General features: G+C 57.8%; 54 protein-coding genes and 1 tRNA gene (2 of these 55 only partly in view). 34 read left to right on the top strand and 21 right to left on the bottom strand.

Features of this window, described 5'->3' with window-relative positions:
* On the bottom strand, nt 1-525 hold the 5' portion of the coding sequence (locus LMS44_RS03255; RefSeq protein ID WP_022520046.1) for a condensin complex protein MksE. The gene continues 111 nt to the left of window position 1, outside the view; only the first 525 of its 636 coding nucleotides appear in the window; it begins with the start codon at nt 523-525; its stop codon lies beyond the left edge, outside the window.
* Complete coding sequence (locus LMS44_RS03250) at nt 522-4187, bottom strand: ATP-binding protein (protein WP_498946787.1); 3666 nt, start codon at nt 4185-4187, stop codon at nt 522-524. The genes LMS44_RS03255 and LMS44_RS03250 overlap by 4 nt, the downstream gene beginning before the upstream one ends.
* 165 nt (nt 4188-4352) lie before the next feature.
* On the opposite strand from LMS44_RS03250, the gene LMS44_RS03245 reads away from it, so the two are divergent.
* Together LMS44_RS03245 and LMS44_RS03240 are read left to right on the top strand one after the other, a co-directional pair.
* Nucleotides 4353-4727: a type II toxin-antitoxin system RelE/ParE family toxin gene (locus LMS44_RS03245; RefSeq protein WP_022520048.1), complete on the top strand. Its 375-nt coding sequence runs from the start codon at nt 4353-4355 to the stop codon at nt 4725-4727.
* Nucleotides 4720-5025, top strand: coding sequence for a helix-turn-helix domain-containing protein (locus tag LMS44_RS03240; RefSeq protein ID WP_022520049.1), 306 nt, complete (start codon nt 4720-4722; stop codon nt 5023-5025). Before LMS44_RS03245 ends, LMS44_RS03240 begins: the two co-directional genes overlap by 8 nt.
* A 3-nt stretch (nt 5026-5028) precedes the next feature.
* Here the strand turns inward: LMS44_RS03240 and LMS44_RS03235 are convergent, their stop codons facing one another.
* Nucleotides 5029-6057 (bottom strand): histone deacetylase family protein, encoded by a 1029-nt coding sequence (locus tag LMS44_RS03235; RefSeq protein WP_053856899.1) that lies wholly within the window; start codon nt 6055-6057, stop codon nt 5029-5031.
* Nucleotides 6035-6760 (bottom strand): GntR family transcriptional regulator, encoded by a 726-nt coding sequence (locus LMS44_RS03230; RefSeq protein WP_022520051.1) that lies wholly within the window; start codon nt 6758-6760, stop codon nt 6035-6037. The genes LMS44_RS03235 and LMS44_RS03230 overlap by 23 nt, the downstream gene beginning before the upstream one ends.
* Nucleotides 6761-6970: 210 nt before the next feature.
* On the opposite strand from LMS44_RS03230, the gene LMS44_RS03225 reads away from it, so the two are divergent.
* The 6 genes from LMS44_RS03225 to LMS44_RS03200 all read left to right on the top strand — a co-directional run bounded on the left by LMS44_RS03225 (nt 6971) and on the right by LMS44_RS03200 (nt 14607).
* Entirely contained in the window at nt 6971-8527 is a 1557-nt protein-coding gene (locus LMS44_RS03225; RefSeq protein ID WP_498946786.1) for an ABC transporter substrate-binding protein, read from the top strand.
* A gap of 76 nt (nt 8528-8603) precedes the next feature.
* Nucleotides 8604-9584 (top strand): ABC transporter permease, encoded by a 981-nt coding sequence (locus LMS44_RS03220; protein WP_022520053.1) that lies wholly within the window; start codon nt 8604-8606, stop codon nt 9582-9584.
* Nucleotides 9581-10414 carry an ABC transporter permease gene (locus LMS44_RS03215; protein WP_008959734.1) on the top strand — a complete coding sequence of 278 codons (834 nt, stop codon included), beginning with the start codon at nt 9581-9583 and terminating at the stop codon, nt 10412-10414. The genes LMS44_RS03220 and LMS44_RS03215 overlap by 4 nt, the downstream gene beginning before the upstream one ends.
* A gap of 9 nt (nt 10415-10423) precedes the next feature.
* Complete coding sequence (locus tag LMS44_RS03210; protein ID WP_498946784.1) at nt 10424-12064, top strand: ABC transporter ATP-binding protein; 1641 nt, start codon at nt 10424-10426, stop codon at nt 12062-12064.
* A 28-nt stretch (nt 12065-12092) separates the two neighbouring features.
* On the top strand, nt 12093-13475 hold the full coding sequence (locus tag LMS44_RS03205) for an FAD-binding oxidoreductase (RefSeq protein ID WP_022520055.1): 1383 nt from the start codon (nt 12093-12095) through the stop codon (nt 13473-13475).
* Nucleotides 13476-13497: 22 nt separating this feature from the next.
* Nucleotides 13498-14607 carry a pyridoxal phosphate-dependent aminotransferase gene (locus LMS44_RS03200; RefSeq protein WP_089690632.1) on the top strand — a complete coding sequence of 370 codons (1110 nt, stop codon included), beginning with the start codon at nt 13498-13500 and terminating at the stop codon, nt 14605-14607.
* 193 nt (nt 14608-14800) lie between these two features.
* On the opposite strand, the gene LMS44_RS03195 is transcribed toward LMS44_RS03200, so the two are convergent.
* The 9 genes from LMS44_RS03195 to LMS44_RS03155 form a co-directional block, all read right to left on the bottom strand.
* Nucleotides 14801-15754 carry a branched-chain amino acid transaminase gene (locus LMS44_RS03195; RefSeq protein WP_022520057.1) on the bottom strand — a complete coding sequence of 318 codons (954 nt, stop codon included), beginning with the start codon at nt 15752-15754 and terminating at the stop codon, nt 14801-14803.
* Complete coding sequence (locus tag LMS44_RS03190) at nt 15751-16857, bottom strand: class II histone deacetylase (RefSeq protein WP_278369914.1); 1107 nt, start codon at nt 16855-16857, stop codon at nt 15751-15753. The genes LMS44_RS03195 and LMS44_RS03190 overlap by 4 nt, the downstream gene beginning before the upstream one ends.
* Complete coding sequence (locus tag LMS44_RS03185) at nt 16854-17885, bottom strand: histone deacetylase family protein (protein WP_278369912.1); 1032 nt, start codon at nt 17883-17885, stop codon at nt 16854-16856. The genes LMS44_RS03190 and LMS44_RS03185 overlap by 4 nt, the downstream gene beginning before the upstream one ends.
* Nucleotides 17886-17906: 21 nt before the next feature.
* Nucleotides 17907-19181 carry a TRAP transporter large permease gene (locus tag LMS44_RS03180; RefSeq protein ID WP_278369911.1) on the bottom strand — a complete coding sequence of 425 codons (1275 nt, stop codon included), beginning with the start codon at nt 19179-19181 and terminating at the stop codon, nt 17907-17909.
* A complete protein-coding gene (locus LMS44_RS03175; protein ID WP_009286726.1) occupies nt 19178-19723 on the bottom strand; it encodes a TRAP transporter small permease in 546 nt (181 codons plus the stop codon). The genes LMS44_RS03180 and LMS44_RS03175 overlap by 4 nt, the downstream gene beginning before the upstream one ends.
* Before the next feature lie 71 nt (nt 19724-19794).
* Nucleotides 19795-20868, bottom strand: a complete 1074-nt coding sequence (dctP, locus tag LMS44_RS03170) for a TRAP transporter substrate-binding protein DctP (RefSeq protein ID WP_278369909.1) — start codon at nt 20866-20868, stop codon at nt 19795-19797.
* Nucleotides 20869-20966: 98 nt separating this feature from the next.
* Nucleotides 20967-21908, bottom strand: coding sequence for a bifunctional Delta(1)-pyrroline-2-carboxylate/Delta(1)-piperideine-2-carboxylate reductase (gene lhpI, locus LMS44_RS03165; RefSeq protein WP_278369908.1), 942 nt, complete (start codon nt 21906-21908; stop codon nt 20967-20969).
* A gap of 1 nt (nt 21909) precedes the next feature.
* Entirely contained in the window at nt 21910-22266 is a 357-nt protein-coding gene (locus tag LMS44_RS03160; protein ID WP_008959745.1) for a RidA family protein, read from the bottom strand.
* Nucleotides 22267-22450: 184 nt separating this feature from the next.
* Nucleotides 22451-23218, bottom strand: a complete 768-nt coding sequence (locus tag LMS44_RS03155; protein WP_039858645.1) for a helix-turn-helix transcriptional regulator — start codon at nt 23216-23218, stop codon at nt 22451-22453.
* A gap of 198 nt (nt 23219-23416) precedes the next feature.
* Here LMS44_RS03155 and LMS44_RS03150 point away from each other — a divergent pair, with 198 nt between their 5' ends.
* The 4 genes from LMS44_RS03150 (at nt 23417) to tnpC (ending at nt 27132) form a co-directional block, all read left to right on the top strand.
* Complete coding sequence (locus LMS44_RS03150) at nt 23417-24787, top strand: glycosyltransferase (RefSeq protein WP_278369898.1); 1371 nt, start codon at nt 23417-23419, stop codon at nt 24785-24787.
* A 153-nt stretch (nt 24788-24940) separates the two neighbouring features.
* Nucleotides 24941-25153, top strand: a complete 213-nt coding sequence (locus LMS44_RS03145; RefSeq protein WP_138799460.1) for a hypothetical protein — start codon at nt 24941-24943, stop codon at nt 25151-25153.
* Nucleotides 25150-25506, top strand: coding sequence for an IS66 family insertion sequence element accessory protein TnpB (gene tnpB / locus LMS44_RS03140; protein ID WP_138799459.1), 357 nt, complete (start codon nt 25150-25152; stop codon nt 25504-25506). Before LMS44_RS03145 ends, tnpB begins: the two co-directional genes overlap by 4 nt.
* Before the next feature lie 45 nt (nt 25507-25551).
* The gene (tnpC, locus tag LMS44_RS03135) at nt 25552-27132 is read left to right on the top strand and encodes an IS66 family transposase (protein ID WP_498946418.1); all 1581 of its coding nucleotides are present in this window, start codon (nt 25552-25554) and stop codon (nt 27130-27132) included.
* Nucleotides 27133-27213: 81 nt separating this feature from the next.
* On the opposite strand, the gene LMS44_RS03130 is transcribed toward tnpC, so the two are convergent.
* Nucleotides 27214-27300, bottom strand: a tRNA-Leu gene (locus tag LMS44_RS03130).
* Nucleotides 27301-27414: 114 nt separating this feature from the next.
* On the opposite strand from LMS44_RS03130, the gene queA reads away from it, so the two are divergent.
* The 5 genes from queA (at nt 27415) to secF (ending at nt 33114) form a co-directional block, all read left to right on the top strand.
* Entirely contained in the window at nt 27415-28446 is a 1032-nt protein-coding gene (queA, locus tag LMS44_RS03125; protein WP_009286722.1) for a tRNA preQ1(34) S-adenosylmethionine ribosyltransferase-isomerase QueA, read from the top strand.
* 93 nt (nt 28447-28539) lie between these two features.
* Nucleotides 28540-29661 (top strand): tRNA guanosine(34) transglycosylase Tgt, encoded by a 1122-nt coding sequence (gene tgt, locus LMS44_RS03120; protein WP_027957421.1) that lies wholly within the window; start codon nt 28540-28542, stop codon nt 29659-29661.
* Nucleotides 29662-29795: 134 nt separating this feature from the next.
* Nucleotides 29796-30122 carry a preprotein translocase subunit YajC gene (gene yajC / locus LMS44_RS03115; RefSeq protein ID WP_007111584.1) on the top strand — a complete coding sequence of 109 codons (327 nt, stop codon included), beginning with the start codon at nt 29796-29798 and terminating at the stop codon, nt 30120-30122.
* A gap of 132 nt (nt 30123-30254) precedes the next feature.
* On the top strand, nt 30255-32108 hold the full coding sequence (gene secD, locus LMS44_RS03110; protein WP_278370883.1) for a protein translocase subunit SecD: 1854 nt from the start codon (nt 30255-30257) through the stop codon (nt 32106-32108).
* A gap of 79 nt (nt 32109-32187) precedes the next feature.
* On the top strand, nt 32188-33114 hold the full coding sequence (gene secF, locus LMS44_RS03105) for a protein translocase subunit SecF (RefSeq protein ID WP_022520069.1): 927 nt from the start codon (nt 32188-32190) through the stop codon (nt 33112-33114).
* A 131-nt stretch (nt 33115-33245) separates the two neighbouring features.
* On the opposite strand, the gene LMS44_RS03100 is transcribed toward secF, so the two are convergent.
* Nucleotides 33246-34040 carry an inositol monophosphatase family protein gene (locus tag LMS44_RS03100; RefSeq protein ID WP_159176042.1) on the bottom strand — a complete coding sequence of 265 codons (795 nt, stop codon included), beginning with the start codon at nt 34038-34040 and terminating at the stop codon, nt 33246-33248.
* Nucleotides 34041-34219: 179 nt separating this feature from the next.
* Here LMS44_RS03100 and LMS44_RS03095 point away from each other — a divergent pair, with 179 nt between their 5' ends.
* The 17 genes from LMS44_RS03095 to LMS44_RS03015 all read left to right on the top strand — a co-directional run bounded on the left by LMS44_RS03095 (nt 34220) and on the right by LMS44_RS03015 (nt 49922).
* Complete coding sequence (locus LMS44_RS03095; RefSeq protein ID WP_022520072.1) at nt 34220-34984, top strand: RNA methyltransferase; 765 nt, start codon at nt 34220-34222, stop codon at nt 34982-34984.
* A gap of 168 nt (nt 34985-35152) precedes the next feature.
* A complete protein-coding gene (gene cysE / locus LMS44_RS03090; RefSeq protein WP_138800467.1) occupies nt 35153-36016 on the top strand; it encodes a serine O-acetyltransferase in 864 nt (287 codons plus the stop codon).
* Between the two features lie 78 nt (nt 36017-36094).
* Nucleotides 36095-36562, top strand: a complete 468-nt coding sequence (iscR, locus tag LMS44_RS03085) for a Fe-S cluster assembly transcriptional regulator IscR (protein WP_022520074.1) — start codon at nt 36095-36097, stop codon at nt 36560-36562.
* 52 nt (nt 36563-36614) lie between these two features.
* On the top strand, nt 36615-37805 hold the full coding sequence (locus LMS44_RS03080; protein ID WP_159176040.1) for an aminotransferase class V-fold PLP-dependent enzyme: 1191 nt from the start codon (nt 36615-36617) through the stop codon (nt 37803-37805).
* Nucleotides 37806-37831: 26 nt separating this feature from the next.
* Nucleotides 37832-38158: a HesB/IscA family protein gene (locus tag LMS44_RS03075; RefSeq protein WP_022520076.1), complete on the top strand. Its 327-nt coding sequence runs from the start codon at nt 37832-37834 to the stop codon at nt 38156-38158.
* A 230-nt stretch (nt 38159-38388) separates the two neighbouring features.
* Nucleotides 38389-38814 carry a nucleoside-diphosphate kinase gene (ndk, locus tag LMS44_RS03070; protein WP_022520077.1) on the top strand — a complete coding sequence of 142 codons (426 nt, stop codon included), beginning with the start codon at nt 38389-38391 and terminating at the stop codon, nt 38812-38814.
* Nucleotides 38815-38903: 89 nt separating this feature from the next.
* Complete coding sequence (gene rlmN / locus LMS44_RS03065; protein ID WP_009288408.1) at nt 38904-40088, top strand: dual-specificity RNA methyltransferase RlmN; 1185 nt, start codon at nt 38904-38906, stop codon at nt 40086-40088.
* A gap of 142 nt (nt 40089-40230) precedes the next feature.
* Nucleotides 40231-40965 carry a type IV pilus biogenesis/stability protein PilW gene (gene pilW, locus LMS44_RS03060; protein WP_022520078.1) on the top strand — a complete coding sequence of 245 codons (735 nt, stop codon included), beginning with the start codon at nt 40231-40233 and terminating at the stop codon, nt 40963-40965.
* 47 nt (nt 40966-41012) lie between these two features.
* A complete protein-coding gene (locus LMS44_RS03055; protein WP_022520079.1) occupies nt 41013-42050 on the top strand; it encodes a RodZ domain-containing protein in 1038 nt (345 codons plus the stop codon).
* Between the two features lie 8 nt (nt 42051-42058).
* A complete protein-coding gene (gene ispG / locus LMS44_RS03050; RefSeq protein ID WP_039860545.1) occupies nt 42059-43174 on the top strand; it encodes a flavodoxin-dependent (E)-4-hydroxy-3-methylbut-2-enyl-diphosphate synthase in 1116 nt (371 codons plus the stop codon).
* 58 nt (nt 43175-43232) lie between these two features.
* Complete coding sequence (hisS, locus tag LMS44_RS03045; RefSeq protein ID WP_022520080.1) at nt 43233-44534, top strand: histidine--tRNA ligase; 1302 nt, start codon at nt 43233-43235, stop codon at nt 44532-44534.
* 67 nt (nt 44535-44601) lie between these two features.
* Nucleotides 44602-45258 carry a YfgM family protein gene (locus tag LMS44_RS03040; protein ID WP_027957429.1) on the top strand — a complete coding sequence of 219 codons (657 nt, stop codon included), beginning with the start codon at nt 44602-44604 and terminating at the stop codon, nt 45256-45258.
* Nucleotides 45255-46424 (top strand): outer membrane protein assembly factor BamB, encoded by a 1170-nt coding sequence (bamB, locus tag LMS44_RS03035; protein WP_022520082.1) that lies wholly within the window; start codon nt 45255-45257, stop codon nt 46422-46424. The genes LMS44_RS03040 and bamB overlap by 4 nt, the downstream gene beginning before the upstream one ends.
* Nucleotides 46421-47824: a ribosome biogenesis GTPase Der gene (gene der / locus LMS44_RS03030; protein ID WP_022520083.1), complete on the top strand. Its 1404-nt coding sequence runs from the start codon at nt 46421-46423 to the stop codon at nt 47822-47824. The genes bamB and der overlap by 4 nt, the downstream gene beginning before the upstream one ends.
* 226 nt (nt 47825-48050) lie before the next feature.
* Complete coding sequence (locus LMS44_RS03025; protein ID WP_009288402.1) at nt 48051-48665, top strand: hypothetical protein; 615 nt, start codon at nt 48051-48053, stop codon at nt 48663-48665.
* 175 nt (nt 48666-48840) lie between these two features.
* Complete coding sequence (locus tag LMS44_RS03020; protein ID WP_009288401.1) at nt 48841-49644, top strand: M48 family metallopeptidase; 804 nt, start codon at nt 48841-48843, stop codon at nt 49642-49644.
* A gap of 17 nt (nt 49645-49661) precedes the next feature.
* Nucleotides 49662-49922: a hypothetical protein gene (locus tag LMS44_RS03015; RefSeq protein WP_039860539.1), complete on the top strand. Its 261-nt coding sequence runs from the start codon at nt 49662-49664 to the stop codon at nt 49920-49922.
* Nucleotides 49923-50154: 232 nt separating this feature from the next.
* Here LMS44_RS03015 and LMS44_RS03010 read toward each other — a convergent pair whose 3' ends face one another.
* From LMS44_RS03010 to LMS44_RS02985, 6 genes are all read right to left on the bottom strand, one after another.
* On the bottom strand, nt 50155-51963 hold the full coding sequence (locus LMS44_RS03010) for an alpha/beta hydrolase domain-containing protein (protein WP_278370867.1): 1809 nt from the start codon (nt 51961-51963) through the stop codon (nt 50155-50157).
* A gap of 145 nt (nt 51964-52108) precedes the next feature.
* Nucleotides 52109-53794, bottom strand: coding sequence for a D-lactate dehydrogenase (gene dld, locus LMS44_RS03005; protein WP_009288399.1), 1686 nt, complete (start codon nt 53792-53794; stop codon nt 52109-52111).
* Nucleotides 53795-53880: 86 nt separating this feature from the next.
* Complete coding sequence (locus LMS44_RS03000) at nt 53881-55158, bottom strand: TRAP transporter large permease (RefSeq protein ID WP_278370863.1); 1278 nt, start codon at nt 55156-55158, stop codon at nt 53881-53883.
* On the bottom strand, nt 55155-55646 hold the full coding sequence (locus tag LMS44_RS02995) for a TRAP transporter small permease (protein WP_176302627.1): 492 nt from the start codon (nt 55644-55646) through the stop codon (nt 55155-55157). Before LMS44_RS02995 ends, LMS44_RS03000 begins: the two co-directional genes overlap by 4 nt.
* Complete coding sequence (dctP, locus tag LMS44_RS02990) at nt 55643-56632, bottom strand: TRAP transporter substrate-binding protein DctP (RefSeq protein ID WP_278370858.1); 990 nt, start codon at nt 56630-56632, stop codon at nt 55643-55645. The genes LMS44_RS02995 and dctP (LMS44_RS02990) overlap by 4 nt, the downstream gene beginning before the upstream one ends.
* Before the next feature lie 125 nt (nt 56633-56757).
* Nucleotides 56758-56907, bottom strand: partial view of a tripartite tricarboxylate transporter permease gene (locus LMS44_RS02985; RefSeq protein WP_278370857.1) — the 3' end only. It continues 1356 nt past the right edge of the window; only the last 150 of its 1506 coding nucleotides appear in the window; its start codon lies off the right edge, out of view; the stop codon is at nt 56758-56760.

Here is a 56907-nt window from a genome sequence, read left to right as displayed (position 1 = left end):
GGTGACCACGAATACCTGCCGCTCTGAATGGGGCTGGAGCAGGTAGCCATGCTCTTTCAGGCGCTTGAAGACCTGCTTTACCTGGGCGTCGAGCTGGTCACTTTGCGAGCCAAAGAAGCTGTCGGTGGCCAGGCGCTCCAGGCGTTCGCGCAGGCTCTGGTTATCTTCGCACTTGGCGCTGAACTCGGCGGGTTTGAGTACGTCGCCGGGGGCGGCCAGAGTGTCGCGGCCCAGCGCCTCCTGAACCAGCTGCAGCCACTCCAGCAGCGGCAGCAGGCTATTGAGCGTATCGCCGAGCTGGCGGGAGAGCTGATCGCGGGCGTTGTCATTGAGCTGACGCCAGGCCAGAAAATAGACGCTGCCATCTTCATTGCTGGCCAGCCGTCGGTTAAGCGGCCGCAGGTAGGTATCGATCTCTTCCCGGGTCTCTTCATTGGTGAGATGACGATAGCCGCTCTCATCGCTGATCGGGCAGACAAACTCACCCGCCAGCAGGCGCTCTAGCAGTGGGCCATGTTCGATCATACCGTCACCTCCTGCTGACGTTCCTGGAGTCGTTCGGCCAGGCGGCTTAGCCGTGGCTCGATGCGTTTTAACACCCGCTTGTTGGGGTTGGCCTCATCGCGATCAATCAGATAGCGGTTGGCGAACAATAGCAACACATCGGACTCGGGGTTGGGAAACGCGCCGACGATATGAATACGGTTGCTGTCGCAGGCGTCGAACAGTTTTTCGACGTTGTGGTACGCCAGGGTGCCGATTTCATCAATAGGCCAGTGGATGGCGATTTCTGCATCGCCGCGCAGCAGGCGGGTAAAGGCGAGTAGGAACTTGCACAGAATCAGATACGCCATGCCGTGGCTGGAGGACTCCAGCAGTTGGCGGTCGTTTTTGATCACCAGATCGGTGCCGCCTTCGTTCAGGTGCAGCTCTAGGCGCAGCAGGCTCTCAAAGCTGTACTGCTGGTCGCTGCGCAGCAAATCGACCACGTCCGCCAGAGCGTTGAGGTAGTCATCGCTGGGCAGCGTCTGGCCGGACTCGCGCCACTCTTTATAGCGCTGGGCGAACAGCTTCAGCGGCTCCCAGAAGCCGAGTTCATCGATGGTGGACTGGATGCGCACTTCGGCCTTGGTGATGCCCTCCAGGCGCAGGTCATCGGCGACTTCTTCAGAGAGACGACGGCTTTGGGCGCTGATGCGCCGGTTCAGGTCGCGGAACACGGTGAAGAACTTATCCAGGTCGTCGCTTAGGTTGCGCCCTTCCTGAATCAACTGCTGCTGTTGATCTTCGAGCAGTTTGAGCATGTCGCGCAGTAGCGGCAGCTGTAGGCGCGGGTTGTCGCTCTGCAGCTTGCTGCGTTCGCTCTCCAGCGCTTCGGCAAAGCCGCTGCTGGCGTCCTTGATCAGTTGGCTTTCGACCTCCAGGCAGCCACGGCGCAGCTGCTCGATGAGCTGGTGGCGATTGCCCAAGGCTTGGCGGGCGCGCTCGATACGCTCGTCCACATCGCCCAGTGGCGTGCCGGGCGCTTGGCTGTCGGGCTCGATGGCCAAGCTTTCCAGTTGGGTGAGTAGCGGCTTCAATGCTTCCAGGCAGGCGTATTCGCTCTCCCGCTGGGTTTTCAGCGTGCTGACTGTGCTTTGGTGAGTTTTGCGCGCGGCCTGGAAGTCGTTTTTCAGGTGCTCTTTATCCCGCTGCAGCTTTTGCTCTGCTTGCTCCAGCTCTGCCTCTTGAGCGACGAGCTGCGGTTTATGCTGCCCCCACTCAACGCGCATAAAGCGGGTGTACTCGGTGAGCTCATCCTGGCGGGCGGCGGTGACGCGAATGCGTTCATCCTGACTTGCCAGCCGCTCCTTGGTATCTTTTAGCTTGGCGGGGTCAACGCCCTGCTCGGCCAGTTCCTGGCTAAAGGCCTCTTCCAGTTCCGTGCGTTGGCGCTTGTGTTCGGCATTGGCGTCGCTCAACTGCTGCTTATACTGGCGCAGTTGGGCATCCAGGCTATCCACCTGGCTCTGGCCGTCGGCCTTGAGCTCCAGCAGTTGGCTTTGGTGGGTCTCGCTAAGGGCGGCGAGCGCCTGCTGCTTCTCTTCGCGCAGCTCCTTCTGCGCCTGCTCCTGGCTGGCTAACGCGGTCTGATGCGCTGCGCGACGCTCCTGCTGGCGCTTGGTATGGCGCTCCTGCTGCTGGCGGCGGGCCTCTATCGCAAACTCGACTTCCTGCTCGGCGCGCTTGTGAGCCATGCGGCCCTGATCTTGGGCTTCATCGGCCTGCTGCACCCGCTCGTTATGCTGCCTGAGCGCTTTCTCGGCGGCCTGGCTCTCTGACTGCACCCGGCGTTTGGCGCTATCGGCTTCTTCGATGGCGGCCAGCAGGCTGGCTTCATCCTGGGCGTAATCGGGCAGGGCAATGGCGGAGAGATCCACCGCCAGCCCAAACAGATCATCGCTAGCGCCTTCTGCCAGTTGCGGGGCGAGGTCACGCCGCTCTAGCAGCTCTGGCGCAATCACCTTGCCTAACTGCTGCTCCCAACCGGGGCGGTGATAGCGCAGGAAATGGCGCAGGCTGCCCTGCTCCGGGTCGCGCTGCTGATAGAGCGCGAAGCAGCGCTGCTCGGCGCGCTCCAACTGCTGACGAAGTTGCACCAGTTGCTGTTCGGCACTGTCGCGCTCGCGTTTTCGGCTTTCAAACTCCCGGCGCAGGCCATCCAGGGTAGCAGCCGATGCGTTGCGCTCCTGCTGGGCCTGATCCAGGCGCGCCTGGGCAAGCTCCGCCTCGGAAGCCTCTTCAGCGGTCTGAGTCGAGAGCGAGAGCTGCGCTTTCAGTTCGGCTAGCTGCTCGACGCCGAGTTCCAGCTGCGCCTGGTACTCGCCCTCCAGGCGTTGGCGCTCCTGTTGGTAGCGTTCGTTGAGCTGCTGTTCGGACTCCCACTGCTGCTCCCGGCGCAGGGCTTTCTCTTCGACCAGGGCGTCGATCAGTTCCTGGGATTCACGGGTCTGGCGGGCCAATGCTTCGGAAAGCTCGCGCAGCCGCCCGTCCAGGCGCGCCTGGCTCTCTTTGACCGCGTTCTGCATCACGTTCAGGTGCTTTTGCAGCTGGTCGCGCTGCTCCCGCCACTGGGGCAGCGCATTGATATCGCGCTCCAGGGCGGGCATGTCCGCATCAGCGTAGTGCTCGTACTGGGTTTGCAGGTCGTTGAGGCGGCGCTGGGTCTGCTGTAAATCGCTGACCACTTCACTGTGGCGGTCGTTTAGCTTATCCCGTGCTTCTGCGTAGTCGCTCTCACGCTGCTGGAACTCGCGCTGGTGGCGGGCAAGCTCGGCATCCAGATCGGCCATTTGGCGCTCTGCTTTCTGACGGTCGTCTTCCAGTTGGGGTTTCAGTTGCCACAGCGTGGCATCCAGGTCGGCGAGTTCACGATCGATACCGGCCAGCCTGGCCAGCGATGCCTGCAGCGGTTCCAGGCGCATGGATTGGCGCATCTGGGCAATCCACTCCCGTGCCTTGGTGTTGCGAATCCGGGTCACCGGGAGTTCAACGCCATCCTCTTCGAAAATCGCCGCCAGCATGGTTTTGAGGGTGTCCATCTTGCCCTCTTTGGCATGCACCGCAGAAACCAGCTTTTCGATATGGCGGATGCGCCGCTCGGGTTTGACCAGGCTGAACTGCGACGCGATCTGGCGCAGCTTGAGGCCATCGCGGCTGTTGCCGTGCAGTTGGGTAAAGTCGTTCTGGATCACCGAGCGGAATTCAGAGGTGGCGCCCAGCTTGGGCGACACCGGCGTGCCGTTGCGCCGCAGGCCGCTGGCCCACTGGGTGTAGTCCAGCGCCGCAACGCCCGCGTCGCTCTCCACCAGATAATCCTCCGGCTGGTAGGGCGCGCCGACAAAGCGGTATTCCACCCCGCCCTCGGCCTTGCGGGTCAGCACCGCTTGGCAGATGTTGCCCGCTTCGCGGCGGTATTCGTACACCAGGTAGCTGTTGCGGTGGGGCAAATAAAACGCGTCGAACTTCATGCGCGTCTTGGGCACGACCTTGTTGGGTAATTCACCGTAGAACACCGGTACCAGGCGCTGTAGCGTGGTTTTGCCGGAGGCGTTGGTGCCGCAAATATTGGTGTGACCGTCCACACTCAGTTCGACCACGCCTTCCAGGTGGCCGTGAATCATCACGATGCGTAGCAGGTGGGCCATGCCGTGTCCTTTCGATGACTATTTCAATGGCTATCCGGATCGTTTTGCTGATCGCTGAAAGTGGCTATATTGCCAGACACAGACCAAAGCGGCTACGCGGCTAAAAAAAGCTGGCTCACTATAACACTTAGTGCTATATATTGAGGATAACAGTACAGGTATCAGATGCGAGTATTTAAAAACAAAGTGTTCAGTAAGTGGGCAGCAAAGGAAGGACTGGATGATGCTGCTTTGCTAGCCGCAGTTGAGGAAATGGAGCGCGGCCTGATTGATGCTGACCTAGGTGGTCATGTGGTGAAAAAACGCGTGGCAATCGGTGGTCGAGGCAAGAGCGGCGGGGCCAGAACCCTGTTGGCTTATAAGATCGGTAATAAGGCGTTCTTTGTTTATGGTTTTGCCAAAAATGCCCGCGCTAACATCAGTGCCGAAGAGCTTAAAGCGTTAAAACATTTAGCAAAAGAATTACTGGGCTACGGTGAGAAAGCATTAGCCGAAGCCATTAAGCATGGCGCATTGATTGAGGTAAAAAACGATGGATAAATCAATCTTAGATATGGTGCATGAAACGGCTCAAGATCTTCACGCGGCTGGTGTGATGAAAGAAACCACGCTGCGCGAGTTCGATGCACTCTGTCTGCCGCCGGTAAAAGAGTACACAGCAATACAAATCAAGCGGATTCGCACCAAGAATCACGCCAGCCAAGGCGTGTTCGCGGCCTACCTGAATACTAGTGTGTCCACGGTTCAAAAGTGGGAGCAAGGCCAGAAGAAACCTAATGGCCCTTCGCTTAAGCTGCTGAACCTGGTGGCCGAAAAGGGCTTGGAAATACTGGCTTAATCGTCAGGGCGTTTTGTTGCCAAGCAACCCCTCGAAGAAACTCACCGCGTTGGCTTCCAGTCCTTCCAGGTAGTAGCCGCCTTCCTGAACCACCAGCGTGGGTACGTTCAGGTCCGCAACCCGGCGGCCCAGCTCACCAAACCCTGGCGTGGAGACAGCCACCTTGGCCTGGGGGTCGCGCTCGTAGATATCAAACCCCAGCGCCAGCACGATGGCATCAGGCTCGAACAGGCGGATGGTCTGGCAGGCTTCTTCCAGGCGGTCAAAGAACACCGACTCCTCTGACCCATGAGGCATCGGCAGGTTGAGGTTATAACCCAGTCCTGCGCCCTGCCCGCGCTCGTCTTCGAAGCCGGTGACCGCGGGGTAGAAGTTGGTGGTATCGCCGTGGATCGAGATATACAGCACATCGTCGCGCTGGTAGAAAATTTCCTGAATGCCCTGCCCATGGTGCATATCCGGGTCTAACACGACGATGCGGGGGTAGCGCGAGGTGAGATGCTGCGCGGCAATGGCGGCATTATTGAGAAAACAGAAGCCACCGGCGGAATCGATGCCCGCGTGGTGGCCTGGCGGGCGCGATAACGCATAGGCAAATCGCTCCCCGGCTAATAAAGCCTCAGCCCCGGCGACCGCACTCTGCGCCGACCAATAAGCAGACTGCCAAGTGTGCTGGCCCACGGGAGCGCTACCGTCAGCCAAGTAACGCCCGGCTTCCGCCAAGATGCCGCGCAGAGCATTGGGCGAACGCACAAAAATATTGGAAATAACTTCTTCTCCCCAATCCTCGCCGAGGGCATGCCAGCGCCGATGGGCACTTTCGAGAAAGCGCAAATAGGCCAGCGAATGCACCGCCCTTAACGGCGCCACGCCATGATCCGCGGGCGCTTGAATATCAAACCCTAGCTGTTTGGCGGCTGCCAGCAGGTGCGTGGCACGCTCGGGCACTTCCTGGGGTGTGCGCATTTTGCCCCGGGAGAAGTAGGTTTGCGGCTGATGAAGCAGTTGGTCAGCGTGGAAGAACGTCTTCATCGGCACTATCTTCATCAGAACTATCTCCGGTTTCGCCCACACCCTTGACCACAAAATCGCGGGCAACGCCGATATGGTAGTCAATCGCCTCACGGCAGGCAGCAGGGCTGCCGCTATCCAGCGCGTCAAGCAACTTAAAGTGGCTGGTGGCGATGGTGTCGGGGGCTTCATGGGTTTTGGTAATTAGGGTGATGCAGAGGCGCAGCTCATGGGACAGGTCGTCAAAGGCGCGCAGCAGACGCTCGTTACCTGCGTAATGCAGCATCAGTCGATGAAACTGCAAATCCTCCTCGATGCGGCGGGTGCCATCGTTCCCGGCTGCCGCTTCACATAGCACCTCTACTTGCTGCTTGAGCGCGCGCTGGGCATCGGCGGTATAGCGTTCTGCCAGGCGTTCGATCGCGTGGCGCTCAAGGCAGAGCCGCAAATCAAACACATCTTCGAGTTCAACGGCATTCAACGCGCGAACAAAGAAGCCTCGACGCGGTTTCGAGATCAATAAACCACGGCTTTCCAGCAAACGAGCGGCCTCGCGAACCGGTGCGCGGCTAACACCCAGGTCGCGGGAGAGCTGCACTTCCGAGAGCCGTTCGCCGGGTAAAAAGTGTTGCTGAATAATCGCTTGGGTTAAATAGTCAGCTACTTGCTCGACCAGGTTCTGCTGCTGGATAAAGGCCCTGGGAGCCGCCGTTGGTGAGGCCATCGCATTCACTCATGGGATATGACGTGTTCTTCCCAGTATGACGAAAAAAAGCCACTTGTCGACGAACGATTGCCGACTGTCGACAGTTTTACCAAGTGCTGCTATGGTCAAAACAGATCCCTAACAAACATCACAACCGGGTCTGACACGCCTCGCTCGCCTAACGACTACGTAACCTCATTACGTGCTAATAACCGAGGAGCAGGAAACATGAAAAAACCTTTAGCTTTGGCTATTTCCGCTGCAGCACTCGCTTTCACCTCCGCCGCCCTGGCTGATGACCCCAAAGAGGGCGGTGTGGTTAACACCATTATCCAGCCGGAGCCGCCGGGCTTGGTGCTGGGCATGGTTCAGAACGCACCCACCCGTACCGTCTCGGGCAATATCTACGAAGGCCTGTTGCGCTACTCCACCGACCTGGAACCCATGCCGCAGTTGGCGGAGTCGTGGGAGGTCAGCGACGATGGCCGCACCTACACCTTCCATCTGCGTGAAGGCGTTACCTGGCATGACGGCGAAGCCTTTACCGCCGATGACGTCGTGTTCTCCGCCGATGTCTTCCACCGCGAGTTGAACCCCAGTGCCCGCGCCGTGCTACAGCACGTGGAAAGCATCGAAGCCACCGACGACCACACCGTTGTATTTACCCTTACCCAGCCTTTCGGCCCTTTCCTGCTCTCCTTTGAAGCAGGCACCTTTACCATGGTGCCCGAACACCTTTATGCGGGTACCGATTTCCGCAACAACGAACACAACGATCATCCCATTGGCACCGGCCCGTTCAAGTTCGACAATTGGGAACGCGGCACCGTCATCGAGCTGGTCAAGAACGAAGAGTATTACGAAGAGGGCTTGCCTTACCTGGATGGCGTGAACTGGCACGTTATTCCTGATGGCGCTTCCCGTGCAGTGGCGTTCGAAAACGAGACCATTGACGTGCTGCCCAGCGGCACCGTCGAAAACTTCGATATTCCCCGCCTGGCCGAAATGGATAACGTCTGCATGACCGAAGAGGGCCACGAGTACTTTAGCCCCTTTGCCATGCTGTGGATGAACAATCGCGAAGGCCCCACCGCGGATAAACGCTTCCGTCAGGCGGTGATGTACGCCATGGATCGCGAGTTCGCCAAAGATGTATTGTGGAACGGCCTGGGCAATGTGCCGCTCTCCGCCTTCGGCTCCAATGCACGCTTCCAGAACGATGACCTGGAACCCTACGATCACAACCCCGAACGCGCCCTTGAGCTACTGGATGAAATGGGCTACGACGGTGAAGAGATCACTATTCTGCCGCTGCCCTACGGCGAAACCTGGACCCGCTGGGCCGAAGCCGTGCAGCAGAACCTGCGCGAAGTGGGTATTAACGTTGAAACCCAAGCCACCGATGTGGGCGGCTGGAACCAGCGCCTGGGCGATTGGGATTACGACCTCGCGTTTACCTATCTCTACCAGTACGGCGACCCGGCACTGGGTATTTCACGCACCTACCTTTCCGACAACATTGCCAAGGGCTCGCCCTGGAATAACGTGGAAGGCTACGAAAACGAGCGCGTCGACGAGCTGTTTAACGAGGCCGCCACGGCTTTCCCCGACGAAGAGCGCGAAAAACTTTACCGCGAAGTACAGGAAATCCTCCATGAAGACGTGCCCGTTGGCTGGCTGATGGAACTGGGCTTCCCGACCCTGTACCGCTGTGATGTGCAGAACCTCGTCACCTCTGGCGTGGGTGTCAACGACGGCTTTAAAGATGCTTGGCTAGATCGCTAAACCCAAGCCACCCAGGTGGCGAGAGCTACCTGGGTTTTTTAGCTATGTCTTGAAGGTATTCGTCAGGAAACGACTTATGGTTTACGCGCGCCTCATTCTGATGCGGCTGTTTAAAGCCGTGATTGTGCTGTTTTTAATCGTTATTTTTAACTTTCTGCTGATTCAGCTGGCCCCCGGTGACCCGGCCGCGATTCTGGCTGGCGAAGCGGGTGCCGCCGACCAGGAGTTTCTCAACCAACTGCGCGAGCGGTTTGGGCTCGATCAGCCGATGTACGTGCAGCTGTGGCGCTACGTGTCGGGTATCGCCATGCTCGATTTCGGCTACTCCTACCGATTGGGCGTCCCGGTATTTGATCTGATCATGGATCGTTTACCCGCCACCCTACTGCTCACCGGCACCGCTTTTGTGCTTTCGCTGGTACTGGGCATAGTGGCGGGTTCCATGGCCGCGTCACGGGTCAAGAAACCCTCTGGATCACTGATTATGGCCCTGGCGCTGGTGTTCTACGCCACGCCGCTGTTCTGGGTCGCGCTGATGTCGGTGGTGGTGTTTTCCGTCTACCTTGGCTGGCTGCCCGCCTACGGCCTCTACACCGTGGGGGCGGGCCATACGGGGTTTGCGCTGGTGCTCGATGTCGCCAAGCACCTAGTGCTCCCGGCGACGACATTAGCGCTGTTCTTTATGGCGATTTACACCCGCATGACGCGCACCTCGATGCTGGATGCCGCTCAGCAGGATTACGTCAAAACCGCCCGCGCCAAAGGCTTGAAGCCCAGCATTATCCAGCGCCGCCATGTGTTGCGTAACGCCCTGCTGCCGATCATCACGTTAGCGGGCCTGCAGGCGGGGCAGATGGTCGGCGGGGCGATCCTGACCGAAACCGTGTTTGCCTGGCCCGGCATCGGGCGGCTGATGTTCGAAGCGCTACAGCAGCGCGACTACAACCTGCTGCTGGGGATTTTCTTCTTCTCGGCGGCCTTGGTCATCGTCTTCAATATCATTACCGATTTGGTGTACAGCCTCGCTGATCCACGTATCAAGAAGGGGGCCGCATGAGCTTTTTCGCACGCTTCGCGCAAAACCGTGGCGCCCTCGTCGGCCTGATCATCCTGCTGCTGATTATCGCCATGGCCATACTGGCGCCGCTGCTGTTTCCTGAATCGCCCTGGCGCATGGTGCAGCGGCCCTTTTTACCGCCGCTCTCGCAAGATGGCTTTCCGCTTGGCACCGACACCATGGGCCGCAACGTGGCCTCAGGCCTGATGCACGGCGCTTGGGTATCGCTGCTGATCGGGCTGGTATCCACTAGCGTGGCGCTGCTTATCGGTGTACCGCTTGGTGCTATTGCCGGTTACTACGGCGGAATCATTGACGACGTATTGATGCGCTTTACCGAGTTCTTCCAGACCATCCCCAACTTCGCGCTGGCGATTGTGCTGGTGGCCATTATGCAGCCCAGCATCACCTCCATCGTGCTGGCGATTGCGATTGTCAGTTGGCCGCCGGTGGCCCGTTTAGTGCGCGCTGAATTTATGTCGCTGCGTAACCGCGAGTATGTCGAAGCCGCGCGCCTGGTCGGCCAGTCCAACACCACGATTATTCTGCGTCAGATTCTGCCCAATACGCTGTCGCCAATTATCGTACTGGCCTCGCTAATGGTGGCCACCGCGATTTTGCTGGAGTCGGCGCTGTCGTTTCTCGGCCTGGGCGACCCGAACGTGATGTCCTGGGGCTATATGATCGGCGCGGCGCGCACGGTGATTCGCCAGGCGTGGTGGCTGAGCTTCTTCCCGGGGGTGGCGATCCTGCTCACCGTACTGGCGTTGAACCTGGTGGGTGAAGGTTTAGACGACGCACTGAACCCCAAACTATCACGCGAGCGCTAAGGACTTTATATGCCTATTACAGAGAATCAATCGGCTGACACCGTCCTCAGCATTCGCGACCTGAACATTGCGCTCCCCAAAGGGGCGGATCGCGCCCTGGCGGTGGAGGACGTTAGCTACGAGGTGAAACGCGGCGAAATCATGTGCGTGGTGGGTGAGTCCGGCTCCGGCAAGTCGATGGCCGCCAACGCGGTGATGGGGCTGCTGCCCAAGGGTGTGCACGCCACCCATGGCGAGATACTCTTCGAGGGGCAGAACCTGCTCGCCCTGACGGAGAAGCAGCACCGCGCCCTTCGGGGCCTCAAAATCGGCATGATCTTCCAGGAGCCGATGACCGCCCTGAATCCGCTGATGCGGGTAGGTGCGCAGATTGCCGAGGTGTTCGAGGCCCACGGCCAGTTCACCCCCAAAGAGCGCCAGGCCCGCGCGCTGGAGCTGTTGATCGAAGTGGGTATTCCCCAGCCGGAGAAGGCCATTCGCGCCTACCCGTTTGAGCTTTCCGGCGGCCAGCGCCAGCGGGTGATGATCGCCATGGCGCTGGCGTTGGAGCCCATTTTGCTGATTGCCGATGAGCCTACCACGGCACTGGATGTCACCACGCAAGCGCAGATTCTGGAGCTTATTCGCGACCTTCAGCAGCGGCGCGGCATGTCGGTGATGTTTATCACCCACGACTTTGGCGTGGTGGCCGAAATTGCCAATCGCGTTTGCGTCATGCGCCACGGCAAGATCGTCGAGCTGGGTGACGCAAAGCCGGTGCTTGAGAATCCTCAAGACGCCTATACCCAAGCGCTGATTGCCGCGATTCCCAGCAATGCAGTGCCGCCCCACCGTGAAACCAGCCAAATCGCCCCGCTGCTGGAGATCAAGCAGCTCAATAAGGTCTTTCGCTCCCGGGGCGGGTTCCTTAAACCTTCTCGCGAAGTGCGCGCACTTGAGGATGTATCGCTCACCTTGGCGCGGGGTGAAACGGTGGGGATTGTAGGCGAATCCGGTTCGGGCAAATCCACTCTTGGGCGCTGTGTGGTGCGTTTGGAACACCCCGACAGCGGCGAGCTGCTGCTCGATGGGGTAAACCTTTCCCAGCTCAAGGGCGACGCGCTGCGCCGGGAACGCCACCGCGTGCAGATGATCTTTCAAGACCCTTACGCTTCGCTCAACCCACGCACCAAAGTAGGCATGGCGATTGCCCAGGGGCCGATTGCCAACGGCACCCCCAAAGCCGCGGCGCTTAAACAGGCAGGTGAGCTGCTCGATATGGTGGGCTTGGGCGCCAGCGCCGTGGAACGCTTTCCTCACGAGTTTTCTGGCGGCCAACGCCAGCGCATCGGCATTGCCCGTGCGCTGGCGCTCAACCCCGAGCTGATTGTGGCGGACGAGGCCGTCTCGGCGCTGGATGTGTCGATTCAGGCCCAGGTGCTGGAGCTCCTGGAGGAGCTTAAACAGCGGCTTTCGTTATCGCTGCTGTTTATCACCCACGACCTCCGCGTCGCCGCGCATATCTGCGACCGCATAGTGGTGATGCAGCATGGCCGCATCGTCGAGCAAGGCAGCGCCGAGCAGATCTTCCTCGCCCCAAAAGAGGCGTATACCCAGGCGCTGCTCAAGGCAATTCCCGGCCGCGAAGCGCCCGTGGCGGCCACTGCGTAAATTATTTAATGGTAAAAAAGGATACTCAATGCAGATAACCCTGGAGGCGCTGCGCGCTATTGTAGGCCCGGCCCACGTATTGACTGGCGACGATGTGCACAGCCGCCGCGTGGACTGGATGACCGGCGCGCCCTGCCAGGCCGGTGCGATTGTTCGCCCGGCGGATACCGAACAAGTCGCCGCGGTGATGCGCGCCTGCTATGAGTTGCAGCAGCCGGTGGTCACCCACGGCGGATTAACCGGGTTGGTGCACGGTACAGAGGCTAGCCCGGATGAGCTGGTGATTTCTCTGGAACGTATGAGCGCGATTGAAGAGATTGATCAAGTGGGCGGCACCCTCACCGTGCAGGCGGGGGCACCGCTGCAGCGGGTTCAAGAAGCCGCGAAAGAGGTCGGTCTGCAGTTCCCGCTGGATCTCGGCGCCCGGGGCAGTTGCACCATTGGCGGCAATATCGCCACCAACGCCGGGGGTGTCCGGGTCATTCGCTACGGCATGATGCGCCAGCAAGTGCTCGGCCTGGAGGCGGTGATGGCCGATGGCCGGGTGGTCAGCTCCATGAACCACATGCTGAAAAACAACGCCGGTTTCGATTTAAAGCAGCTGTTTATCGGTAGCGAAGGCACCCTGGGGATTGTGACCCGCGCAGTGCTGCGCCTGCAGCCACCTACCCCAAGCGAGCAAACGGCGATGGTGGCCTGCCCCTCGTTTGAGGCACTTACCGGGCTGCTCAGCCATATGGGCAAAGCGCTCGGCGGCAGCCTGGGTGCGTTTGAAGTGATGTGGCAAAACCACTACCGGTTGCTCACTGAAACCCTGGGCCGTCACACTCCGCCGATTGCCACCGAGCACCCGTTTTATGTGATCATCGATTCCCTGGGCAGCGACGCTGAGCGCAATGCCACTCAGTTCAGCGAAGCATTAGAAAGTGCCCTTGAGAGCGAGCTAATTGTCGATGCGGTGATTGCGCAGTCGACTACCCAACGCGATGGGCTTTGGGCGATTCGCGAGGATATCGAGGGGCTGGTCAAAGGCTTGGCGCCGGTACTCACCTTCGACGTCAGCCTGCCGATTGCCGATATGCAGCGCTACACCAATGCCTTGGAAGCACAGCTAACCCAGCGCTGGGCAGAGGCGAAACTGGTGGTATTTGGTCATCTCGGCGATGGCAACCTTCATATTTCCGTTAGCGTGGGGAGCGCTGAGATCGAAGTGCGGCGAGAGGTTGAAGCCATGGTTTACCAGCCGCTGGCAACGCTGGGCGGCTCAGTTTCCGCCGAGCATGGCATTGGCCTGGAGAAGCGCCCCTGGCTCGCCACTTGCCGCTCCAGCGCCGAGATTGAATTGATGCATACGCTCAAGCAGGCGCTAGACCCACATCGCCTTCTCAATCGCGGTAAAATATTGAGTTAATAATTGTTTTTAGGATATCAACATGCCCCGCTACCCCAACCACTTACTGAGTGAAGGCCCTGCTAATCCATTTCCGGGCATTAAGGTGCTAGAACGCCGACTTGGCAAGGTAATCCCCCATCGGCTGGGCTCTAACGAAGGCCTGGATATGCCTCACCGCGCCCTGCGCGATCACTTTGGCGATGCGCTGGTCGAACACGTTTACTGCTACGGCGACGCCGAGGCGCTGGGTGTTCGCAAACGTATTAGCGAACAACAGGGTATGGCGCTTGAAACCCTGCTGGTAGATGCCGGTGCCGATAGTTTGATTGCCCTGGCCCTGCGCACCACCTGCGAACCGGGTGAAACCGTGGTGAGCACCGCAGGCACTTACCCCACCTTGGGTTATTTTGCCAAAGGCCAGGGCTGTAACCTGGTAGAGCCCAGCTATTATGAAGCGCCCGGCGTGCTGGCCCCCGACCTGGAAGCTCTGGCCGCCGCTGCCCATCAGGAAAACGCACGACTGGTGTATCTGGCCAACCCGGATAACCCCAGCGGCCACTTACACAGCGACAGCGACATCCTCAAGCTGCGCGAGGCGCTGCCCGACACCTGCTGGCTGCTGCTGGACGAAGCCTATGGGGACTTCCGCGATGACGCGGGTAGCGAGTTCGCTGCTAAAGCAATACCGGGGGTGATTCGCCTGCGCACGCTTTCCAAGGCTCACGGCCTGGCGGGCCTGCGCATTGGCTACGCCATCGCCGACCCTGACGTGCTGGCGATGATGATGAAGGTGCGCATTCACTACGCAGTATCGTCGTTGACCCTGGCCGCTGCGGAAGTGGTACTCGACCACCCTGACGAAGTTCACCAACACGTCGCCGATGTAAAAGCCCGCCGTGAGCAGTTGGCTAAACACTTTCGCGAACTCGGTGCCGATGTGTTGCCCAGCGCCACCAACTTTATCGGCATTCGCCTGCCCAGCGCTGAACTCGCCGCCGAGGTACATCAGCAACTGCTCGCTGAAGGCGTTTTGGTCGCTCGTTTGGCACACCCAGAGCTTGCCAATGTAATACGTATTACGGCCGTGCAAGCCGCACTGGTGCCTGGAAGATTGGCGGCTCTCGAACAGGCTATTAAAGAGCACGCCTGATTAAATTAGTAAATTTGATAAAGGATGTATGCATGCAGATAGCTGTAAGCATCGAGGGCAGGTTTCCGCGAGGGCGCTGTGAACCCATCCCTGGGCGCTACTTTTGTCATCCATGACAAAAGACCCTCGCTTCAACCTGCCCTCGCAGCGGGTGACAGGGGTTGCATAGTTCTTACTTCCAACCCCAATAGTCCTAAGGCGTTAACCAATGCCTGAAGTCATCCAACTCACCCCGTACCGCCTGGCGATATAAGCCCTGCAGTTGCGCCGTCACGCTATCTGGGCTGATCGGCTCGTTGACAGGCGGCGCACCCGTTCGGGTGCCGATATGGCGACCATCCAGTTCGCGAAGCGGGAGTATTTCGGCGGCGGTGCCAGTTAAAAATGCCTCATCGGCAGTGTAGAGCTCATCACGAGTAATTCGCCGCTCGCGCACTTCAATACCCAGCACTTTTTGCGCCAGCTGAATCACGCTATCCCGGGTGATACCTTGCAGGCAGGACGTCACTTCCGGGGTGTGCAGCACGCCATCGCGGAGCAAGAAGACGTTAGCCGCCGAGGCTTCAGCCACATAGCCTTCCGGGTCGAGCATGATGGTTTCATCGAAACCGGCTTTGATCGCGGTATTCAGTGCCAGTATCGAGTTGACGTAGTGACCATTGGTTTTCGCCCGACACAAGCTGATATTGACGTGATGGCGAGCCCAGGAAGAGGTCAGCGCGCGCAAGCCGTGGGTGGCGGCCTGGGGCGAAATGTAGGGGCCTAGATCCCAGGCGGCGACCATTACGTGGGTGGTTAATCCTTGGGCGCGTAATCCTAAACCTTCCGCACCAAAAAACACGGTAGGTTTCAGATAGGCATTGCTCAGGCCGTTTTTGGCCAGGCACTCGCGCTGAGCCTCGATCAATTCCGCTTCACTAAACGGCAGCGGCATATCCAGCGAATGAGCACTCTCCGCCAAGCGGCGGGTATGTTCAGCAACACGAAATAAATGCGTGCCGCTGGGGCCAGCGTAGGCACGCACGCCCTCAAAACAGCCCATGCCGTAATGCAGCGTATGGGTGAAAACATGCACCTTGGCGTCGCGCCACTCACGCCACTCGCCATCCTGCCAGATCCAGCCGTCGCGGTCATAAAGCGGTGTCATCGAGTTGTTTGCTCCCACTGTTGGCACCAGTCATCGATCAACGTCTGCTGGTGCGGTTGCAGGGCCTGATAGCCCCAGGCGGCAATTTCATCGTTTTGCGGATCGGGCACAGCAATGGCAATGCCCGCCAGGGTTTGGATCACCGCGTGGCCGCAGAGCGGCACATAGCCTTCTGAATAACCACCTTCGTGAATAAACACGAGCTTGCCATCGCAGCAGCGCTCGGCCAGCGCTTTAAGCTGAGCGGTCATGGTGGCGAACGCTTGGCTATTGAGCAGCATTTTTCCTAAGGGATCCTTAGCGCAGGCGTCGTAACCGCAGGCCACCACGATGAGTTCGGGCTTAAAGGCTTCCAACGCGGGCAGCACCAGTTTTTCCATGGCGTAGGCATAGGCGCCCAGGCCACAGCCCGGTGGCAGCGGCAGGTTGAGATTGGCGCCCAGGCCTGCGCCTTCGCCCTGCTCGTCAAAACTGCCGGTTTCCAGCGGGTAGTTCGCCGCCTGATGAAGTGAAACGGTCAACACATCGGGCTCGCCATAAAATGCCGCCTGCTGACCGTTGCCGTGATGAACATCCCAATCGAGTATCGCCACACGGTTAACCTGCCCCAAGGCGCGGGCGCGCATCACCGCCACGGGGATATTGCCCAGCAGGCAGAACCCACGGCCTAGATCGGCTTCGGCATGGTGCCCCGGCGGGCGGCATAGGGCGTAGGCGTTGCTCACCTCGCCCAGCGCTACGTCTTCAACGGCGGCAATGGCCAGCCCTGCGGACTGCGTGGCCGCCGCCCAACTACCGGGCATGTAAGGCGCGCAGTCGCCACCATTGCCGCCCCGGGCTTTATCCCCTGTCTGCAGTTCATCCAAATAGCGTGGGGTATGAAAACGCAGCAGATCTTCCATCGCAGCGGCAGGAGGTTTAACCACGCTCAGCTCGTCAATCAGCCCACTGACTTCAAGAATATTTTTCAGCCGCCGTTTACTTTCCGGGCTTTCCGAGGCGGTCTGGGGCTGTAAAAACTCACCGGGCGCGGAAAATACCCCAATCGCGCCCAGATCGTGCCAAAAGCAGCGTTCGTGCCAGTAGAAACCGGTTCTGCTCATGCCGTAAAACCCTGCATAAACGCGGCTAGATTGGCGCTTAGGTGCTCGGTGGGGTAGCCACCTTCCTGAACAATCACCATGGGTAACGAGAGCGCGGCTAGGCGTTTGCCCACCTCGACAAATGCTTCGGTCTCTACCGTAAGCCCCGCTAGCGGGTCATCTTTGTGGGCATCCAAGCCTAGCGCTACCATCACGGCATCGGGCTCGTAGCGCTGTAGATGATCAATCAGAATCGCCAGGGCATCGAGATAAACCTCCCCGTCGCTGCCTACCGGTAAGGGCAGATTAACGTTAGCACCTACGCCCTCATCAAAGCCCTCTTCATCAGCACCGCCCCAAAAAAACGGGTAGAAATCACTGGGGTCGGCGTGCAGCGAGCCCGTCCAGACATCACTGCGGTGATAGAAAATATCTTGGGTGCCGTTGCCGTGGTGGAGATCCACATCGATGATGGCTACTTTGGCGAAGCGTTCGCGCAGCACCGTGGCGGCCAACGCTGAATTGTTCAGCAGGCAAAAGCCCCCAGCGCGCTCCGGCCCGGCATGGTGACCCGGCGGGCGGCACAGTGCGTAAGCCGATGGCGCGCCATTAAGCACCTCTTCTGCCGCGGCTTCGGCGCTAGCCGCTGAGGCCAGCGCGCCTTGAAAGCTGGTCGCACTTAGCGGGCAGGCCATATCGTGAAGGTGCCAGCCCGCCTGGCCAATCGGGTGGCGCGGGTAGTGGTGGCCACCGCCGCAAGGGTGAATGTTGGGCGCAACCACTTCCGCCGCATTGGGCAGCGCCTGCCAGCGAGCGTAAATGGTGTCCAAAAACGTCAGGTAGCGCGGCGTATGAATCTGTTCCAGGCGCTTGCGCAGCTTAGGCGAATCGGCCTCGGCAGGTGCAGACAGGGTCAGCCCTGCCGTTGCCAGCCCTTGGGTAAGCAGTTCAGCGCGCACCGGGCCTTCCGGCGAAGGCGCAGGTTGGCCGCGCAGCAGAAAGGTCGGCGGCGCATGCAACGCCTGATCAGGGTGATAAAAACACTTCATGGGTCGCAGTCCTTAGCTAAATTACAGCAGTGACGGAATCCAGGTAGAGAGCGCCGGAAACGCCGCCAGCAACACAATCACCACCAGGAACGACACGTAAAACGGCAGCGATGCCACGATTGCCCGTTCATAAGGCACCTCGGCTATTCGCGCGGCGGTCATCAGCGTCATCCCCACTGGCGGTGTCACGTTGGAGATATTGAGCACCACGATCATCAGGATCGCGAAGTGGAGCGGGTCAAAGCCCAGCTGGATCATCGCTGGCACCAACACCGGGGCAATCACCACCAGTGCGGGCAGCACATCCATCACCGTGCCAATCACCAAGAGTAGCAGACACACCAGCATCAGTTGCACAAAGGCCGCATCGCTGAAAGTGGTGATCATGCTGGCCGCATCCCTGGCGATGCCCGAGCGGGTGACGAACCAGCCCAATACCGCCGAGGTGGCTAACAGGAAAAAAACCACACCGGAGAAGCGCACCGTGGTCACCAGCGCATCCCAAATTTTGCGCCAGGTAAGATTACGGTAGAAGACCACGCCAATCACGATGGCGTAAACCGCCGCAAACCCCGAGGCTTCGGTAATCGTGGTGAGCCCCGAGAGAATCCCGCCAAGAATAATCAGCGGCACCACCATGGCAGGCAGCGCGACTAACAGTGCAATGATGGCCGCCTTAAAGGGTGTAGGAGCCTGTTTCGGGTAGTTGCGCTTCCAGGCCAGGAAGAAGCTGACGCCCAGTAGCGCCAGCGCCATCAACAGGCCGGGAATAATGCCACCGGCAAACAGGTCAATCACCGAAATATCCCGCAGCAGTGTTGCGTATACCACCATCACCACGCTTGGGGGAATAATCGGCCCGATGATGGAAGAACAGGCGGTAACCGCAGCGGCGTATTCGGCATCGTAGCCCTGATTTTTCATCTCAGGAATCATGATTTTGCCGATGGCGACGGTATCGGTGACCGCCGCGCCGGTGAGACCCGCAAAGAACACCGAGACCGAGATATTCACATGGGAGAGTGACCCGCGCACCCGGCCGAACAGCGCATTGTTAAACGCAATCAACTTGTGGGTCAGCCCGCCCTGGTTCATCAGTTCCGCAGTGAAAATAAAGTAAGGCACGGCAATCAGTAGAAAGCCCGAGACGCCAGAGAACATGCGGTCGGCAATAATACCGAGCATGCGCTCGCCACCCATCGCAAAGCCGCCCGCCAGCCCCGACATGGCCATCACCACGGCCACCGGCGCGCCGATAAACAGCAGCACGATAAACGCAATAATCGCAGGGGTCATGAGCGGTGCTCCCGATCAGGGGTGTCGATGAGATCGCCAATCATGTCCTGCTCATCGATGAAGTGTTCTAACAGGGCAAAGCCGTGCACCAAGTGCAACAGGATGATGACGCCGCTGAGAGGCACCACAATGGCGGTGACTTTACTAGGAATGCGGATCTGATCGGAGACCATGTAGACCTGGGTGGCGCTGATGAAATAGTCCCAGCCGTACCAGGTCAGCATCAGTGCAAATAGGCCAATCACCGCCAAACAGAGCCCGGCCGCTACCTGCACCATCACGCGGGGCAAGCTGCGAACCAGCAGGGTCATGGCGACGTGTTCGCCGTAGCGCAACGAAATCGTCATGGAAAGAAAGCCGATCCAGGGCAGAAACAGCCGCGCCAGCGAGTAGGTCCAGCTCAGCGCACTACCGGTCATCAGCTTGTAGATAAACGCCGTGAACGAGATGCCCAGCATCGCCAGGATACAGCCCACACACACCACGATAGCCACCTGATTGACGAGGTCGCTCACGCGGCGCAAAGGAGTTAGAACGCCCATGGTTTTTCCTCACGCCGGGGCCTCACATCGCCCCAGCGTTTATCGTTCGCTAACCGTTATTGGCCCTGCACTTATTGGCCATAAATGCGGTAGTCGTCTTCTGCCAATTGCTGGCCGACACGCTCGACTTCATCCAGCAGCCCCTGCACGCGGGCTTCGTCCATGCCGAAGTCATCGACGATCCACTCCTGCCAAGCGGGACGGGCAATTTCCGCCATCCGCTCACGCTCAGCGTCGGGCATCAGGTAGCACTCTTCAAAGCGTTCACAGGACTCCACCCAACTAGCGGTAGCCAGGGCACCCGACATACCGTGACTCAGTTGAATCGCTTCCCGTGCGGAGCTGATCACCGCCTGCTGATGCTCTTCGGGCAGCGACTGGTACCAGGACTCACTAACCACCCAGGGGGCGCTGTTATACACATGCCCGGTGAGCGTGGTGTAGTCAGTCACCGCATCGAAGTTGAAGGTGGTGTTGAGCACCGGCGCATTGAACTGGCCATCGGCAAGACCTGTTTCCAACGCGGTGATTAGCTCGCCCCAGGGCAACGGGGTGGCCGAAGCGCCTAGCGAACGCATGATCGCCACGTGGGCGGGGTTCTCTTCAGTACGAATATTGAGCCCTTCTAAATCCTCGACGGTCTCAATCAAGCGCACATTGTTAGTGAAGGCGACGAAGCCACCGCCATCGTCGAAGGTACCCAGGTAACGCATATCAGCGGCTTCGACGGTGCCGGACATAAAGTCGGCGAACCATTCGCTGTCAAAGAAGCTCCATGCCTGACGCCAGTTGGTGAACAGGAAGGGTGCGGTGACGACTTGGTAGTCTTCGTAGAAAGATGACATCGCTCCGGCGGACATAATCGTCGACTGTAGCGTGCGGCCGCCCTGCACTTCTGAGCCGTTCTCCACCTCAGAACCGAGCTGGCCGCCACCGAAGATGGTGACCTCCAGATCGCCATCGGTGCGCGCCTCTACCAAGTTTTTGAAATGCACAAGCGCCGGATAGATTTCGTTATTGCTCATATCCTCAGGCAGTTGCGTGGCAATCACCATTTCATAGGATTGCGCTTGGGCATTGGCGCTGGCAATAGCCAACGGGAGCGCCGCCAGGGCGGCGATAAGCAAGGATTGATTAGCTTTCATAACATGCCTCGTTTTGGTTATTGGTCGGTCTTCGTTATGAGTGGCGTTGCTACCCATCGGGTAGCGATGGTGTTGTTAATACGATTGTTATTAAAAAGTCATGACTGTTCCGGTAGCGACTCCCACACTTCAATGGCGGCGGCTAAATCTTCAAGCGAAGCGCCTACCGATTTGAATAGCGTGATGGCATCCGGTGCGGAGCGCCCCGATTTAGTCCCTGCTAGCACCTCAGCAAGCTCCGCCTGAATCTGGTCGAACTGGAATTCGCCCTCTTCAATGGCTTGCAGGATGTCGCCCGCCTCGCCTTTGGCACCGGCGTAGGTATCCACAAATACCTCTGAGCGACGCAGACACAGTGCATCGGTTTCGCGCATCTGTGGTCGAAACGCGCCGATAAGATCCAGGTGAGTGCCGGGCGTTAGCCACTCACCTTTAATCAGCGGCTGATTGGAGAGCGTTACGCAGCTAATGATGTCCGCCTCAGCGACAGCATCCGCTAATTCCTCCACCACATGGGTTTCGAAGCGTTCGGCGTACTCGTCGGCAATCGCCGCCGCTTTACTGGGATTGCGGCCCCAGATCAGCACACGTTTGATGGGGCGTACGCTGGCGTGGGCCTCGATCACCATAGGCGCCAACTTGCCCGTACCCACCACCACCAGCGTTTCTGCGTTTTCATTCGCCAAGGCTTGAGCGGCCAGCGCAGAGGCCGCCGCCGTTCGACGCCGGGTTAGCTCGCTGCCATCGATACACGCCAGCGGCTGGCCGTGCTTGCCCTCGCTGAGCAAGTAGAGCCCAGAGATCGCCGGGATACCGTGGTCGGCGTTTTGCGGGAACACGTTGACCATTTTCACGCCGATGTAACCCGCCGCTTCCCAGGCGGGCATTAGCAGCATGGTGGCTTCGCCATCTGGCCGGTGCATCGCATGGTGATGGCGGGGAGGAGACTCCACGCCATTCACGAACGTCGCGTGTAGCCGCTTGATCAAGCCATCCCACGTTAGGTGGCGAGTAACCTCTTCAGCAGAAACAACCCGCATATCAGGCCTCCGGCAGCGCGGCTACCACCATGATCTCCACTTTCCACTCGGGCTTGGCGAGCTGGGCTTCAAGCGCTGCACGCACAGGCGGGCGACCGGGCACGACCCAGGCGTCCCAAGCAGCGTTCATTTGGTCAAACTCCGCCATGCTGGTAACCCAGATTTGCGCTGAGATTAGGTGCTCTTTCGAGGTGCCCGCTTGGGCTAGCAGTTGATCGATACGCGCAAGCACCTGCTCGGTTTGGCCGCGCATATCCGCCGTGGCATCAGGAGGAACCTGGCCTGCCAGGTAAACGGTGCCGTTGTGAATCGCCACTTGGCTCATACGTGCATTGCTGTCTTGATAGGTAACGCCCATGGTGTTGCTCCTTGAAAGCGGTGCTGCTGATAAAAAGGGTCTTGATATAAGGGATTAGTCAAAGACTAAAGCGCTATCAGGCAAATTACTTGCCCGAAGCTGAGATAGATTTGCCCGCAAGTCATGCAGGCAAGAAAATTTTATCACTAACGGTTCGGCGAGGGGCTAGCGGTCAGATGAGGGCCTAACGATCTGAAGAAGGGGAAAGCTCGAAATAACGCCGATAGGCACGGGAAAAACTGCCTTGATCGCGAAAGCCAACCAGCATGGCGATATGCCCCAGGCTGAGTGTGCTATGGCGAACCAAGGTGCGGGCATGTTCTAAGCGCCTGCGCTGTACATAGGCCAGCGGCGTTACGCCAGTCAGCTCGCGAAAGCAGCTGTGAAAGTGGCCTGGGCTCAAGGCACACAAAGCAGCTAACTGCTCCACACGGATCTCATCGGCAAGATGCTGATCCAACCAGGCATCCAGACGCGCAAGATCCAGGCGTTCGCTAATACAGTGTTGGCCCAACTGCCCAACCGCTGTGGAAGAGGTGTCATGCAGATACATGGTCAGCGCGCGTAACAGCAGAATCGCAATTTCGTTCTGTAGCGCGGGGCACTGTTCAAGCTGATTCGCCAGGGCGTGGGTAAGCTGGTTTAACGCGGGGGGGACGCTGAAAAAACGCGGTTTATCGAACAGGCGCTCAATCTCGCTGCCTTTCTCAAGCGAAGCTAACTGGGCAACGGGTATATCCAGAACTAAGGTACGATTGCTGCCATCACCCTGGTACTCGTGATGGCGCGACGACGGAATCAGACAACCGCGGCGGGCGGTAACCCGCTCCCCCAGGCCTTCCATCGAAAGCTCTGTAACACCACAGGTAGCTAGAATAAGTTGATGAAAGTCGTGGGTATGGGCCACCTGCTCTTGGGCTAAATTGCGGCTATGCAGCTCAAAATGGGCCATGGTGGGGTACCGTCTGTACATCGAATGCTATTCCAGCACTATAAAACGGCTAAGCAACAAAAAGCGAGAGTGAAGCCAACTGTGGGCTAACGCTCTTCCCGGTAAGTGCACGGTATTTATCTAAGCGCGCTGGCTGTCATCCGCCAGTCATGGACTCAAGATAGCTTATTCGTAAGCTGCCACAAGAGTCAAAACAACATGCCACAGCGCCGACGCCCCTCTCTCAACTCTCCTCTCAGTGACCAGGAAGTCGCGGCCCTCACTCAATTAGCCAACGGCAATGCCCTACACCTACAGCGTAAAGCTGAACGCGAAGCACGACTAGCGCCAACTTTAACGCTGCTTCACTCAGCGGCGTCAACGACCGAGACGCCGTTGAGCGGTATGAAGATACTGATGATTTCGGATGTCTACTTCCCCCGCGTTAATGGTGTTTCCACCTCCATTGCCAGTTTTCGCAGCGCCCTTGAGCGTTTGGACCACTCGGTCATGCTGATCTGTCCCGATTATCCTGTGGGCCAAGTGGACGAACCGGGCGTATTGCGTATCCGCTCGCGCCAGGTACCCGGCGACCCAGAGGATCGCATGATGCGCTATCGGGACTTGATCGCCCTGGCACCGCAGCTTGCCGCTGAAGCCTTTGACCTTATTCATGTCCACACCCCCTTTACCGCCCACTATGCCGGTGTAGCGCTGGGGCGTCGGCTTGGGCTTCCAGTGGTAGCGACCTACCACACCCTGTTTGAGGAGTATGTTCACCACTATATCCGTTGGCTTCCACGACGTTGGCTGAGGCTGGCCGCGCGTCGGCTTTCAGTGCGCCAGTGCCAGCAGCTCGACGCCTTGGTCGCTCCTTCACGAGCAATGCAGGAAGCCCTTACCCGCTACGGAGTGACCACGCCCTCCACGGTCATTCCCACCGGTTTATCGCTGGAGTCGTTCTGCCACTCTCAGGGAGCCCAGGATGATAGCGACTTTCGTGCTCATTACGATCTACCTACAGATGCGCGCCTGCTGCTCTATGTAGGCCGCGCCGCCTTTGAGAAGAACATCGATTTTCTGATCGATATGCTGCCCAAGGTATTAGCCGAACACCCCAACACCCGGCTGATCATTACCGGCGAAGGCCCAGCCCATGACTGGCTTGTCCGGCGCGCCCAGGAAGTTGGCGTGGCAGAATCGGTGCTGTTCCTCGGCTATCTCAACCGCAGCGGCCCGCTGCAAGCCGCCTACCGCGCCGCCGACGTTTTTGTATTTGCGTCACGCACGGAAACCCAGGGGCTGGTACTGCTGGAAGCGATGGCACTAGGCACGCCGGTGGTTTCCACCGCCATGATGGGCACGCTTGATGTACTAAAAGAAGGAGAAGGCTGCCTAATCGCCGAGGATAACCATGACGACTTCGCCGCCAAGGTCAACCGCCTGCTAAGCGATGACACCCTGCGCCAACAGCTCGCCGAACGCGCCCAAACCTACGCCGCTAGCTGGCACGAAGATGCCAAAAGTGCGGAACTCGCGAGTCTTTATCATCAGATCGCGGCTGAGCGTTTGGCTAGTGAGAGAAAGTAAGCGCCGGAACCTACGTGGACACTTTGTGGACACATTCGGGCACTTAGGAGGGAAAAACTGCAAATTGCAGAGTAAGCGAGCCACCAAACCCATCTACTCAAGCTAATTACGCCTCTTCACACTAATGATCTCTTGTTGGTTTTGGAGATCACCATGACCTGTGAACTCAACCCTACCCGCGCCTTTTGGCTGGGTCATCTTTACTGTGCCTCAGCGCAGAACATGCCGTTAAGTGACTACGCCGCTTCCCAGGCGTTAAGCCTCGCTGACCTGCTGGCATGGGAGAGGCGGCTAAGTGTACAAGGGGTGCCGGTACCACCGCGTTGTCGTCCCGCGCGGTTTGTGACAGTGGAGGTGGCGACATGATCCGCCCGAGTGCTGACCTGAAGGTGTACTTATGCCGCGAACCCGTGGATATGCGTAAGCAAATCGATGGATTGGCCTTGCTGGTTCAAGAAGCCATGGCGCTAAATCCGTTCGATAAGGCGCTGTTTGTGTTCGGTAACCGTCAACGCGACAAGGTGAAGTTACTGTTCTGGGAACGTAACGGCTTTGTGGTGTGGTACAAGCGTCTGGAGCGCGAGCGATTTAAGTGGCCAACCCACCTGGAAGGCGACACCGTCACGTTAACTGGCCAGGAACTTAACTGGCTGCTGGATGGCGTTAACTTAAAGGCCATGCAGCCCCACAAAGCGTTGGACTTTCAGCAGGTTGGTTAACTTTCTTACTCCTATTCTGTCGGCGTTTTTGGTAAAATAGGCGGCATGAAAAACGCTGCTGCTTCCTCAAATGCCGTCTCTCAACTGCAACGCCAAGTACAGGCGCAGCAGGAAGAGATCGCGCAGCTTCACCGCCTGATGGAGAAAAAGGAAGCCCAGTGGGCAGCCACCAAACAATCACTGTATGAGCAGTTCCGGCTGGCCCTGGAGCGCACGTTCGGCCCCTCCACCGAGAAGTACCGCGTCGATCAGCGCGACCTACTGATCAATGAAGCCGAAGTGGCGGTTGACGAAGAAGACGGCGATACAGGCACAGCAGGCAATGATGAAGCTGAATCCGCTGCACCGCCGAAACGCAGTAAACGGGGTGGCCGGGTCGCATTGCCCCCTGAACTCCCACGGGTTGAGGTGGTGCATGAACTACCTGAAGAGGCCCGCCACTGCCAGGACGATGGCACCGCACTCACGATGATCGGCGAAGAGGTCAGCGAAGAACTTCACGTGGTACCCGCCCGGGTCGAGGTGATCCGTCATGTGCGACGCAAGTATGCGTGCCGAACCTGCGAAGACGGCGTCAAGATCGCCCCGGCACCCGCCAAGTTACTGCCTAAAAGCAATGCCAGCGCCACGCTGCTGGCCTATGTCGCCACCGCCAAGTACCAAGATGCCTTGCCACTGTATCGGCAGAGCCAGATTTTTGCCCGCCATGGCGCGGCGATTCCCCGCAACACCTTGGCCCGCTGGATGGTGCAAGCAGGCGAGCGTGTCGCTCCGCTGATCGATACATTACGCAGGCACCTGCTCAGCGCCCCCTTGGTTCACATGGATGAAACAACGCTCCAGGTCAATCAAGAAGCCGACCGTAAAGCCAGCGCCCCCTCGTACATGTGGGTACAACGCGGCGGGCCGCCGGGCCAACAGGTGGTCTTGTTCGATTATGATGCCAGCCGCGCCGGACGAGTGCCCGTGCGCTTGCTGGGCGACTATGCGGGTTGTTTGGTCACCGATGGCTATGAAGGCTACGCTGAGGTGGTGCGCCGCAATGGGATCACCCATGTGGGCTGTTGGGCGCATGCACGGCGTAAGTTCGTCGAGGCGCAAAAAGTGCAGCCTAAAGGTAAAACCGGCAAGGCAGACTGGGCGCTGAACCAGATCCGTAAGCTGTACGGCGTGGAAAAACAGGCGAAGGGCCTTGAGCCCGAAGCGCGTCATGCACTGCGTGAGCAGAAGAGCCGACTATTAATCGATCAACTGCGCACCTGGCTCGATAAGTCACTGGCCCAGGTACTGCCCAAAAGTGCTCTGGGGAAAGCCCTGCACTACCTGAACAACCAGTGGCCACGCCTGACTCGGTTCCTGAACGATGGCGTGATACCGTTGGATAACAATCTGGCCGAGAACGCCATCCGTCCGTTCGTGGTGGGGCGTAAAAACTGGCTGTTCAGTCACACACCGAGCGGCGCTCAGGCCAGTGCGGCGATCTACAGCCTGATCGAAACCGCCAAAGCCAATGGCCTCTCGCCCTACGACTACTTACAGCACGTCTTTGAGACGCTACCCTCTCTCAACGACGATGACCTCAACACGCTACTGCCCTGGCAGTGGAAAGAGACCTTACCGGTCTAGGCAATGACTGCCTAGATGGGGTTATTGGAGCGCTTACATTGCAGACATAAAAAAAGGCACCTAAGTGCCTGATTTTAAATTTGGTGCCGGTGGCCAGACTCGAACTGGCACACCCGTAAAGGCGGCGGATTTTGAATCCGCTGCGTCTACCAATTCCGCCACACCGGCAATGGCTGCGCATTATACGTAAATGTCGAGGTAGGTCAATCACATTGACTGACTTTATGCAGCCAAAGCGCTATCCTATGCCGCCTGTTTGATCAACGCTAAGAGTTATACGCCATGCAGCGCGCGGATTTTCATTACGAACTACCCGACGAATTAATTGCTCGCTACCCTTCTGAACAGCGTAGCGACTGCCGTTTGCTGTGCGTGGATGGCCAGAGCGGCGCGCTGGAACACCGCCGCTTTCCCGATTTGCTTGAGCTTCTGGAGCCCGGTGACCTGTTGGTGTTTAACGACACCCGGGTGATTCCGGCGCGCCTGCACGGCCATAAGGCCAGCGGCGGCAAAGTGGAGATGTTACTGGAGCGCCCGCTGGATGCTCACCGTGGCTTGGCGCATATTCGTTCGAGTAAGTCGCCGAAGCCCGGCACCGAGCTGATTTTCGAGGGCGATATTCACGCCATCGTAGAAGGCCGCCGTGATGCCCTGTTCGAGCTGCGCTTTTTGGGCGATACGCCGATGATTGCGCTGCTCGAAAAGCACGGCCATATGCCGCTGCCACCGTATATTACCCGCGAAGACGAACTCAGCGACCGTGAGCGTTACCAAACCGTGTATGCCCGACGTGACGGTGCAGTGGCGGCGCCGACCGCCGGGCTGCATTTTGATCAGCCGCTGCTGGACGCCCTTGCCGATAAAGGCATTAACCGTGCCTTTGTGACGCTGCATGTGGGCGCGGGCACTTTTCAGCCGGTGCGCGTCGACAACATCCTTGAACACCATATGCACAGCGAGTGGATTGAGGTCACGGAAGCTACCTGCCAGCAAGTGCGCGAGACCCTGGCAGCAGGCAAGCGGGTGGTGGCAGTGGGCACCACCAGCGTGCGCTGCCTGGAAAGCGCCTGCATGAAAAGTAGCGACGGACAGATCGCGCCTTATAGTGGCGATACCGACATTTTCATCTACCCCGGTTACCAGTGGCGCTGCGTGGATGCTTTAATTACCAATTTCCACCTACCGGAATCGACGCTGCTAATGCTGGTGTCCTCCTTCGTGGGCTATGACACCATCATGCACGCCTATCAACGGGCAGTGGCCGAGCGCTATGCGTTCTTTAGCTATGGCGACGCCATGCTGTTGACACGCTAGGTATTGCTGCTGATTGTTGACCCGCTTGCCCTGCACCCGTCGCGCCAAACGAACGAGATTAACGAGTTACTTTATATGCGAAACGAATGCTTTATGCGCTTTGAGCGCTTGGCCGACGATGGCCGTGCGCGCCGTGGCCGCCTCCACTTCCCCCGTGGCACAGTGGAGACCCCGGCGTTTATGCCAGTAGGCACCTACGGCACGGTGAAAGGCATGACGCCCGATTCCGTCAAAGAGATCGGCGCCGAAATCATCCTCGGCAACACCTTTCACCTGTGGCTGCGCCCTGGCACCGAGGTGATTGAAGCTCACGGCGACCTGCATGACTTCGCCCAGTGGGACAAACCGATTCTGACCGACTCCGGCGGTTTTCAGGTCTTCTCCCTCGGTGAGACGCGCAAGATCACCGAGCAGGGCGTGCACTTCCGCTCGCCGGTGGATGGCAGCAAAGTCTTTATGGGCCCGGAAGAGTCCATGGCGGTTCAGCGTTCGCTGGGCTCCGATGTGGTGATGATCTTTGACGAGTGCACGCCCTACCCGGCCACGTTTGACGAAGCCGAGAAATCCATGGAGCTATCGCTGCGCTGGGCCAAACGCTCGCGGGATGCCCATGGCGACTCGCCTTCCGCGCTGTTCGGCATCATTCAGGGCGGCATGCACCCTGAGCTGCGCGAACGCTCGCTCAAAGGGCTGCTGGAAATCGGCTTTGATGGTTTGGCGATTGGCGGGCTTTCCGTCGGCGAACCGAAAGAAGAGATGATCAAGGTGCTCGACTACCTGCCCACCTGGATGCCCGATGAGATGCCTCGCTACCTAATGGGCGTCGGCAAACCCGAAGACCTGGTGGAAGGCGTGCGCCGGGGTGTGGATATGTTCGATTGCGTAATGCCCACCCGCAACGCGCGTAACGGCCACCTGTTCACCTCGGAAGGCACGGTCAAAATTCGTAACGCCAAGCACCGTTTTGATACCCGCCCGCTCGATGAAGAGTGCGATTGCCATACTTGCCAGAATTTCTCACGGGGCTACTTGCACCATTTGGATCGCTGCAATGAAATGCTCGGCTCGATGCTCAACACCATCCACAACTTACGTTACTACCAGCGTGTGATGGCCGATTTGCGCGCGGCAATTGAAGCGGGTACATTGACGACCTTTGTGGAAGGCTTCTATGCGCGGCGTGGCTTGCCAGTGCCTCCGCTAAGCCAGCCCTGACGAATTAATCGCCACGCGCCTTGGCGCGTGGTTTAAACTGTTTGGCTATGTTTTAAAAACTATGTTTTAAAAACCAAGCTTTCAAAACCAAGCATCTAAAAACCTAAGCTTTTCTAACTCAGGAGTTCTCTGCAATGCTGGATTTCTTCATCTCACCAGCCCATGCCCAAGAAGCCGCCGCTGGCGGTGGTATTGCGCAAATCGTCATGCTGGTCGGTTTCGTGCTGATTTTCTACTTCCTGTTGTGGCGCCCGCAAGCCAAGCGCGCCAAGCAGCACAAGCAGCTGGTCACCAACCTGGACAAAGGCGATGAGATCGTTATTGGCGGCGGTTTGGTAGGTCGTATCACTAAGGTGAGCGACGAATTCCTGACCATCGAGATCTCTGAAGGCACCGAAGTTAACGTGCAGAAGAACGCCGTTGCCGCCGTACTGCCTAAAGGCACCATCAAGTCCATCTAAACCTTGTAATACCCCTGCCGAGCCAGTGCCAGCCACCCCGGCAGGGGTGACATGGTATGAATGATGGTGAACTTTGCTGTGCGCGGCGTGTCCGTGCACAGCATTCCGTTTGTAATTGAAGGCAGGGCTTGCATGCTCAACCGTTACCCCCTGTGGAAGTATCTGCTGATACTGGTCGTCCTGGTGGTTGGCCTTATCTACTCGCTTCCCAATCTATTCCCCGAAGATCCCGCCATCCAAATTAGCAGCGCCCAAGGCGACTCGCTGGATGCGCGTCAGATAGACCGTGTTGAAACCGCGCTCAGTGAAAACGATATTGAGATCAAAGCCCTCGAAGAAGAGAACGGGCAGTGGCTTATTCGTTTACGCCACGATGACGATCAACTCCCTGCTCGCGACATTGCCGCTGACCTTTTGGGCGATGATGCGACGGTAGCGCTAAACCTCGCCGAAGCAACGCCAGAATGGCTACAGGCATTCTCTGCTTCCCCCATGACGCTGGGCCTTGATTTGCGCGGTGGCGTGCACTTCCTACTCGAAGTGGATATGGACGCCGCGCTGACCCAGCGTCTGGAAGTCAACGCCAGCGCCATGCGTGAGCTGCTACGCGACGAGCGGATTCGCTACCGCAACACCGATATCGAGGAGCGCACGCTGTCGATCGACTTTGCCAGCGCCGAAGACCGCGATACGGCCCGCAGCCTGATCAGCCGTGACTTTCCTGAGTTTGAATACAGCAGTGAAGGCGATGGCCGCGCTTCAACGCTGGTAATGACGCTTAGCGATCAATCGGTAAACGAAATTCAGGATTACGCGATCAACCAGAACTTGACCACCCTACGCAACCGGGTCAATGAGCTGGGCGTGGCTGAGCCTATGGTGCAGCGCCAAGGCCCCAACCAGATCGTGGTGGAGCTGCCGGGCATCCAGGACACCGTGGCGGCCAAGCGTATTGTCGGCGCAACGGCGAACCTGGAGTTCCGCCTGGAAGCGCGCAACGATACGCCGGATAACGAAACGGAAACCCTCACCTTCCGAAATGAGCCTTCGCGCTCTGCCGAGCTAATGCGCGACGTGATCATTACCGGCGATAGCGTCTCCAGTGCCAGCAACAGCTTTGATGAGAATGGTCGCCCGCAGGTCAATATTGATCTGGACGGCACCGGCGGCACGCTAATGAACCGCGCCACACGCACCAATATCGGCCGCAATATGGCGGTGCTGTTTATCGAGCATAAGAGTGAAGACACCGTGGTGGTCGACCCGGAAACGGGCGAAGAGACCATTGAGCGGGAGCCTTACGTTGAGCGCGGCCTGATCAGTTTGGCCACTATTCAAAGTGCGCTTGGCAACAGCTTCCGGATCACCGGTTTGGATTCGCCGACAGAAGCCGCTGAGCTGGCGTTGCTGCTGCGTTCGGGCTCCCTTGCGGCTCCCATCTACTTCGTCCAAGAACGCACCATTGGGCCAAGCCTGGGCGCTGAAAACATTGAGCGGGGCCTGCTCTCGGTACAGATTGGCTTGCTGCTGGTCGTGCTGTTTATGCTGGTGCGCTATAAGGTGTTTGGCGTGTTTGCCAATATCGCCCTGGCGCTGAACTTAACGCTGTTGGTCGCAGTGATGTCGATGCTGGGCGCCACGCTGACGCTGCCAGGTATTGCCGGTATCGTACTGACACTGGGCATGGCGGTAGATGCCAACGTGCTGATTTTCGAACGAATACGTGAAGAGCTGCGTAACGGCATGTCGGTTCAGCAAGCGATTCAAGCCGGCTATGAGCGCGCCTTCACCTCCATCGTCGACGCTAACATCACCACACTGCTGGTGGCCGTTATCCTGTTCTCGATTGGCTCCGGCCCGGTGAAAGGGTTCGCCGTCACGCTCTCTATCGGCATTTTGACGTCGCTGTTCACCGCTCTGATGGTGACTCGCGCCATGGTCAACTTGGCCTATGGCAGCAAACCCGTCAAAAAGCTGTGGATTTAAAGAGCATGGATTTGAAAAGCATGAATTTAAGCAACATGACTCTAGACCACGTGCTTAGCCCAGAACTGAAGAGGTGGTAATGAAACCCCTATCACACCTGCGAATCGACTTTATGGGACGGCGCAACATCGCGTTTGCCGTCTCCGCTGTGTTACTGATCGTGTCGATTGGCGCCATCCTGTTCCAGCAGCTCAACCTAGGGTTGGACTTTACTGGCGGTACGCTGATTGAGGTGCGCTACGGCGCTGCGCCCTCCCTGGACGCTATTCGTGTACTACTCGAAGAGAGCGGCTTTCAAGATGTCTCGGTGCAAACCTTTGGGGCATCAACCGAAGTCTTGATTCGTCTCCAGCAGGCGTTTGACGCTGATGTAGGCGGCGAGGTAGTAAACCTGCTACGCGCGAGTGGTAATAGCGTTGACCTTGTTCGCTCTGAGTTTGTTGGTTCCCAGGTAGGTGACCAACTGCGTGACCAGAGTGGCTTGGGTCTGCTGGTAGCGCTCGGCGTGGTCATGCTCTATGTGGCCTTCCGCTTTCAGTACAAGTTTGCGATTGGCGCACTGCTGGCACTGCTGCACGATGTGATTATCGTAGTGGGCGTGTTCGCTCTGTTTCAGCTCGATTTCGACCTTACCGTATTGGCAGCCATCCTGGCAGTTATCGGCTACTCGTTGAACGATACCATCGTGGTTTATGATCGCGTCCGCGAAGCCATCCGCACTTCGCGTATCGACGATATGCCGCAGATCTTCAACGAAGCGATTAACGCCACGCTCTCGCGCACCTTGGCAACCTCGGGCACCACCATTCTGGTACTGCTCGCTCTGCTGCTATTGGGCGGGGATATGATTGAGAATTTCGCCATTGCGCTGCTGGTCGGCATCGTTGTGGGTACGTTCTCGTCTATCTATATTGCTGCGGCGCTACTGCTACCACTGAAGCTGTCGCGGGAAGATTTGATTCCCACCAAGAAAGAGTTCGACGAAGAAGAGGAAGAGTTGCCTTAACGGCGCATCTCTATACTCCTCTTATTTAGCCTACAAAAAAGCCCCTGCTGGGAATCCAGCAGGGGCTTTTTTTGTCTTTAAAAAAACGGTCGTCTGTAAAGCTTTTATCTTTAACAGCTTAGCATTGCTACTTAAAAGTGCGGCGTGAGCTGCTTGATCAGCGCTTTATAGAGACGCGGCCCGGCTGCCATTAGCTGCCCTTCCACTTTCACCGTGGGCTGGCCGTCCGGCGTCCCCATCAAGGCGCCCGCCTCCTTCAGGAACAGAGTGCCTACCAGCATATCCTGCTCTTCCAAGCCGAGTACAAAAGCGCTATCCACTCGCCCAGTGGCCAACTCGCACAAATCCAGCAGCCCACAGCCGGTGGCCAGCAGGTTTTCTACCTGTGGGGCAAGCTGCTGTGAAACGGTTAAATAAGCAGGTAAATTGCGCGGGCGAAGCCAAACTTCCGGCAGGCTCATGGCCATACGCGTGCCGCTAATGGCGGTAGGCTTGCTAACGCGCATGCGCTTGTCGTTGTGCTGGGCGCCGCGGCCGCGGCTGGCGATATATTCATCGTCGGCGAACGGACAGATAATCACCGCGTGTTCGGGACGACCTTTGATAAGACACACCACTGAGAGTGCAAAGCCCTTGCCGGCAACGGCTAAATTAGAGTAGCCGTGCATCGGTTCAATTTTCCAGACGATATCCGCGCCTTCGCCTTCACCCGCGCGGTGCGGGGTAAAGCGGCCGGTAACACCGTGCTGGGGATAACCGCGCTCCAACTGCTGAACAATCGTCGCTTCGGCCTTGCGCGCCGTCTCGTCGAGTAGGCGGTCAAGGTTAAATTCATCGTGCGCGTTTTCAATACGTTCGCGTACGCGTAGGAAGTGCTCAACAGCGCCGCGTGCAGCACGCAGCGTAAATTGGACCATCGGATTCATGATCGGGCCTTGTGACAGTGATGTTAAAGAACGTGATGCTAATCATAGAGCATAAGTAGGCGCAGGTGCCGCCTTTGGCGCGCAATTCTAGCAGACCACTCTCGGGCATACCACCGACTCATGCTAGACTGCGCGCTTTACGCGATAATAATCACCCTCTTTATTCACCGAGCCTTATCATGCTTGAGCGCATTCGCATTGTTCTTATCGGCACCAGCCATCCCGGCAATATCGGCGGCGTGGCACGCGCCATGCACAATATGGGCCTGGCAGATTTAGCCCTCGTTGCCCCCCGCTGTGAAGTGATTACCCAGGACAGCATTTCCCGTGCCTCCGGCGCTGACCACCTCCTTCATCAAGCCAGTGTGCATGCCTCACTGGAAGAGGCGGTAGCTGATTGCACTCTGGCCGTGGGCGCCAGTGCGCGCTCACGCACTCTGCCCTGGCCGATGCTCTCACCGCGGGAGTTAGCTGACCGGCTGCCCGCCGAGTGCCAGGCTGCTGAGTCTCGCGTGGCGCTGGTATTCGGGCGCGAGGACAGCGGCCTTACCAATGCTGAATTACAGCGCTGCCACGCACATGTGCATATTCCTACCAATGCCGACTTTAGCTCACTCAATTTGGCCGCAGCGGTTCAGGTGCTTGCCTATGAGTGTCGCATGGCGTGGCTAAGCCAATCAGATGGCCAAGCGGATGCACCTCCAACTGTGCCAAATGATGACGATGATCTGGCCACCCACGCCGAGCTAGAGCGCTACTTTGAGCACTTAGAGCGCACGCTGATTGGTATTGACTTCCACGACCCTGATCAGCCACGACAGCTAATGGCGAGACTGCGCCGCTTGTACCTGCGCGCTCGCCCAGAACGCATGGAAATGAATATTTTGCGTGGAATTCTGTCGGCTACCGAAAAGGCTGCGAACACCAAGCCACCCAAGCCGTAATTTATTAGGCAGGAAACGCTAAACTTGAAGTTGATGCTGCGTGCCCCAACTTCGCTATTCTGCTAACGTGATTTCTCTATTGATATTCCAAGAACCGGCGATATTTCAAAAATCCGTTCTAATAGTTCAATAGCTAGACGCCGCCTTTATAACGCCAAGGAACACCTCATGTTTCAACGTCTACGTGAAGACATCAACAGCGTATTTGACCGCGACCCGGCCGCACGTAACTTTCTTGAGGTGCTGACCAACTACCCTGGCCTGCACGCCCTACTGCTACATCGCTGCGGCCACTGGCTGTGGAAAAAAAACCTCAAGTGGCTGGCACGGACACTATCGACGTTTTCACGCTGGCTCACCGGCATTGAAATTCACCCTGGCGCCACGATTGGTCGGCGGTTTTTTATTGATCACGGCATGGGTGTGGTGATTGGCGAAACGGCGCTGGTGGGCGATAACGTAACGCTCTATCAAGGTGTCACCCTGGGCGGCACCAGCTGGAACAAAGGCAAGCGCCATCCCACCTTGGGGGATGGCGTGATTGTCGGTGCGGGCGCCAAAATACTGGGGCCCTTTACGGTCGGCGCTGGAGCGAAAATTGGCTCTAATGCCGTGGTCACCAAAGAAGTACCGCCGGGCGCCACGGTGGTAGGTATTCCCGGTAAAATCGTTAAACGCGCCGACCCCGATGTGGAAGAAGCACTGGATGTCGACCCCGCCCGACGCGAAGCCATCTGCCAAAAATTTGGCTTTGACGCCTACGGCGTCAGCCAGGACATGCCCGACCCCGTAGCCCGTTCGATGCAGGCAATGCTCGACCATATGCACGCCGTGGATGAGCGCATTGAGCGCATGTGCTCTACCCTGCGTAAGCTAGATGACAACTACCGTGACGGCCAGTTACCGGCGCTGCGCGATGAAGATTTTGCCGATATTCTGGACGAGAACGATACCGGCTGCACCGGCGTTGGCAAGCACTCGGCCACTCCACCATCAGCCGAGCAAGAAACGCTGCCGCCGCGTAATGGTTGACCAAAGCACTCAGGTTTTCCCATAATGGCAGCACATTTGCCGTTAGTGCGCTGAGCTTTCAGCGTCGAGGGGCTTGCCATGCGCTTGACCACTAAAGGCCGTTACGCCGTTACCGCCATGCTCGATTTAGCCTTGCATGCCCACAACGGCCCGACCAGCCTAAGCGATATCTCCCAGCGTCAAGAGATATCGCTCTCCTATTTAGAGCAGCTTTTTGCTCGCCTGCGCCGTGCAGGCTTGGTCAACAGCGTGCGCGGCCCAGGCGGCGGCTATCTGCTTTCGCAGCCTGCGGACGCGATTAGCGTTTCAAAGGTGATTGACGCAGTAAATGAAAGCGTTGATGCCACCCGTTGCCAGGGGCTCTCTGACTGCCAACAGGGTGACACCTGCTTGACCCACCATTTGTGGTGCGAGCTCTCCGTGCAGATACGCCATTTTCTTGACGATATGACCCTGGCACAACTGATGCTGCGTCCTGATGTCATACGTATTGCGTCGCGACAGAAACAGCGTGCCGAGGCAGGCATTCTCGCCTCTTCACCCTGACCCCACGACACAAACCCGATTACCTTGATCGATCAACCGCTGGAACGTAACGATGACCACACCCACGCTGCCCATTTACCTGGATTACGCCGCCACCGCGCCGGCGGATGCCCGCGTGGTTGAGGTTATGCAACGCTACCTGACGGTTGACCAGCTATTTGCCAACCCGGCTTCGCGCAGCCATATGCTGGGCTGGCAGGCAGAGCAGGTGATTGAGCAGGCGCGCCGCCAGGTGGCCGATGCCATTGGCGCCGACCCGAGAGAGATCGTCTGGACCAGCGGCGCCACCGAAGCTGACAACCTAGCGCTGATTGGTTTTATGCGCGCCAACCGCGAGCGTGGCCTACACTTGGTGACCTCGACGATTGAGCATAAAGCCATCGTTGACACTGCCCATGCGCTGGAGAAAGAGGGCTTTGAGATTACCTGGCTAACGCCGGGCCAGGATGGCCGTATTGAACCCGAACAACTGCGCGCAGCGATGCGCGATGACACCGCGCTGGTTTCATTGATGGCGGTTAACAACGAACTGGGCAGTATCAACGATATCTCGGCTCTAGCGGCCGTTGCCCATGAGTTTGGCGCGGCGTTTCATACGGATGCTGCCCAGGCGGTGGGGCGTATTCCCTTAGACGTAGTGGCTCAGCAGATCGACCTGATGTCGCTGTCCGGCCATAAAACTTACGGCCCTAAAGGCGTCGGGGCGCTTTATGTGAAGCGCCACCCGGACATCCGCGTTGAGGCGCTGATACATGGCGGCGGTCATGAGCGCGGTATGCGCTCTGGCACCCTGCCGACACACCAAATTGCTGGCATGGGTGAAGCCTTTGCACTGATGCAGCAGCAGTACGACGAAGACAACGTCCATATTATGGGCTTGCAGCAGCGCTTTCTGCGTGGCCTGGAGGGGCTTGATGGTGTGTTCTCGAACACGCCGCTGAATGACACTGAAAAGCGAGCAGTACCCAACATTCTCAATCTGGCATTCGAAGGTGTCGACGGCGAGTCACTGCTGATGGCGTTGCGCGATGTAGCGGTCTCCACCGGATCGGCGTGCAACTCGGCCAGCGTCGACCCGTCCTATGTGCTGCTCGGCATCGGCACACCACGCTCGCTGGCGCTCTCATCGCTGCGTTTTAGCTTCGGGCGCTTTACCACCGAAGCCGACATTGATCATGCGCTAACGCTCATACGCCATGCGGTGAGCGGTTTACGTACACCGCCCCGTCAAGCGGCTGACTAGCTGACTATTTTTAAGGAGGACGCCTCATGGCAACACTCAATATTACCCCGGCTGCCGCACAACAGATTCGTCACGTGCTCGACGAGCGCGGCCAAGGCCTCGGCCTGCGCGTCTCGGTCAAGCCAAGCGGTTGCTCTGGCTATAGCTACGTGCTCGATTTTGCCGACACTGTCAGTGACGAAGAAGTCCATTTTGAAGCCCACGGTGCCAGCGTCTATGTCGCTCCCGATGCGGTAGAGATGCTTAACGGTAGCGAAGTGGATTACGTCAGCGAAGGGCTGAACCGCTTTTTCCGCTTCAACAACCCTAACGTCAAAGATGAGTGTGGCTGCGGTGAGAGCTTTACCGTCTAAGCATTGCTTGGTCAGCTTCATCGCCGGTATTCATACCCCGGCTTAAGCGCTATAATCACGCCCCTGGATACACAAGCGCAGGCAGCCGGGTTACGCCCGCATGCTTTTTTGACACATTAGCGTTTAAAAACGCTAACTGCCGAAGCGCTATTAACTGAATCATTTTCTGGGCCGCCCTGGCCTTCTAGGGCGGCACTTTTTGCTTAAGCCTTTTTAAGGAGACCATTTACATGGCTACTGAACGCACTCTTTCTATTATCAAGCCTGATGCCGTTGCCAAGAATGCTATCGGTGACATCATTGCTCGCTTCGAAAAAGCGGGTCTAAAAGTCGTCGCAGCCAAAATGGTTCATCTCTCTGAAGAGAAGGCTGGCGGCTTCTACGCAGAACACAAAGAGCGTCCGTTCTTTAAAGACCTGGTTGGCTTCATGACCTCTGGGCCGGTGGTTGTACAAGTGCTTGAAGGTGAAGGCGCCATCGCTAAAAACCGTGACCTGATGGGTGCGACCAACCCGAAAGAAGCGGCACCCGGCACTATTCGCGCCGATTTTGCGGAAACAATTGACGCCAATGCTGTCCATGGTTCTGATTCTCCGGAAAGCGCTGAGCGCGAAATTAGCTACTTCTTTGGCAACGACGAAATCTGCCCGCGCTAAGCCTTTAAGGTAGCGCCGCCGAATCAACTTTCGTTGCCGGCCATTTTGCGGGGGCTAGTCCCCCGCCCCTTTCTATAACGCTGACCGCCATGACCACCACTGTAGCCCAACACACGCCCGCCCCACATACTGACGCCGCCAGCAAGCCTGCTGCAAAAGCGACGCCTGAGCGTCAAAACCTGCTTGGCATGTCCCGTGAGCAGATGGAAGCCTTCTTTTTGTCGATCGGCGAAAAGAAGTTCCGTGCCGCGCAGCTAATGAAGTGGATTCACCAGGAAGGCAGCGATGACTTTGCTGCCATGACGAACCTTTCCAAAGCACTGCGTGAAAAACTGGCCCGGCTGGCAGAAATTCGTGGCCCAGGGGTGATTTATGAGGGTACTTCCAGCGACGGCACCCGTAAGTGGGTGCTGGAAGTGGAAGACGGCAGCTATGTAGAAACGGTACTGATCCCGGCGGAGAACGGTAAGCGCCGCACGCTATGCGTTTCCTCCCAGGTCGGCTGCTCGCTGGACTGCAGCTTCTGCTCCACCGGCAAGCAGGGGTTTCAGCGCAACTTAACCGCTGCTGAAATTATCGGCCAGGTATGGGTCGCTCAGCGCAGCGTTGGCCCGCGGCGTGATACGGCGAACCGTCCGGTGACCAACGTAGTGATGATGGGCATGGGCGAACCGTTGCTCAACTTCGACAACGTTGTGCCTGCCATGAAGCTGATGCTCGACGACAACGGCTATGGCCTGTCCAAGCGCCGCGTGACGCTGTCGACCTCTGGCGTGGTGCCGATGATCGACAAGCTCGGCGATGAAATGGACGTTAGCTTGGCGATTTCGCTGCATGCGTCTACGGACGAGTTGCGCAATGAGCTGGTGCCCATCAACCGTAAGTACAATATTCGCGCGTTGCTGGATGCTTGCCACCGCTACCTTTCCAAATGCCCGGACAATCGTCAGGTCACCATTGAGTACACGCTGATCAAGGACGTCAACGATCAGCAGGAGCACGCCGAGCAGCTTGCTGCATTGCTTAAAGAGCTGCCGTGTAAGATCAACCTGATCCCGTTTAACCCGTTCCCAAACTCTGGGTACGAAAAACCGTCGCGTAATCAGGTTATGCGCTTCCAGCAGTGGTTGTATGATTTAGGCTACAACGCCACGGTTAGAACAACCCGAGGTGAAGATATTGATGCTGCCTGTGGCCAGCTCGTTGGTCGCGTGAAAGACCGCACCAAACGCAGCGCGCGCTATATCCAGTCAGTACAGCTCGACGCGGACTAGGGGGTGGAGTGTCGAAAACCGGGCTTATCTTGACTTCCGCTTGGCACGGCGCTTTGATGGTCACGGTTTTTATTTAGATTAGCACTGCTGTTTGTATGTATTGCCTTACTCGCAGTTGGACGTTCACCACAAGAGGATTTACATGATCGCTCACCGCAGGCGCCAACACCCATCGCGGGTGCCCATGCTCACCGTGCTTATCGGTAGCTTGTGGCTAGCCGGCTGTGCCTCGTCCAACAACCTTTCACCACAAGCTACCCCCGCGGCGGCAGAAGCCTATACCCAGCTTGGCGTCGCCTATTTAGAGCGCGATAATCTTCCCCGCGCTCTCAACGCACTGGATCGGGCACTTGAAATTGCCCCACACCATGCAGAAGCGCTGCAAGCACTGGCACTGGTTTATCAACGCCAGGGCGAAAGTGCACTTGCCAACGACTATTTTCAACAGGCGGTGAATGCCGAGCCTGACTTCACCCGCGCCCGCAACAACTATGCGGCGTTCTTGTTCAGTCAGGGCCAGTTAAACGCCGCCTGTGAGCAGTTAGAAACCGCATCACAGGATGCCCAGTACGCCAACCGTGCCCAGCTATTTACTAATTTAGGGCAGTGTTATCTGGCGCTGGAAGAATTTGATAAGGCGCGCGCTCGATTGGAGCGCGCGCAAAGTATTGATCCGCGTAATTCACGCGGCTATTTAATGTTAGCTGAACTCGAATATTCGCAGGGCAATTACTCTCAGGCCTGGGCACCGCTGCAAACCTATTTACAGCTCGCCGAGCCCAACCAAGCAGCGCTAAGAATGGCGGTTGATATCGCTCATTCACGCGGCGAGCATAGCGTCGCCGCCGAATACCAGCGCCTGCTTGGCAACGACTGACTGATTGACGCCCTGATCACCGCTTATTTAATGAAGGATGCTCAGCCATGAGCGATACACAGTCACAAGAAAACGTCATTGATAGTCCTAACACTAGCGCCTCTCCTGGCGAACTTCTTGCTCGCCAGCGCGAGCAGCTTGGTATTCCGCTCGCCGATGCGGCCCGGGCGCTCAACCTGCGCCCCGCCGTGGTGGGAGGGCTTGAGCAGGATGACTACCAAGAGATCCCTGTCGCCGCTTATCGACGCGGCTACCTGCGCTCTTACGCTAAATACCTGGGCATGGATGACCGGCTGGTGCTTGAAGCTTATCAAGCCCGCAGCGGCGGTAGCGACACCGAACGCCAAGTTACCCCGGTCTCCACGGCGAGGCCACCCTCCCGTATTGGCGCCTGGCTGTTCAAGTTGGTGACTTTGCTGGTAATTGTGGGTCTTATCGCGGTGACCGTGATGTGGTGGCAAAGCCGGGGTGGCAATGAGCCGCCGGGCTTTGGCTCAACCTCCCCGGAAGAGACCGCTACCGCCCCGGCAGAGCCGACCAGTGAACCCGCTGAAACAGCAGAGAGTACGGATTCAAGCTTCACCAGTGGCGATGAAAGCGCGACGCTGCCCAGTAATGCCACCAACGTCACGCCTTCACCGACGGCTGCGCAAGAACAAGCGCCCAGCGATCAAGCTGATGTTGACGCAGTGACTGGCCTCGACGAATCCGCACTGGATAGCACCACCGATACGGCCAGCACCGCCGACGATAGCAATGAGCCTAGCAGGCCTGAGCAAAGCAGTATTGAAGAGAGCGATACTGATAGCGAACAAAACGCTGCCGCCGAGCAAACCGCCAATGCCAACGTCCTCGAACTGACGTTTAACGAGCAGTCGTGGACGGAAATTTTTGATGCCACCAACCAGCGCGTCTTCGTGGGCCTACAAACGCCCGGCACCTCGACAACCGTCGAGGGTGAGCCTCCGTTTCGCTTAACCGTAGGTAATGCCACCGGCGTTGAGCTGCGCTACCAAGGCGAGGAAGTTGATCTTCCCGCCCGCGCAGGCGCCAACAATGTTGCCCGATTCACCTTGGGAGAGTGACCCGTCTTATGCACGCCCCTTCTCCGATAAAACGCCGCCATTCCCGCCAGATTCAGGTTGGAAACGTCGCGGTGGGCGGTGATGCCCCCATTGCCGTTCAAAGCATGACCAATACCAACACGTTGGATGTCGCCGCGACCGTGGCCCAGATCCAGCAGTTGGAAAAAGCCGGTGCGGATATCGTACGCGTTTCAGTACCTGATATGGACGCCGCCGAAACCTTTGGTCAGATCAAAAAACTCGTCAATGTACCGCTCGTTGCCGATATCCATTTTGATTACAAAATTGCCCTACGCGTCGCCGAACTCGGCGTCGACTGCCTGCGCATCAACCCAGGTAACATCGGCCGTGAAGACCGCGTACGCGCGGTGGTTAGCGCGGCCCGCGATCATGGCATTCCGATCCGGATTGGCGTCAACGCAGGGTCGTTGGAAAAAGATCTGCAGAAGAAATATGGCGAACCCACGCCAGCAGCGCTGGTGGAGTCTGCCATGCGCCATATTGACTACCTGGATCGCCTGGACTTCCCCGACTTCAAAGTCAGCGTCAAAGCCTCGGATGTATTTATGGCCGTGGCCGCCTATCGCGACCTTGCCGCACGCATCGAGCAGCCGCTGCACTTAGGGATTACCGAAGCGGGAGGTCTGCGCTCGGGCACGGTCAAGTCATCGATTGGTCTGGGTATGCTACTGATGGACGGAATCGGCGACACGATCCGCGTCTCGCTGGCAGCAGACCCGGTGGAAGAGATCAAGGTCGGCTTTGATATGCTCCGCAGCCTCAAGCTGCGCTCGAAAGGCATCAACTTTATTGCCTGCCCCAGCTGTTCGCGCCAGAACTTCGACGTCATTGACACCATGAACCAGCTCGAAGAGCGGCTGGAAGACGTAATGACACCGCTCAACGTCTCGGTGATCGGCTGCGTGGTCAATGGCCCCGGCGAAGCCAAAGAGACCGATATCGGCCTGACCGGCGGTAGTCCCGCTAACCTGGTGTATATCGACGGCAAGCCCGCCAGCAAGCTGCGCAACGACCACTTGGTAGATGATCTCGAGCAGCTGATTCGCGAAAAAGTGCGCGAAAAACAGCAGCAGCAAGACGATATGATTGCCCGCAGCGTTTAGCTGGGGCTGGCTGCCAGCCTGGGTGAGCCACGCCTGATGGCAGAATAAGGAGTTTTCTTTGAGCAAGTCCGCCGTTAAAAAAATTCAAGCCATTCGTGGTATGAACGACCTACTGCCCAGCGATAGCCCACGCTGGCAATTTTTTGAAGCCAAAGTACGCCAGCTAATGCTGCGTTACGGTTTTAATGAAATCCGCACGCCTATCGTTGAGCAAACCGCGCTGTTTGCACGCTCTATCGGTGAAGTTACCGATATCGTCGAAAAAGAGATGTACACCTTCGATGATCGCAACAGCGAGAGTTTGACCCTGCGTCCCGAAGGCACTGCCAGCTGCGTGCGCGCGGCCATGGAGCACGGCCTGCTGTATAACCAAACTCAGCGGTTGTGGTACCAGGGGCCGATGTTTCGCTATGAGCGCCCGCAAAAAGGCCGTTACCGCCAATTCCACCAGATCGGCGTCGAGACCTTCGGTTTTGATGGCCCGGATATCGACGCCGAGGTGATCTTGCTTTCAGCGCGCCTGTGGCAGGAACTCGGCTTGATGGAGCACGTTACCCTGGAGCTAAACTCGCTAGGTTCATCAGAGGCGCGGGCAGCCTACCGAGATACGCTGGTGGCCTACTTTGAGCAGCACCTAGACGCTCTCGATGAAGACTCCAAACGCCGCTTGACCAGCAACCCGCTGCGTATTCTCGACTCCAAAAATCCGGCCATGGCGGAGATGCTCGACGGCGCGCCGCAGTTGATGGATCACCTGGATGCCGAATCCCAGGAACACTTTGAGCAGCTCACGAAGATGCTTGAAGCAGCAGGCATTGACTATGTGATCAACCCACGCTTAGTGCGCGGGCTCGACTACTACTGCCGCACCGTGTTCGAGTGGACCACGACTGCGCTGGGCAGCCAGGGCACCGTGTGTGCAGGCGGACGCTACGACGGCCTAGTCGAACAGCTGGGCGGCAAGCCTACCCCAGCGGTAGGCTTTGCCATGGGCATTGAGCGGCTGATTCTGCTACTCGACACCCTGGAACTGATTCCTGAGAACGCCCTTGGCGGCTGCGATGTCTATTTGCTGCCCATGGATGATACCGCCACCACGGCAGCGATCACCCTGGCCGAGCAACTGCGTGGCGAGCTGCCTGAACTGCGTCTACAACTTCATTGCGGCGGCGGCAGCTTTAAAAGCCGAATCAAAAAAGCCGACAAGAGCGCTGCTACGATAGCCATACTGATCGGTGAAGATGAAATCGCGACGCAGTCGGCAACGGTCAAGTTTCTGCGCGATGACCGCGAACAGCAAAGCGTTCCTCAAGCCGCATTAGGCCGCACGCTGGGCGAGCTTTTAACGGCTAACGCATAAGCCCTGCAGGCTGCCTGCTTGCATGCGACGGTCTAAACATACGACTTTAGAAGAAAGGAGCCCGCCCGTGGTGGAGCTGAGAAGCGAAGAAGAACAGCTAGACGCCGTCAAGCGCTGGTGGAAAGAGAACGGCATGTCGTTGATTGCAGGCGCTGTCCTGGCGGCGGCCGGGGTGTTCGGCTGGAATGCCTGGCAGAACTATCAGCAAGGCCAGGCTGAAGCGGCCTCCATGCGCTATCAGCAGTTAGTCAATATGACCGCTGGCAACGAGCTTGACGAGGAGCAACTAGCAAGCGCGCGGGAAATGGTTAGCGAACTGACCGACGAGCATGGCGATACGCTCTACGCCGAACTCGCCCTGCTGCTCGACGCCCGCTTGGCTGTTCAGCAAGGCGACTTGGAAGCAGCACGCACCGCACTGGAAAGCGCAGCCGATTCCTCGCGCCGCTATGTGCAAAGCTTGGCGTGGCTACGTTTAGCCCGTATCGAGCTTGCCGACGGTAACCCTAAACAGGCGCATGCGCTGTTAGACGAGCCGATTAGTGATGCGCTAGCGGCCCAAAAAGCTAACGTGCGCGGCGATGCGTTCGCCGCCCAAGGCGACACCGAGGCGGCCCGCGATGCCTGGGAAACCGCTCTAGAAGTGTCTCAAACCAAAGACCAGCCGCTTTACGGCGTGCAGTTCAAGCTTGACGATCTCGGCGCTGAGGAGGCGACACAATGACTTTTGGTATCCCAACGAAACAGCTAGTACGCGCAAGCTTAGGCGCGCTGTCGCTGGCACTGCTGGTCGGTTGCGCGAGTAAAGGCGAGCCTGCCTATACCCCCAAAGAGCTGCGTAGTTTCGACGAGACCTCCTCGCTGGAAACTCAGTGGCGGCGCAACGTGGGCGATGGCCTGGGCCATGCCCGTTACCCCATCGCGCCTTCCCGTGAAGGCGACACCGTGTTTGCGGCCGATGTCGAAGGCGTGGTGATGGCGATGGATGCCAACAGCGGCGACGTCGAGTGGGAAATCGACCTTGATACCCCTATTTCCAGCGCGCTAACGGCAATTGCCGGTCAGGTTTATCTGGCCACCGGTAACGGCGAAGTGATCACGCTGGATCAACGTGACGGCAGCGAAGAATGGCGCTCGCGGGTATCCAGCGAAGTGCTTGCCGCGCCCCAGGCCAACCAGCAACTGCTGGTCGTGCAAAGTGTCGATGGCCGTGTGACTGCCTTGGATCGCGCCACTGGTGAAGAGCGCTGGGTATACACCAGTTCGCAGCCGTCACTCACCCTGCGCGGTACCGGTACACCGATGGTCATTGATCCAGTCAGCTTTGTTGGCCTGGCCAATGGCCGCCTGGCCACGCTGGATAACCGCAGCGGCCAGCCGCTATGGGAAATGCAGATTGCCACCCCCCAAGGGCGTAGTGAAGTGGAACGCCTGGTCGATCTTTCCGGCCAGCCGATCATCAGCCCCGATGGCCGCCTGTTCGTGACCAGCTATAACGGCCGCGTGGTGGCGCTGGAAGCAACTCAAGGCGACGTACTTTGGGAAGCGGATCTCTCCAGTCGCCATACCCCGATTCTGGTCGGCGACTTCCTGTTTGTGGTCACCGATGACAGCCAAGTCGTCGCCCTCGACGCTAACAACGGCCGCGAAATTTGGCGCAACGACGATTTAGAAGATCGTTGGTTGACCGCCCCCGCCTTCGCCGATGGCCGTTTAGTGTTCGGCGATTTTGAAGGTTATGTTCACCTGATCGACGCTCGCGAAGGCGATATCGTGGGTCGCACTCGCGTGCACAGCTCGGGCATCAGCGTACGCCCGGTCACTGAAGGCAGCACCATTCATGTTCAGGCCAACAATGGTCGCCTGGAAACCCTGGAAGTCACTCCATGACACCCGTCATTGCTTTAGTCGGTCGCCCCAATGTGGGTAAATCGACGCTGTTTAACCGCCTAACGCGCTCGCGTGATGCCCTGGTGGCCGACTTTCCCGGCCTCACCCGCGACCGTAAGTACGGCAATGGCATGCTGGGCGATAAGGTCTATACGGTTATCGACACTGGCGGTATCAGCGGTGACGAAGAAGGTATCGACGCCGCCATGGCGGAGCAGTCACTCGCCGCCATTGATGAAGCCGATATCGTGCTGTTTATGGTCGACGCTCGCGCCGGCCTTATCGCCGCTGACCAAGCGATTGCCAACCACCTGCGGGTTAACCAGAAAAAAACCTGGCTGGTGGTGAATAAAACCGATGGGTTAGAAGAGCATTCGGCAATGGGCGACTTTTGGTCGCTCGGCCTAGGCGACCCCTGGCCAATTGCTGCCGCCCACGGGCGCAACGTTTCCACCCTGATAGATGTGGTGCTCGAACCGTTTCCGGAGCGCGATGCCAGCATTCCTGCCGACACCGGCAGTAAAGGCGTTCGCATCGGCGTGATTGGCCGCCCGAACGTGGGCAAATCGACTCTGGTCAATCGCCTGCTGGGCGAAGATCGGGTCGTCGTGTTTGATGAGGCGGGCACTACCCGCGATGCTATCGAGATTCCTTTTGAGCGCCGCGGCAAGCCCTATGTGCTGATTGATACCGCGGGTATTCGGCGGCGCAAGAACGTGCGCGAAATCGCCGAGAAATTCTCCATCATCAAGACGCTGGATGCGATCAAAGAGTCCCATGTGGTGATCATGGTACTGGATGGCTCCAGCGGTCTGGTGGAGCAGGATTTGCACCTGCTCGACTACGTTTTGACCACCGGTCGTGCCCTGGTGCTTGCAGTCAACAAGTGGGACGGCCTGGAGACCGAAGCCAAGGACAAAATGCGCACTGAAGTGAAGCGCCGCCTGGGCTTTGCGGATTATGCCGAGCTGCACTTCATCTCTGCTCTACACGGCACGGCAGTGGGGGATCTCTACCCCTCGATTGATCGCGCCTTTGACGCCGCTAACGCCCACTGGTCGACCAACCGCCTCACTACCCTGCTACAGGACGCGGTAAGCCAAAACCCACCGCCGATGGTACACGGTCGACGCATTAAACTGCGGATGGCTCACCAGGGTGGCAGCAACCCGCCGATTATCGTCGTCCACGGCAACCAAACCGAGGCGTTGCCAGAAGCCTATCGTCGCTATTTGACTAACACCTTCCGCAAGGTGCTCAAGGTACGCGGCACGCCAATTCGCTTTGAGTTCCGCTCGGGCAGTAACCCGTTCGATGACATGGCGGGCGCCAGCGACAAAGAGAAAGCTAAAAAGCGCGAGCTTAATCGCACCAAAGAGGCGCGTAAAAGCCGTCGTTAAACGCCTTATTAGCTGCCTTTTGAATTCGCCCGCTTGTATCATCAAGCGGGCGTTTTGGTTCTAGCCTTAAATAGGCGCTTGAACACGTAAATTCTGTTGACAGAAAATAGCTTCAGCCCTCAAATAGCCGCGCTTATTAGCCCGAAGCTAACAAGCTTGCATCAGCACTTTACACTTAGCGTCGTTACCCCACTGCTTACGTCCTACTTAAGGGGACTCTTATCTTATGCTTTATATTGCTCGCTACTGGCGCTGGCTGACCTTGTTTGGCGTTGCCAGCCTACTCACGGGTTGTCTCGCCCTCCCCCAAACCGGTTTGTTTGCGTTTCGTTTGGCGGTGACCTCTCTGGGGGTTGAGGATGTTCGCATTGGCCCTTACAGCATTAATGCGGGGCTAGACACCAGCGATTTAACCAGCCTGATTGCGTCTAGCCTTGGTGCCGGTAGCCTGCCCGTTCAGGCCACCATTGCCATGGGGCTGGGTTTACCTGCGGGCATGCCACCGGTGGAGATGTCAGGCTTTCGCTGGGCGCTGGATATGCCGGGCGTTGATCCTGTGGAAGGTAACTATGAACAGGACGTCACGCTGACCTCTGGCGATGATGCTAATTTACGCCTACCGGTTGCCTTTGATGTACTCGCCACCGACACCCAACGCCTGGCCCCCATGCTGGAGCTTGCCAGCCAGTTGGCGTCTCAAGGCGAGCTACCGCCTGGCAGTCAACTGGCCATCACGCCTGGGGATCTACGCGGGTTGGGTATGAAACTACCGTCAGGATTATTAACGCCGACAATTCGTTTAAACGTAGGTGCCGATGGGCAGCTAGTACCCCAGCGCTAAGGGTTTATGTCTAGGAGCTTGCAGCCAATCGTCTGCGGCCTAGCCTTGGTTCAGAGGGGACTCAATTCAGCACCCATGCTCAACCACTAGGTGGGTTATGATGGGGGATTGATTTACTGCTATCAGCGGTTATCTTGTGTGCAAGAAACTCTTTCGTCTATAAGGAAACCGACTCATGCGCTGGCTTCGCCCTCTCGCTGTTACCGCACTATGTGCGTCTATCGCCGCTTGTACCACCTCGCCCACCGGACGCTCGCAACTGCTGTTGCTCTCTGATAGCGAATTGAATGAGATGGGGCGCCAAGCGTTCACTCAATATCAGCAGGAGCTGCCCACGGCGGGCCAGGCCAGCCACCGCTATGTGCAGTGTATTGCCGATGCCATCGTGGCGGAACTCCCCGCCGAACAGCGGCAGCTAGACTGGCAAATTCGCGTATTTGAGTCCGAACAGCCCAACGCGTTCGCGCTTCCCGGCGGCTATATGGGCGTGAATACCGGCATGCTGGATATTGCCACGACCCAGGATCAGCTTGCTTCCGTTATCGGTCACGAAATTGGTCACGTACTGGCCAACCATGCCAATGAGCGCGCCTCCACCGAGAGCGCCACCTCATTAGGCCTGTCGGTGATTTCCAGCACCTCTGGCATGCAGTCTGCCGGTGGCCAGCAACTCATGGGCGTGCTCGGCATGGGCGCACAGTACGGCATCGTACTTCCCTTCTCCCGGGCCCATGAGAGTGAGGCCGATGTGATTGGTTTGGATCTCATGGCTCAAGCCGGTTTCAATCCCCGTGAGAGCGTGACCCTTTGGGAAAATATGCAGGCGGCCACAGGTGGCGGTGCGCCCCCCGAGTGGATGTCGACTCACCCTGGCCAAGGCCAGCGCATTCAAGGGCTGCAGGGTAATATGGATCAAGCACTTGCCTTGTACGAGCAGGCTCGCAGCAATGGTCGTACACCCAACTGCCCGCGTCCTTAACGGCTCTTGAGGTTTAAATGATTAAGCTGGGATTACTGCTACTGGTACTGCCGCTGTTTGTGCTGATGGGCGTGTATTTCTGGGAGCTAAACGACGTACGCGCGTGCCAGCTTGATGGCGGCCATTGGGACTATATCGAGAGTGCCTGTAGAGACACCCCGCAACCGTTTGTCTCCTGGCTGGAGCGTTCGCCGCTGTTAGTCAATGGCGGCATGCTGCTCTCGGTGGTGGGGCTGGTGATGTGCACGGTGGGCTTGTACGTCAAACGCACTAAGTGAAACGTTATTAGTGGCATCAATAAAAAGTGGGGGCGGATATATTATCCGCCCCCACTTTTTTAGCTATGTTGTTGATCAATGAAGATTGATACTAGCGAGGAAAAAGACCTCATTTAAAACTCTTTAAAAATGCGGGTTATAGTTCTGGAGCATCCTCCATCACCCATTGACGGTCTTTCTCAAGCATAAAGCCAATATCTACTAGCTCATCTATAGCGTCACCTAAGGATTCTTAGTATGACTCAGGACTTGAGTATCGGCTTGATACTGACTTTCTACCATCATTACTACTCGCAAAAGGGATAAAGCTGCCGGATAAGTTACACAATTGGCCTTCTGCGTACCCTTGATCGCGCAAATTCCAGCCTAAATAAGTACCTAGAGGCACAGCCACATAGGGTTGGCGAATGCCTCCCAAGGCAATGCCATCTTCATCCACTTCTGGCACCTTCACCGAATATTGTTCACCCTCTTCAGGTGGCACCACAGTATGGTTTCTGGCATACAGCTCGTTGACAGGCGGCTTAGGCACTTCTCCCTGTAAGGGCGGCAAATTCAACTCCTCATTCGCCACAAGCCCATCACCCTTCAAACCTGGATAACGGCTTGCTGGCGGGGCTATATCATTTACGACCCAAGACTCCATCGCACTCACAAGCGCACGCATGCTAGGCGCCACACTAATTGGATTACTCGGATATTTACATACTTCACTAGCCGAAGCCGATCCTCCCCAAGCATTAAAATGCGGCGCCCCAGCGAAAAAATATAATCGCACATCATCAGGCATAGTCAGGGGGTCTCCAGTGGGGGATGTAGAAACCAATGACGCACGAGCCTGCCAAAATTCTGCCGACGTGTCGGTGTGCATAAGTTTCGGACACGTATTGTTTTCACGACAGACGGCCAAAATACTGTCGCTCTGCCCCGTCAACGGATCTAGCATCTCGACATAACTGAAGGGGAACTGATCTCCTACCGCATCATGATCTTCATGCTGTCGAGAGAAGCGACCAGGCTGAGCAAAAGGGTAGTTGGTGAACGTCTTCCGTGATCCCGCAATATGCGCCATGGCGCCATCAAATACTCGGTTGCCCTGACTATCAGCATTGTATCCTTGATATATCAAGTCGCGCAGGAAGCGTCCTGACTGAGAAATCCCCATTGCCACGGTATGCTCAATATCGTTCAGTGGTGTTTCAACATCATGTCCTTGCGCACCTCTCAGAAAGGCGACCAAGTCGCTCGTCGCGAGCATCCCTAACCCGGCGGGCACTGCATCCTTAGCGGTATAAATAAACTCGTATATAGCGCCGCCATCCATACTAGTGGGCCGCTGAATCTCTATACGATTTTCATCCAAATAACGAAACGACAAACCCTCCACCATTTGACGAGGCGCATCAGGCGTAGGCCTAACGGTTAGAGAGGCATGTTCGGGGTTTAGGTCTGCAGCAGGGTATGTAAGGGACGCAACACTTACCGACTCATGGTTATCGAAAACGAACTCCTCACGAGATTCACCCGTTACCCCCTCAATAACCGGCAAATCAATCTCGATCAAACTATCGCTCAAACCGGTCTGCCAGCCACTCCATACCATGGTGTGGCCCTGGCGCATTAAAAAACCATCACCTGGCTCATCGACTGCAAAGTCGCCCGAGATACTCGTTAGATTAAGTAACGGAAAACTCAAGTTGCGGCCACGGTTAGGGACTTCATAGAAAAGCACTCCTGAGGTTTGCTCAGTAGGTCGTAGAATCACCACTTCCGTACTAAAGGCCACTTCACCTTGATCATTAACAGGCGCTTTTTCTAAATCGGCAATGTTACTGGCTCTAGCACTCGTAGGATCAATAGCAAAGCTTGCCACGGCCTCAATTCTCTCGTAAGCACCAGACTCTCCAAAGCGTTCACCGTCGTAATCAACGACCGTGTTGCCGATTTCAAACCCAGTGACTCTGGCTTGAATATCAGGTGATAACCCCATTCCCCCAGCCACCGCCAATGTCATTAATGCTATGTGTGGAAGATGCTTCATGACAACTCCTAAGCATTATTTTTATGTACCCATAATCATAAGCGTCAGCTATATAAATAGCTAACAACTCATTTTAGCGTTGGCTCCTAAGACAGAGAACCATCGCCACTACGCTCTTTTTGAAAGCTCTTATTGCAGGCTAGTTTTACCGCCAATCACGCTGTTTTGATGTCTTACCAATTCCGGGGTTGAATTGATTAGTGGGGTCGAGTTGCCGATAGAAATCACGTAGCGCTGGCTTGGCGTGATACAGATGTCCCACATTGTGCTCGGCTGGATATTCGGCTCCCCTGGCATCGAGCAGCGCACAAATCTCCTGCTCCAAGGCGTGACAATCCTCGCCTTTTTTCACCAGATACTCCTGATGCAGAACATGGCACAGAAAGTGCCCTACATAGAACTTGCGCTCGATCCGCGCCTCGATCTCGGGCGGCAAGGTCTCGAACCAGTCGAGGGCATCCCTCGGCAGCGCCACGTCAAGTGCCACGATATCTTCGACCGTTCGCGGATGAACGGCTCGGTAGCGCACCACGGCGCCCCCTGAGGCGAAGCGATTGAGGAACGCGGCGCTGCCCTCCTCATCGGTGCACTCGAAGAACTCACCGTGCTCGGCTGGGTAACGCTCCGCCAGATAGGCGCGCATTTCCTCGATACACTCTTCCCCTGTGCGCAGCATCAGATGGTGTATGTAGCGGTCACGGTAATCGAGCAAGCGTCGTGGCAGATGTTCGGGGAATAGCCGGGATGCAGCCTGAAGCAGCCGGTCAGACAGATGGCGGCCCAGGTGCAGCGACTCGGTGACACCATCGAACCAGCTTTTCGCGGCAAAGGCTTTCGGTACATTCAGGGTGCCGAACCGGCGGATAAACAGAAACACATCCTTGCCGTAGACATGCGCCATGTCGAAGGCGTCCTTATGCATGTATTCGCCCGCGATGGGCAGATGCTGGAACTGGCCGAGCAGGTCTCGTCTGATCTGCTGCAACTGTGCGGGATCGTTGGTGCCTATATAGAAGACGCGCTCGTTGGACGCGGCGGGGAACGTGTCCATGCGCACGGCAAACACGGCCAGCTTCCCCGCAGAGCCGGACACTTCATAATGGCGGCGCGGGTCGGCGTTGAAGCGCGCTGGCGTCGACGCTGAGATATCGCGCACATGCGCTTTGTACTCTCGATCGGATGCCCAGGAGGTCTCGCTCATCTGGATATCGCTTTGTGAGTAATGGCCACTGTCCAACCGCGTCAGCACCTCTTCTGTCGAACTCCCCAGTTCAATACCCAGGTGATTCACCAGCACCAGCTTGCGCTCCGGGGTCACCTGAGCGAATAGAGATAGCTGCGTATACGCTGGCCCACGCTGTACCAGCGAGCCGCCCGAGTTGTTGCAAATACCGCCGGTCACCGACGCGCCAATGCAACTCGAACCAATCACGGAGTGTGGCTCACGGCCAATAGGACGCAGCGCACGCTCCAGCCTATCCAGCGTTGCCCCGGGAAAGCAAATAGCCTGACGACCCTCGTCGATCAGATCGACCCGGTCAATCCGCAGGGTATTGACGATGACGATGGGCCGATCATAGCCCGTCCCGAAAGGGGTGGAACCGCCGGTCAGCCCGGTATTGGCGGCCTGCATGATGATCGCGACATCGGCGTCCACGCAGGCTTGCAAAACTTGCCACTGCTCCCAGAGCGTGCCCGGCTCGACGGCGGCCATCACCTCCCCGTCGCCGTAACGGTACCCTTTACGGAAGCGATGGGTGGCGCGGGTGCCGACATGTACATAGCGCTTGCCCGTGACACTTTGGAGCTGAGCAATAAGCGAACTGACCATCTATAAATACCCATCAATGTTCATGGTGAGCAGAGAGCGCTACCCCTATGCCGGGAGAGCGCCCTCCGAATGCTTTAGCTGCCTTGTTAACGCGCCATCGTGCCAGGTAGGAACAGCGAGAGCTGAGGGACAAAGGTGATGATCATCAGGCAGACGATGATGACGCCCAGGAAAACCAGCAACGGTCTCAGCATATGCGTGACCGAACAGCCGGCAATCTGCGCGGCAGCAAACAGGTTGACGCCCAGCGGAGGTGTAATCATCCCCAGCGCAAGGTTCACCACCATGACGGTGCCAAAGTGCACCGGCTCGATACCCACGCGCAGTGCGGCATCCTGAAGGATCGGTGCGAGCACCACAATACTGGCGCCTGTCTCAATAAACATACCCACCACGAACAGCATAAAGTTGATGGCCAGCATCAAGGAGGTTGGGCCATCGAAGGTGCTGGTCAACCAGAGCGCCGCTGCATCGGGCACCCCCTGACGGTTCAGCAAGTAACCCATCAAACTGGCCGCACCGATAATGAACATGATCACCGCGGAGGTGACCACCGATTTACGAAACGCCAGAGCAACGTCTTTGAAGCTCATTTCGCGGTGCAGGAAAAGCCCAACCACCAGCGCATAGACCACGGCAATGACGCTGGCCTCTGTGGGCGTGGTCACACCGCCATAAATGCCGCCCATGATCAGCACGGGCATCACCAGCGACCAGACCGCTCGCCGGGTCGCGTCGAGGCGAGAGAGCCTGCCGTCGCCATCGCGCTTGCCCCACCCCTTGATCCGGCACCAGATAAAGATGGTGGCCATCAGGCTACCGGCAATCAACACGCCGGGTAGCACCCCCGCGAGGAACAGATCCGGTATGGAGGTCTGTGTGGCGACACCGTACAGAATCATGGGGATCGAAGGTGGGAGAATCACGCCAAGCTCCGCCGATACGGCCATGAGGGCGGCAGCGAAGCCAATGGGATAGCCGTAATCGCGCATGGCGGGGATGAGTATCGCCCCCACGGCAAAGGTGGTGGCGACACTCGACCCTGAAATGGCCGAGAACATCATGCAGGTCAGCACACAGGTGATGGCCAGGCCCCCCTGCAGTTGGCCGGTAAAGGCGCGCGCAAACTCGACCAGCCTGCGCGAAAGCCCGCCGACTTCCATCAAGTTGCCGGCAAGAATAAAGAACGGAATGGCGGCCAGCGGGAATTTATCCAGCGCGATAAATATCTGCTGCGGCACCACGAGCAGCGGCAGGCTGGTAAAGCCCACCAAGCCAACCATCGAGGCCAAACCGATGGCAATGGCGACAGGCACCGATATCGCAAACAGGATCAGCATGGAGGTGATCAGCGCACTGGTCATGACGGCTCTCCTTTACCTGCCTGGATAAAGTGAACAATGCTGCCCAGCATGGCGAACACCGCCCCCACCGGGAGGGCGGCGTATCCCCAGCTCATCGAGATATTCAATCCCGCCATCTGCTGAAAACGCACGCGGGACGCCACCTCCCAGCCAAACCAGAACAGCGTGGCAAACAGCGTCAGGCAGGACAGCAGCGTGACCAGCTCGATCGACCGTCGCACTCGGCCCGAGGTCAGCACCTTGGCTAAATCGATGGCTACGAATGCCCCCCGCCGCAGCGCCACCGAACAGCCCAGCAGTACCATCCAGACCAGCGCCAGACGGGTCAGCGCTTCCGACCAGACCGACGGGGCTTGGAAGACGAATCGGCCCAGCACCTGCCAGAAGCTGGCGCCTACCGCAATCGCCAAGGCGCAGGAGGCGGCTAACGCCACCCCCATTGCAATGCCTCGATCGATGCGCTGGATCGTGGCGATGCCTCTGCTCATTCGGCGCTCCAGTCTCGGATGGCTTGCAGTCTCTCGGCGCCGAACTCGGCTTCGAAATCGGCGTAGGCACTGGCCATGGCATCGCGATACGCCTGGATGTCATCGATCTCCACGATATCGATACCGCGGTCACGTAGCGTCTCGATGCCGACTAGCTCATCCTTTTCCACCCGTTTACGGTTCGCGGCCGCCGCAAACGCTCCGGACGTTTTGAGGGCAGCTTGTTGCTGCTCGTCCAGCCCCGCAACGAAATCGGGGTTACAGGCAAAAATGCCGGGGGAGTAAACATGGCGCGTCAGATAGAGATGCTGCTGCATCATATCGAGGTTGTTTGCCAGAATGACCGGAATCGGATTCTCCTGGCCATCCACCGTGCCCTGCTGCAGGGCGGGCGGAAGCTCAGAGAACGCCATCGGGGTAGGCAACACACCGGCCGCCTGCCAAGCCGCGATATGGATAGGGTTCTCCATGGTGCGGATCTTCATCCCCACCAGATCGTCCGGCGACGCGATGCTTTTGGAACCCGTGGTCAGGTTGCGAAAGCCATTCTCCATCCAGGCCACCCCTTCGAGACCATAGCGGGGAAACAGCGCCAGCAGTTCCTGGCCGGTCTCACCGTCCAGCACTCCGCGCGCATGCTCGTAACCATCGAACAGAAAGGGTACGTCCAGCACACGGGTTTCGGGCACGAAGTTGCCTAGCGGGCCCGCCGATACGATGGCGCACTCCTGCGTGCCGAACTGAACGCTCTCCAGCGCCTCGCGCTCATTGTCCAAACGCTGGATGACGACGTCGATGGCACCCTCGGTTTGCGCTTCGAGACTCTGCTCGAACGCGATGGCCGCCTCGCCGAAATGGCTGTCGGCGGGTGACGAGTGGGTAACGGTCAAAATGGTCTGACCCAATGCCGTTGATACACCCCAGCTCATGGAGAGCGCCACGGCGCTGGTCAGTGCACCCAGTTTAGCGTATTGAAAGTGGTTCATATCTCTAACTCCTTAATTATTAGAATTGATGATCGTGAGATCGAACATCATTGCGACACCTATTTACTGGCGATTTGAAACTTGTTTTTATGACTTTTGCCGGTTCACCTCCTCGAAAAGGCCCTTTACGCGTCGGCCCGCTGTTTATAAGCCGTTACTCGTCGCATCAAACGCAGCAATAACGGCAACAACCAGATCAGGATCACCAGCGCGCCCAGGCTGGCACTGATAGGCCTGGAGAAGAAGGCGAGCAAATCACCATCGCTTCGTATCAT

The sequence above is a fragment of the Halomonas profundus genome, from assembly GCF_020865425.1.
In the GTDB taxonomy this organism is placed as follows: domain Bacteria; phylum Pseudomonadota; class Gammaproteobacteria; order Pseudomonadales; family Halomonadaceae; genus Vreelandella; species Vreelandella titanicae.
This window is presented reverse-complemented; position numbering and strand designations above follow the sequence as displayed.

Excerpts from the sequence above, each read along its gene's own strand:
- LMS44_RS03250 (WP_498946787.1), bottom strand. The coding sequence starts at position 4,187 with ATGGCCCACCTGCTACGCATCGTGATGATTCACGGCCACCTGGAAGGC.
- LMS44_RS03245 (WP_022520048.1), top strand. The coding sequence starts at position 4,353 with ATGCGAGTATTTAAAAACAAAGTGTTCAGTAAGTGGGCAGCAAAGGAA.
- LMS44_RS03240 (WP_022520049.1), top strand. The coding sequence starts at position 4,720 with ATGGATAAATCAATCTTAGATATGGTGCATGAAACGGCTCAAGATCTT.
- LMS44_RS03235 (WP_053856899.1), bottom strand. The coding sequence starts at position 6,057 with ATGAAGACGTTCTTCCACGCTGACCAACTGCTTCATCAGCCGCAAACC.
- LMS44_RS03230 (WP_022520051.1), bottom strand. The coding sequence starts at position 6,760 with ATGGCCTCACCAACGGCGGCTCCCAGGGCCTTTATCCAGCAGCAGAAC.
- LMS44_RS03225 (WP_498946786.1), top strand. The coding sequence starts at position 6,971 with ATGAAAAAACCTTTAGCTTTGGCTATTTCCGCTGCAGCACTCGCTTTC.
- LMS44_RS03220 (WP_022520053.1), top strand. The coding sequence starts at position 8,604 with ATGGTTTACGCGCGCCTCATTCTGATGCGGCTGTTTAAAGCCGTGATT.
- LMS44_RS03215 (WP_008959734.1), top strand. The coding sequence starts at position 9,581 with ATGAGCTTTTTCGCACGCTTCGCGCAAAACCGTGGCGCCCTCGTCGGC.
- LMS44_RS03210 (WP_498946784.1), top strand. The coding sequence starts at position 10,424 with ATGCCTATTACAGAGAATCAATCGGCTGACACCGTCCTCAGCATTCGC.
- LMS44_RS03205 (WP_022520055.1), top strand. The coding sequence starts at position 12,093 with ATGCAGATAACCCTGGAGGCGCTGCGCGCTATTGTAGGCCCGGCCCAC.
- LMS44_RS03200 (WP_089690632.1), top strand. The coding sequence starts at position 13,498 with ATGCCCCGCTACCCCAACCACTTACTGAGTGAAGGCCCTGCTAATCCA.
- LMS44_RS03195 (WP_022520057.1), bottom strand. The coding sequence starts at position 15,754 with ATGACACCGCTTTATGACCGCGACGGCTGGATCTGGCAGGATGGCGAG.
- LMS44_RS03190 (WP_278369914.1), bottom strand. The coding sequence starts at position 16,857 with ATGAGCAGAACCGGTTTCTACTGGCACGAACGCTGCTTTTGGCACGAT.
- LMS44_RS03185 (WP_278369912.1), bottom strand. The coding sequence starts at position 17,885 with ATGAAGTGTTTTTATCACCCTGATCAGGCGTTGCATGCGCCGCCGACC.
- LMS44_RS03180 (WP_278369911.1), bottom strand. The coding sequence starts at position 19,181 with ATGACCCCTGCGATTATTGCGTTTATCGTGCTGCTGTTTATCGGCGCG.
- LMS44_RS03175 (WP_009286726.1), bottom strand. The coding sequence starts at position 19,723 with ATGGGCGTTCTAACTCCTTTGCGCCGCGTGAGCGACCTCGTCAATCAG.
- dctP (WP_278369909.1), bottom strand. The coding sequence starts at position 20,868 with ATGAAAGCTAATCAATCCTTGCTTATCGCCGCCCTGGCGGCGCTCCCG.
- lhpI (WP_278369908.1), bottom strand. The coding sequence starts at position 21,908 with ATGCGGGTTGTTTCTGCTGAAGAGGTTACTCGCCACCTAACGTGGGAT.
- LMS44_RS03160 (WP_008959745.1), bottom strand. The coding sequence starts at position 22,266 with ATGGGCGTTACCTATCAAGACAGCAATGCACGTATGAGCCAAGTGGCG.
- LMS44_RS03155 (WP_039858645.1), bottom strand. The coding sequence starts at position 23,218 with ATGGCCCATTTTGAGCTGCATAGCCGCAATTTAGCCCAAGAGCAGGTG.
- LMS44_RS03150 (WP_278369898.1), top strand. The coding sequence starts at position 23,417 with ATGCCACAGCGCCGACGCCCCTCTCTCAACTCTCCTCTCAGTGACCAG.
- LMS44_RS03145 (WP_138799460.1), top strand. The coding sequence starts at position 24,941 with ATGACCTGTGAACTCAACCCTACCCGCGCCTTTTGGCTGGGTCATCTT.
- tnpB (WP_138799459.1), top strand. The coding sequence starts at position 25,150 with ATGATCCGCCCGAGTGCTGACCTGAAGGTGTACTTATGCCGCGAACCC.
- tnpC (WP_498946418.1), top strand. The coding sequence starts at position 25,552 with ATGAAAAACGCTGCTGCTTCCTCAAATGCCGTCTCTCAACTGCAACGC.
- queA (WP_009286722.1), top strand. The coding sequence starts at position 27,415 with ATGCAGCGCGCGGATTTTCATTACGAACTACCCGACGAATTAATTGCT.
- tgt (WP_027957421.1), top strand. The coding sequence starts at position 28,540 with ATGCGCTTTGAGCGCTTGGCCGACGATGGCCGTGCGCGCCGTGGCCGC.
- yajC (WP_007111584.1), top strand. The coding sequence starts at position 29,796 with ATGCTGGATTTCTTCATCTCACCAGCCCATGCCCAAGAAGCCGCCGCT.
- secD (WP_278370883.1), top strand. The coding sequence starts at position 30,255 with ATGCTCAACCGTTACCCCCTGTGGAAGTATCTGCTGATACTGGTCGTC.
- secF (WP_022520069.1), top strand. The coding sequence starts at position 32,188 with ATGAAACCCCTATCACACCTGCGAATCGACTTTATGGGACGGCGCAAC.
- LMS44_RS03100 (WP_159176042.1), bottom strand. The coding sequence starts at position 34,040 with ATGAATCCGATGGTCCAATTTACGCTGCGTGCTGCACGCGGCGCTGTT.
- LMS44_RS03095 (WP_022520072.1), top strand. The coding sequence starts at position 34,220 with ATGCTTGAGCGCATTCGCATTGTTCTTATCGGCACCAGCCATCCCGGC.
- cysE (WP_138800467.1), top strand. The coding sequence starts at position 35,153 with ATGTTTCAACGTCTACGTGAAGACATCAACAGCGTATTTGACCGCGAC.
- iscR (WP_022520074.1), top strand. The coding sequence starts at position 36,095 with ATGCGCTTGACCACTAAAGGCCGTTACGCCGTTACCGCCATGCTCGAT.
- LMS44_RS03080 (WP_159176040.1), top strand. The coding sequence starts at position 36,615 with ATGACCACACCCACGCTGCCCATTTACCTGGATTACGCCGCCACCGCG.
- LMS44_RS03075 (WP_022520076.1), top strand. The coding sequence starts at position 37,832 with ATGGCAACACTCAATATTACCCCGGCTGCCGCACAACAGATTCGTCAC.
- ndk (WP_022520077.1), top strand. The coding sequence starts at position 38,389 with ATGGCTACTGAACGCACTCTTTCTATTATCAAGCCTGATGCCGTTGCC.
- rlmN (WP_009288408.1), top strand. The coding sequence starts at position 38,904 with ATGACCACCACTGTAGCCCAACACACGCCCGCCCCACATACTGACGCC.
- pilW (WP_022520078.1), top strand. The coding sequence starts at position 40,231 with ATGATCGCTCACCGCAGGCGCCAACACCCATCGCGGGTGCCCATGCTC.
- LMS44_RS03055 (WP_022520079.1), top strand. The coding sequence starts at position 41,013 with ATGAGCGATACACAGTCACAAGAAAACGTCATTGATAGTCCTAACACT.
- ispG (WP_039860545.1), top strand. The coding sequence starts at position 42,059 with ATGCACGCCCCTTCTCCGATAAAACGCCGCCATTCCCGCCAGATTCAG.
- bamB (WP_022520082.1), top strand. The coding sequence starts at position 45,255 with ATGACTTTTGGTATCCCAACGAAACAGCTAGTACGCGCAAGCTTAGGC.
- der (WP_022520083.1), top strand. The coding sequence starts at position 46,421 with ATGACACCCGTCATTGCTTTAGTCGGTCGCCCCAATGTGGGTAAATCG.
- LMS44_RS03025 (WP_009288402.1), top strand. The coding sequence starts at position 48,051 with ATGCTTTATATTGCTCGCTACTGGCGCTGGCTGACCTTGTTTGGCGTT.
- LMS44_RS03020 (WP_009288401.1), top strand. The coding sequence starts at position 48,841 with ATGCGCTGGCTTCGCCCTCTCGCTGTTACCGCACTATGTGCGTCTATC.
- LMS44_RS03015 (WP_039860539.1), top strand. The coding sequence starts at position 49,662 with ATGATTAAGCTGGGATTACTGCTACTGGTACTGCCGCTGTTTGTGCTG.
- LMS44_RS03010 (WP_278370867.1), bottom strand. The coding sequence starts at position 51,963 with ATGAAGCATCTTCCACACATAGCATTAATGACATTGGCGGTGGCTGGG.
- dld (WP_009288399.1), bottom strand. The coding sequence starts at position 53,794 with ATGGTCAGTTCGCTTATTGCTCAGCTCCAAAGTGTCACGGGCAAGCGC.
- LMS44_RS03000 (WP_278370863.1), bottom strand. The coding sequence starts at position 55,158 with ATGACCAGTGCGCTGATCACCTCCATGCTGATCCTGTTTGCGATATCG.
- LMS44_RS02995 (WP_176302627.1), bottom strand. The coding sequence starts at position 55,646 with ATGAGCAGAGGCATCGCCACGATCCAGCGCATCGATCGAGGCATTGCA.
- dctP (WP_278370858.1), bottom strand. The coding sequence starts at position 56,632 with ATGAACCACTTTCAATACGCTAAACTGGGTGCACTGACCAGCGCCGTG.